The following is a 55510-nucleotide window of genomic DNA, read 5'->3' as shown; positions in this document are numbered from 1 at the left end:
TACCGACCTTGCCGGGCGACTACCCCGCGTACTACACCGCGATCGCCCGCGCCCTGCGTGGTGGCGGCGACCCCCCGGTCACCGCCACAGAGGCCGCGGCCACCCTCCGCGTCCTGGAGGCCGCGAAACGATCGGCGGCGGAGGGGTGCGTTGCCCTTTGCTAGTCGCCCACGTAGCTGTCTGTCCCGCCGCGGGGGTTACTCGCCGTTGCGCTTTGCGGCGCCTCCCACGTACCTGGCTTTCCCGCCGCGGGGCTCGCTCGCCGTTGCGCTTTGCGGCGCCCCGCACGTGGCTGTCTGCGGCGCCGCGGGTCGTCTCGCCGTTGCGCCTGCGGCGGGCTGGGTGGGTGTCGGGTGCGGTGACGGGCCTCCGGGGCCGGTTGTGTGGACTGCTGACGCTTTACGTCCACACAACCGGCCCCTCCGGCCCGTCCCCTCCCGTTGGGGGAGGGGAATGCGGTGCGTGGGGGCGGACATTGAGGCATGCAAGGGGACCTGGCTACCCCTACGGGATGGTCGAACAGAACCCGTAAGGGTCGCGAGGGCCCCCTGCAGGGCCACAACCCGATGGGCTGGGCTAGGTATTCCCGACACCTCGCGATATGAGGTACGTCCTCGACGACGCGCGCCCCCACACACCCGCACACTCCCTCAACGGGAGGGGACGGGCCGGAGGGGCCTTGTTCGTGGACGTAAAGCGCCAGCAGTCCACGAACAAGGCCCCGCAGGACCGTCACCGCACCCACAACAAACCCAGCCCGCCGCAGGCGCAACGGCGAGCGAGCCCCGCGGCGGGACAGACAGGTACGTGCGGCGCGCCGCAAAGCGCAACGGCGAGACGACCCGCGGCGGGACAGACGGGTACGTGGGAGGCGCCGCAAAGCGCAACGGCGAGCAACCCCCACGGCGGGACGGCCAAGTACGTGGGAGCTAAGCAGCCTTCAGCTGCGTCCGTTGGCGGCCCAAGCCGTCGATTTCGAGCTCGACGACGTCGCCGGGCTTGAGGTACGGCTTCGGTTCGGGCTGGCCCATGGCGACGCCGGCCGGGGTGCCGGTGTTGATGACGTCGCCCGGGTACAGGGTCATGAACTGGCTGACGTAGCGGACCACTTCGGCGACCGGGAAGATCTGCTCCGCGGTCGTGCCGTCCTGCTTCAGTTCGCCGTTGACCCACAGCCGGATGCCGAGGGCCTGCGGGTCGGGTACTTCATCGGCGGTCACCAGCCACGGGCCCAGCGGGTTGAACGTCTCGCAGTTCTTGCCCTTGTCCCACTGGCCGCCGCGCTCGATCTGGAAGGCGCGCTCCGAGACGTCGTGCGCCACCGCGTAACCGGCCACCGCCGCCAGCGCCTGCTCGTCGGTCTCCAGATAGCGGGCGGTACGGCCGATGACGACCGCCAGCTCCACCTCCCAGTCCGTCTTCACGCTGCCGCGCGGGACGAGCACCGTGTCGTCCGGCCCGACGACGGTGTCCGGGGCCTTCATGAAGATGATCGGCTCCTCGGGCGTCGGGGCGCCGGTCTCGCGGGCGTGGTCGTGGTAGTTCAGCCCGATGCACACGATCTTGCCGATCCGGGCCACCGGCGGACCGGTGCGCAGCCCCGCGGCGTCCAGCGCGGGCAGGTCGCCGGCGGCCGCGGCGGCGCGGATCCGGGCGAGTTTCTCGTCGTCCGCGAGCAGGGTTCCGTCGATGTCCGGCACCAGTCCCGACAGGTCCCGCAGGACCCCTTCCTCGTCGAGCAGCGCCGGGCGTTCCGCCCCCACCGTTCCGACACGCAGCAGCTTCATCGGTTCAACTCCCGTGGTCGAAGGGTCGGCCCTGGAAGGGGTCTTCCGGGCCGGCCGATGGGGGACGGCCATCGAGTGATTTGGTCGATCCTCCGAGAACGGGGTCCAGTCCGCAAGACCTCGTTCACGGACTGGACCGTTACTGAGCGGTAGTAATGATCTGTGCGGCGCCGCCCGAGTCGCCGCCCGAATCGCCTCCCGAGTCGCCGCGCGAATCGGCTCGGGTCCTCGCCCGGGCTTCGGCCGGCCGGGGGCGGCGCGTCGGTGCGTCGTTCCGGGTGCGCGCCTCGGCGTTGGCCCTTGCCCGGGCTGCCCGCTGCCGTGCCGCACGGCTCTTCGGTGCGCGCTGCTGCGGGCCGCGCCGGGGGGAGGTGGTGGCGAGGGGCGGCGTACCGGCGGCGGGAGTGACCGCCGGCTTCTTCGCGGCGGCCGCGTCCCCGTCCGCCGCGGACGCGTTCCCGTCCGTCGCGGCCGGTCCCGCACCTTGCCGCTTCGGCCGCTTCTGCTGCTTCTGCCGCTTCGGCCGCTTCTCCTGCTTCTCCTGCTCGTCTTCCTCGGAACTCTTCTTCCCCTCAGGCTCTCTCTTCACCTCAGACCCCTTCTTCCCCTCAGGCCCCTTCCTCCCCTTGTCCCGCTTCAGCAGCGCCCGTTCGCAGGCCGTCCAGGTCGTGGTCGTCACCATGTACAGGCCGGCGGCCAGCGGGACCACCGCCACTGTGATCAGCGTGCCGAACGACAGCAGCGGCATCAGCTTCGCCAACGAGGCCATGCCGGGCACCGACCGGTCCGGGGACGAAGACGACGACGGGGACAGGGCCGGGACCGGGGCCTGGGCCGCGGTGGCGCGGGCGCGCCGGTAGTTCCAGGTGGCGACCGCCGCGATCAGGACGAACAGTGCGAGGTAGACCAGGCCCTGCGGGCCGAAGGGGCCGCCGTCCGCCAGGGCCTCGCTCCAGTGGCCGCCGAGCGGTGCGCCCAGCAGCGTGTGGTCGAGCAGACCGCCGCCCCCGGTGGAGAAGAGGTGGTACATCACGAAGAACACGGGCAGTTGGAGCAGCGACGGCAGGCAGCCGGCCAGCGGTGAGGCGCCGGTCTTGGCGTACAGGTCGGCCATCGCCTTCTGCAGCCGCTCGGGGTCGTTCTTGTGTTTGCGCTGGAGTGCCGCGAGTTGGGGGGCGAGGGCTGCGCGGGCCTGCTCGCCGCGGGCCGCGGCGCGGGCGAGCGGATGCAGTGCGGCGCGTACCGCGAGGGTGAACAGGACGATGGTGGCGGCCACGGCCGCACCGCCGAAGAGCGGATCGAGCACTGCGGCGCCGCGCCCGAGCGCATCGCCGAGGAAGCCGAACATGGACATGGGTGAGCCCTCCACGGGTCTCGTCGTGCCGGGACAGGATGTCGGCGTGACGAGCTGCGCAGACGCGAGCAAAGGGGGCCCAGGCCCGGAATGCCGGAATACCGGAATGCCGGAATACCGGAATACCGGATGTCCGAATGCCGGATACCGGAATGCGGCATCCGCCCCGAGGAGTGCGGAGTGGAGTTGCCCTGCCCGTGCGTCTACGCGGCCGTCGGGAGGGTGCGGCCCGGTGCTCGGGGGCGGGGGCGGCCGGCCGCGTCGGGGTCGCGTTGGGGCAGGAACGCCGTACGCCGCTCGCGGTCGCGGATCGCCGTGCGGATCCGGCCCGGTGGCACCGGCTGTGCGCAGGACGCGATCAGGAAGGCGCTGCACAGCAGCAACAGCGCGGCGGTGGTCGCGGCCGCGGCCAGGGCCGTCGTCAGGCCCGTCTGGGTGAGGAGGAGGCCGACGAGGAGGAAGAGGAGCGCGGAGGTGTACAGACGCCATGCTTCGACGAGCCGGTACATGCTGCGCCTCCTCCCGCCTACCCGCTTACCAGGACTTGTCGTCTTCCGCTCAAGAGTAGCCGGAGACCTGGGCAGCCGGGACACCTGTGGGTAACTTGCCCTCCCTGCCGTCGGGACGGCGGTGGACCGGGAGGGGGGACCGGGGACCAAGGGGGAACACCTAGGAGGTGCTGTGCGCGACATCAGCGTTCCGGCCCTGGCGGCTGTGCTGCGGACCGGCGGCCTCGCCGACTCCGTCTTCGACACCGCCGCGCACCAGCCGGACTTCGCCCAGCTGGCGCGGCGCGACGACCGGGCGCCGGACGGCTGGCTGGAGGTGACCGCCGGGGAATTCCGTGACGAGGTGATGGCCCTGGCCAGGGGGCTGTTGGCGGACGGGATCCGGCCCGGGGCGCGGGTCGCGCTGATGTCCCGGACCCGTTACGAGTGGACGCTGTTCAGCTATGCGCTGTGGGCGATCGGCGGGGAGCTGGTGCCGGTCTATCCGACCGCGTCGGCCGAGCAGCTCCGCTGCATCCTCAACGGGGCGAAGGTCACCGCGATCGTCGTCGAGCACGAGGCGCACGCCATGACCGTGGCGGAGGCGTGCGACGCGCGCTCCCGGCTGCGCCGGCTGTGGCAGCTGGACCTGGACTGTGTGCAGCGGCTGATGGAGGAGGGCACCCGGCTGACCGAGGCCGATGTGCACCGTCTGCGGCATGCCGTCACGCCCGGTTCGACCGCGGCGATCGTGCACACCTCGGGCACCACCGGGCGCCCGCGCGGCTGCGTCATCACGCACGCCAATCTCGCCGCCGAGTGCGACACCCTCTACGCGGGCTGGGGCGGGCTGCTGGCCCCGCCCGGCGAACGCCCCTCCCTGCTGGCGTTCCTGCCGTTCGCGCACGTCTACGGGCTCGTGGTGCAGGTCGCGTGTCTGCGCGGCGGGGTCAAGCTCGCCCATCAGCCCGACCCGTCCTCGGAGGAGCTGCTGCCCGCCCTCGCGTCGTTCCGGCCGACGTTCCTGTTCGCGGTGCCGCACGTCTTCGAGAAGATCTGCGCCCGCGCCCGGCTCGCCGCCGAACGGGCGGGCCGGCGGCGGATGTTCGACGCGGCGATGACCGTCGCGGTGCGGTACGCGGAGGCGCAGGCCGCGGAGGCCCGGGGCACCGGGCGCGGTCCCGATCCGTTCCTGCGGGCCCGGCACGCGCTCTACGAACGGCTGGTGTACTCCCGTATCCGGGCCCTGCTGGGCGGTCGGGTGCGCACCGCGGTGTCCGGCGGTTCGCCCCTGCTGCGGGAGCTGGGGCTGCTCTTCGCCGGCATCGGCATCACGGTCTACGACGGTTACGGTCTGACGGAGACCAGCGGTGCGATCACCGCCCAGCCGCCGGGCCGGGTCCGCTTCGGGACGGTGGGCCTCCCGCTGCCCGGCAGCGCGATCCATCTGGCGCTGGACGGCGAGGTGTGGGTGCGCGGGCCGGTGGTGTTCGCGGGCTATCTGGACGACGAGGAGGGCGACGGGGGCGGAGGCGGGAGCGGCAGCGGCGTGACCGGCGCCGGTGCCGGGTCCGGGCCGAACGGCAGGCACCGGCGCGGCGCAGGGCCGGGCAACGGCCCGTCCCCCGGCAGCAGTCACGGTCCCGGCAGCGGGCTGTACGACGGCTGGCTGCCCACCGGCGACCTCGGGCACCTGGACGAGGACGGCTATCTGGTCATCACCGGCCGCAAGAAGGACATCATCATCACCAGCAACGGCAAGAGCGTTGCTCCGCAGGGGCTGGAGCACCGGCTGTGTGCCCATCCGCTGATCTCGCAGTGCGTGGTCGTCGGCGACAACCGGCCGTACGTGACGGCGCTGATCACCCTCGATCCGGAGGCGCTGGCGCAGTGGCGGAAGCTGCGCGGCGAGCCGGAGGAGGGCGGTACGGGCGGCGGTGCGGCGTCGGGGCCGTCACCGGAGGAGCAGTTGCAGGCGGAGGTCCGGCGGGCCGTGGCGCGCGCCAACGCCTCGGTGTCCCGCGCCGAGTCGATCCGCGCCTTCCGCATCCTGCCGGGCGAGTTCAGCCAGCAGGCCGGCCTGGTGACGCCCTCGATGAAGCTGCGCCGGGCGGCGATCGTACGGGCCTACGCGGCGGAGATCGACGCCCTGTACGCCCAGGGCGAGCGCCAGGAGCCGGAGACCCGCAAGGAGCGCCGCCGGTGGGCGGCGACGGGCCTGTACGCACGTTGAAGGACGCGCGCTGAAGGACGCAGGCTGAAGGAACGCAGGTGACGGACACACGCTGAAGGGACGCAGGCTGAAGGACGCGGTCCCCGGCGGTGGGCGGTGAGCACGGTGCTGCCCGCGCGCCGGGCACACGTCTGCCCGTTCGCGCACCGGCTCGTGGCCGGGCCCGCCCGCGGCACCGTAGCAGTGTCGCGGCGGGCCCGGCCGTAATTTGTCCAGGGGTGAGAACCCGCGTCCACGGACCCGGTGCGCGGCCTAGCGTCCGGTGGCATTCCAGTCCATTCCCGTAGGGACGAACCGGGAGGCGCTCCGTGCGGTCGATCCTCAGCAATTCCGCAGCATCCGGGCGGTCCATCGCCACGGGACTGGTGGTCGCCGCGCTCGTGGCCACGCTCGCGGCGCTGCTGCTGCCCGTGCAGCTCTTCGGGGAGAGCGCGTCGGCGGCGACGAACACGGTCTCGTACGACGATGACGGCGGCGGCACGGTCAACACCCGTTTCGGCCCGCTGACCCCGATGGACCGGGACTTCGTACGCAAGGTCAGGCTGGCCGGGCTGTGGGAGATGCCCGCGGGCCGGCAGGCCCAGGAACGCGGCAGGACGGCGGCGGTGCGTACCGCGGGCGACCACCTCGTGGCCGGCCACACCGAGCTGGACCGGCGGTCGGTGGAGGCCGGGCGGGCCCTGGGCATCCCGCTGCCCAACCAGCCCACCGCCGAACAGCAGGGCTGGCTGGGGCAGTTGAACTCCGCCTCGGACGCCGAGTACCCGCGCCTCTTCGCCGAGCTGCTGCGCCGGTCGCACGGCAAGGTCTTCGGGCTGATCGCGATGGTCCGTGACCAGACGAAGAACACGATGGTGCGCTCGCTGGCGAACAAGGCCAACTCCACCGTGCTGGACCACATCACGGTCCTGGAGAACACCGGCCAGGTCGACTTCAACACCCTGCACAGCAGCTGAGCCGTCCAGCGGCGGGCCGTACCCGGCCGCGGCGGACGGCAGCCGGGGCGTACGCCGGCCGGCCCACCCCCAAGGCCCACCCCCAGGCGCATCCACCCCACCCCTCACACCGGACGAAGCGAAGTGATCTCATGACGCAACGGCAAGGGCACCGCCCACGGCAGCAGCGCCAGCAGTCCCATAAACGCTCCCGCCTGACGAACAGAATGCTGGTCGCCGCGGCCGCGCTCCTGCTGGGCGGCGGCGGCCTCGCAGCGGTCGCGACCACGGCACTGGCCGGCAGCTCCGACTCACAGCCGGCAGCCGGCCACCAGCACACCGTCCTGGCCAGCACGATCTCCTGTCCGGACGTGGGGATACGGCTCCGCCAGGTCCCGCACAGCGCCCAGCTGCAGGTCTCCAAGGGCCTGGCCACGCTCGACCGGCAGGTGCACGACGCCTACCACCGGATGATGGAGGGCAGCGGCAGCACCGTCCTCACCCAGCTCAAGCAGCAGCGGCAGCGGACCATCAGCACGATGATGACCGCCATCGCCCGGGACGCCAAGCGGCCGTCGTACCTGTGGAAGATGAGCGGCTGCACCATGAAGCCCGCCGACGAGGGGGCGGGCACCGGCGGCTTCGACTCGACGAAGTCCACCCGGGACGGCTGGTACCAGGGGCAGCAGCCCCAGCCCCAGGACGGCGGCCGGCAGCAGAGCCAGCAGCCGGGTCAGGACGGCGGTCAGCAGCAGTCCCAGGACCCGGGTCAGCAGCAGGGCCAGAACGGTGGCCAGCAGCAGGGCCGGCCCGGCGGGCCCTCCCCCGACGACTTCGTCGACATCACCGCCGTCCAGCCGAACGCCGGTGGCCCGCCGTTCGCCGCGCCCCGCGGCGGCAACGCCACGACCGGCACGTTCACCACCGAGTGCGGCCGCAACGAGGAGGGCCACTTCAACCCCGACAACGTCATCGTCACGCCGGGCGTCAGCAACGGCGCCCACCACACCCACGACTACGTCGGCAACAAGACCACCGACGCCTTCTCCAACAACGATTCCCTCGCCGCCTCCGACACCACCTGCACCAACGGCGACCAGTCCACCTACTACTGGCCGGTGCTGCGCAAGCTCGACGGGAACGCCGAACAGAAGCCGGGGGCCGCCCAGGACGCCAACGTCGGCTCGGTGATCACCCCGGCCACGGTGACCCTCACCTACCGCGGCAGCCAGGCCGGCCAGGTCCAGGCCATGCCCCGCTTCCTGCGCATCATCACCGGCGACGCGAAGGCGTTCACCAACGGCACGAAGAACGCCAACGCCTCCTGGTCCTGCACCGGTTTCGAGGACCGCCAGCTCAAGGACAAGTACCCGCTGTGCCCCAACGGTTCGCAGGTCGTGCGCACCTTCGCGTTCCAGAACTGCTGGGACGGCCGCGACATCGACAGCGGCAACCACCGCGACCACGTGGCGTTCTCCGACCAGAACGGCAACTGCCCCAACAACTTCCGGGCGATCCCGCAACTGGTCGAGCGGATCACCTACGACGTCCCGCAGGGCAACAGCTTCGCCGTCGACAGCTTCCCCGAGCAGCTGCACAAACCCGTCACCGACCACGGCGACTTCATCAACGTGATGTCGGACGACTTGATGAACAAGGCGGTCTCCTGCATCAACAGCGGCCGTGAATGCCGCTGATGCGCTGATCCGCTGACGCACCAGGGCCCCGGGGCGGCTGTCCGCCCCGGGGCCCTCGCACGTGGCCGGCCGCCCTCAGGCGAAGACGAATGCCAGCACGATCAGCAGCAGCAGGATCGCCAGCGTCTCCCACCGCGCCGCGCGGACGAGCGTGTCCCACGACGGCAGGGTCCCCCCGCGCGAGGACCCACCGCCCCCGGCGCCGTCGGGACCGCTGTCGTCGGATGTGTCGTCGCTCATCCCGCCATGCTAGGAGACGCGTTCCTCTGGTCGTCCGCGAGGTCCACGGAGTCCATGAACGCCAGCATCCGCTCGTTGACCAGGTCGGCGTGGTCGATCTGCGGTCCGTGACCGGTGGCGGAGACGATCTCGGCGCGGGCTCCGGGGATCAGCCGCGGCACCCGCTCGACCTGCCGCTTCGGGTGCAGCAGCAGGCTCCGCTTGCCGAGCACCAGGTACAGCGGGGTGCGGATGGTGCGGAGTGCGTCGTCGGACAGCGGCAGCGGGGCCGGGCGGCGGATGCGGAAGGCCCGCACACCCGCCCTGATCATCGCGCGCAGTTCCGGCACGATCAGCACCGGCTGCTCCAGCCACTTCGCCAGCGCGGGACGCAGTGCCCGCGGCGCGGAGGTCGCGAAGAGGCTGATGAAGATCCAGACGAAGAAGCGCAGCCCCACCTTCTCCAGACCGCCCGGGTCCAGCGGTGTGACCGAGGCGAGCCGGCCGGGCGCGCGGTGCACCTGGTTCAGGACCAGCCATCCGCCGTACGAGGAACCGACCAGGTGCACCCGGTCCAGGCCGAGGGCGGCCAGCGTCTCGTCCAGCCACTGCGCGGCGTCCTCGGGCCGCCACATGGGTGCGCGGTGCACGCTGCGGCCCGGATCGCCCGGGGTGTCGATCGCGTAGACCGTCCGTTCGGCGCTGAGCGCGGGGGTGTTCGGGTACCACATGGCGGAGCAGCTGCCCGATCCGTGCATCAGGACGACGGGGGTGCGCTGCGCCGCCGCCGGGTCCGCGGGGCCGTAACGGTAGACGTGGGTCGTCCCGTAGGACGTCTCCACGTCCAGCTCTTCACGGATGGGGGCACCGAGGGCATGGACCGCATCACAGGCCGCGAAGTAGCGGTCGCGCAGGGCGTCGTTCACATAGCGGCCGATATCGGCCCGGCTACGGGTGGTGGACGGGGACACGGTCACCTCCAGGGGTCTGTTTTCGTGATACGACCGTACCACGATGTTGGTACAGCGGTATCATCAAAAGTGCCCTCCGGACCTCCGGGCCGGTGACCGGAACGACGAGCGGAGACCCGCCCCATGCCCAAACGCGTGGACCACGCAGAGCGGCGCACCCAGATCGCCGAGGCCCTCGTCCGGGTCGCCGGACGGCGCGGTCTGCACGCCGTCGGCATGCGGGACGTCGCGGCGGAGGCCGGCGTCTCCCTGCGGCTGGTGCAGTACTACTTCGAGACCAAGGAGAAGCTGCTGCTGTACGGACTCGAGCACCTCGCCGTCCGCTTCGGCGAACGCGTCACCGCCCGGGCACGGTCCGCCGACGCCGCCCCCGGACCGCGCGGCACCGTGGAGTCCCTCCTCCTGGCGTCCCTCCCCACCGATGAGGAGAGCCGCACCTTCCACCTCGTCTACACCTCGTACGCGGTGCTCTCGGTGACCGAACCGACCCTCGCCGCCCAGCCGTTCCTCCAGCGGCCCGCCGCCGCCGAGGACGCCCTGACCGACCTGCTCCGCCAGGCGTCCGCGGCCGGCCTCACCGCCCCCGGCCTGGATCCCCGCCTGGAGGCGAGCAGCCTCCTCGCCCTCTCCGCCGGCCTGGGCACCAGCATCCTGGTCGGCCACCGCACCCCCGACTCGGCCACCACGGTCCTCCACCACCACCTGGACCGCATCTTCACCGGGGCGGGGCGGGACTGACCCCCCGCACAGCGGCCCACCGCCCCGCCCCCTGGTGGGGGACGGGGCGGTGGGCCGAAGGGTGCGGTCACGAGGGAACAGCGAGGGTCAGAGGCCGTTCACCCGGGCCTCCCGGGCCATGCCCAGGGGCCGTATCGAGGAGGCGACGGCGCGGGCGCGGCGGCCGGCGCGGGCCCGGTAGGAGCGGACGTGGGCCATCAGGCGGCGGCTGCGGAGCGCCATTTCGAGTTCGAAGCGGGTGCGGGGGTCACGGAGGACCGGACCGAAGAGCTTCTCGATCTGGCGGAGGCGGTAACGGACCGTCTGCGGGTGGACATGCAGCAGTTTCGCCGCCTCCGGGGCGCCGCCGCCCTCCAGCCAGGCGAGCAGGGTGACTTCCAGACGTTCGCTCTGGCGGGGAGTCAATTCCTCCAGGGGGCCGAGCCAGCGGGAGGTCAGGGCATCAGCGAGGGACTCGTCCTGGAGGAGCAGCAGGGCGGAGAGGTGGTCGTCGACGAAGGCCGGGCGGGACTCCGGCCCGACCCGGCCGGGGCCCAGCGTGAGCAGGTAGCGGGCCCAGCGGAGGGAGGAGGCGGTGTCCGTCGAGGGTACGGAGTGGCCGACCGCGGCGGGACGGCCCTTGAGCGCCGCCTCCAGCCGGGCCCGGGTCTGGGTGGCCGGGTCGGGGACGAAGAGACAGGTGTAGCCGTCGACCGTGCCGATGAGTGCGTGGCCCAGTGCGGCGGCGAGTTGGGGCGCCTCGGCGGGGGTGGCGAGGACGACGGCCTGGAGGGTGTCCGGGACCGGCCAGCCGGCCGCGCGGGCCAGGTCACCCAACCCCTCCTCGGGGGTCTCGCGTTGACCGGCGAGCACCTCGAAGAGGTCCTGGCGGGCCCGGGCGACCGGCATCGGCGTGACCACCGATGGCACGGCCGGACGTTTACTTTCCGACTCTTTTTGGTAACCCAGAACTGTCAGCAGCGCCTGTTCCAGGGCCCATTGCGCGTCTTCCACGGGGGTATCGCCGAGAAGTGCCGCCAATGCGGGAAATCCGCGTTGCAACTCCGCGACGACGTCCTCGGCGAGTCCCGGGAGTGCATTTCTGACTACCCGGGTCCACTCACCTCGGGGACGCGACCAGATGCGGTTCAGGAGATCACACATCAGCTACCTCGATCCTGGCGGGGATGGGGGGTTGGACTGGGGAAGGGCGCCCCCGTGCGCCTGACTGGGCATCATCCGGAGTCCCCCGGCGCGACCGCGACGCCGCTGCAGGAATTTGTCACAGCGCGATAAACCTTACGAAAGCCTGAACGCGCTCGTAGATGCTTTTGCACATCCGGTTTACGGCCCTGTGTATCCACCCGGTTACGGAATGTTCAGTGTTACCGGGGGTCACCTGCACAAAAGCCCCGCAATAGCTTCGGGCAAATACCCCGCCGACGGAATTTCACCGGAATTCGCGTCCCGCACCCGTGCCCCGACACCGGGAGGTCCGATGTCCGCACCGCGTTTGCAGACCCGCCAGAGCCGCCGGGCAGCACACCGCGCCCGGCCCTCGCCGGACCGCACACGCGCCCGGCGGCCACCCAAGGAACCCGGGCCGCCGGGCCGCCGTACGCCCGGCGGCCCCGCCCCGACCGCCCTGCTGCGCCCCGCACTTCCGGCCGCGCTGCTGCTCTTCATCGCCGTCACCCTGCACTCCGGCGCGATGGACACCCTGATGCGCTTCCTCGATTTCGGCGCGGGCGTCCTCGCGCTGGTCTCGCTGTCGGTGACGGTGCTGTGGGGCCTCGCGGCCACCGACCGCATGGTGCTGCAGACCGGCCACCGGCTGCTCGCCCAGGCCGTCCACCGCGGCACCGGCGTCGCCGGACTCGGCTTTCTCGGCCTGCACATCTGGGTCAAGGTCGCCGAGGGCCACACCGGCACGGTGTCCGCCGCGGTGCCCTTCACCGACGGCGCCCGCCCGGTCCTCATCGGCCTGGGCACGCTCGCCGCCTACGTGTTCGTCGCCGTCGCGGTGACCGGCGCGGTGCGCGGCGCGTTCACCGGCATCGCGGCCTCCCGCTGGTGGCGTGCGCTGCACATGAGCGCCTACCTGGCGTGGGGACTGGCACTGGTGCACGGCCTGAAGTCGGGCCGCGCCGCGGCCGGTTGGGCCCTGGCCGGATACGCCGTCTGTCTCGCCGCGGTGGCCGTACGGCTGGCCCTGCGGCTGCGCGATGCACGCACGAACTCAGGAGACCTGCCATGACCGCCCCCGCCCCGACCCGTCTGCTGCCGGCGCTGCCCGCGCCGGAGCCCGTACCGACGCTGGCGTCGTTCGGCCCGCCCCGGCTGCTGGCCGGGCTCGACGAGATTCCGCGCATGGACCGGGTGGCGCATCTGGCCCGGCACGGCAGCCTGCCGCAGCTCACCGCGCAGGAACTGGTGGCGCTCGCCGAGGACATCGACCTGCGCGGCCGCGGGGGCGCCGGCTTCCCGTTCGCCCGCAAGGTGTCCGCGGTGCTGGACGGGATGCGGCGCGCCGAGGGCAAGGCCGCGGTGGTCGTCAACGGCAGCGAGGGCGAGCCCAGTTGCCTCAAGGACACCGCGCTGCTGCTGCACGCCCCGCACCTGGTGCTGGACGGCGCGCTGCTGGCCGCCGACGCGCTCGGCGCCCAGGAGGTCGCCCTGGGGGTGACCCGTACGGACGTGGAGGACTCGGTGCGGCGGGCGATCGCCGAACGGGGCCCGGTGCGGCCGGCCTTACGGGTCACCCTGCTGACCGAGCGGTTCGTCACCGGCGAGGGCAGCGCGATGACCAACGGGCTGGGCGGCGGCCCCGGACTGCCCTCGGGCCGCAAGATCCGCTCCAGCGAACGCGGGCTGAACGGGGTGCCGACGCTGCTGTCGAACACCGAGACCTACGCCCAGCTCGCCGTCGCGGCCCGGCTCGGCGCCCTCGGCTACCGGACCGCGGGCCTGCCCACGGAACCGGGCACCCTGCTCCTGACCGTCGCCGGCAACCGGGTGGTGGAGGTCCCCTACGGGGTGCCGCTGGCCCGGGTCCTGGCACTGTGCGGGATGGACCAGGGGCAGGGCGTGCTGATCGGCGGCTACCACGGCACGTTCGTCTCCCCCACGGACGCGCAGACCGTGACGCTGTCCCGCGACGCGCTGGCCGAGTGCGGCGCCGTCCTGGGCGCGGGCGCGGTGCTGCCGCTGCCGTACGACACCTGCCCGGCCGGGGAGACGGTACGGGTCGCGCAGTGGATGGCCGCCGAGTCCGCCGGGCAGTGCGGCCCGTGCGTCCTGGGCCTGCCGGCCCTCGCCGACCAGCTCGACCTGGCCGTACGGGGCGGCGGCGAGGCCGCCCTGGAAGCCGTGCAGGGCCGCATGCGGGCGGTCGAGAAGCGCGGCGCATGCAGCCACCCGGACGGCACCGCGCGGTTCGTGGCCTCGGCCCTCGCCGCCTTCCCCGAGGAGTTCGAGCGCCATGCGCGGGGGTTCGGGTGCGGCCGCCCGGTGACCGGAGCGCTGCCGGTCACCGGGCACCGGCCACCGCCCGCCGCCCTGCCCGCCCCGATACCCGCCCAGGCCAAGCCGGCCGCCCCGCCGCAGGAACGGCTGCTGGTCGACTGGACGCTGTGCCGCGGCCACGGCCTGTGCGCGGACGTCGTGCCGGGCGTCATCAAGCTCGGCCCGGACGGCTACCCGGAGCGGGCCAGCATGCCGCTGCCGGCCCGGATGCGGCGCCGGGCGCAGCTCGCGGTACGCCGCTGCCCGGCCCTCGCCCTGCGGGTCCAGGGCGGCAACTGACCGCTCCGGCACGGTTTTTGGCCGCCGGAGAAAAACTTCGCGCGGCCTGAACGCCGGGCCCCCCGGGTGCCGTATCCCCGTGCGACGGCAACCGACCGGCAAGCAAACGCACCACCTGAACCCATCGACTTCGCCCAACGGCATTGGAGACACCATGATCACTCGACGTCGTGCGGGACTCGCGGCCGCTGCGGTCGCCACCCTGGCGCTCACCGCCGCCTGCGGCAGCAGCGACAACCAGAGCGCCGGCACCACCACCGACAACGTCCAGCCCGCCGGCCAGGGAAGCAGCGCATACGGCTACGGCTCCTCCGGCTCCGGGCAGGGCAGCGACCCGTACGGCGGCCAGGCCGGCGGGGACAGCGGCAAGCCCGCGGCGACCGGCCCGAGCGCCGGCACGCTGGCGCTGCACCAGGACGCCAAGCTCGGCCCGATCGTCACCGACTCCAAGGGCATGACGCTCTACCGCTTCGACAAGGACACCGCCGAGCCGCCGAAGTCCAACTGCTCCGGCTCCTGCGCCACCACCTGGCCCCCGGTGCCGGCCGACGGCTCCTCGGCCCCCGCGGGCATCGCCAAGAGCGCCCTGGGCTCGGTCACCCGCGCCGACGGCACCAAACAGCTGACCATCGGCGGCTGGCCCGCCTACCGCTACGCCAAGGACACCAAGGCCGGCGACACCAAGGGCCAGGGCGTCGGCGGCACCTGGAACGCGCTGACCGCCGAGGGCAAGAAGGCGGTCGCCCAGGAAGCCGCGGACGTCTCGGTGCTCAACCAGCCCGAGCTCGGCCAGATCCTCGTCGACGGCAACGGCATGACCCTCTACCGCTTCAACAAGGACAGCGCCTGGCCGATGAAGTTCGGCTGCAACGACGCCTGCCTGGACACCTGGAAGCCCGCCAAGCCCGCCGACCGCTCCAAGCTGAAGGGCATCGCCCCCAAGCTCATCTCCACCGTCACCCGCCCCGACGGCATCCGCCAACTGGCCGTCGACTGCTGGCCCGTCTACACCTTCACCGGCGACAAGCAGCCCGGTGACATCAACGGCCAGGGCAAGATGGGCCTGTGGTTCGCGGTCTCCAAGGACGGCAAGAAGCTCACGACGACGCCCTGACCGGTTCGGCCTCCCCCTCCGGGAACTCGTCCTCCCCCGCCAGCACCTCGGCGTCCGGCCGGTCGTCCGCCTCCCGCGGCCCCAGCCAGGTGACCGTCAGCGCCACCGCCAGATTCACCGCGAGCCCGACCAGCCCCGCGTTCATCCCCCACACCGGGTCGTGTCCCCCGAAGACCAGGACACAGACCAGAGCGAACCCCGCCACCAGACCGCTCACCGCGGCGAGCCACGTCAGCCGCCGCCACACCAGCCCCAGCAGCAACATCGGCACGAGCTGCGCCATGCCCTCGTACGAGATCAGCGACAGCCGGACCAGGGTGTTCGGGGCGGTGTACGTGAGCACCAGGGCCAGCGCACCCGCCACCACCACGACCACCTGCGACCACAGCTTCTGCCGGGTGGCCAGGCGCGGTACCGCACCCAGCACGCTCCTCCCCCACATCGTGCCGATGACCAGCATGAACACGGCCATCGGCACGATGGAGGAGAGTGCAGCGGCCACCCCGATCAGGCCCACGGCCCAGGCCGGAAGGGAGTCCACCACCAGCTTGAACAACGCCAGATTGGAGTCCGCGCCGGTCAGCCCCGGCACCACGAACAGCGCCGCCAGCCCCAGCAGCATCGGCACGAACAACAGCACGTTGTAGAAGGGCAGGTACATCGCGTTGCGGCGCAGCGCCTCGGCGTTGCGGGCACCGAGGTAGCCGGCCACGGTCGTCGGGAAGATCACCACCGTGAGGGAGTTGACGACGGTGGTGGTGACGAACCAGACCTGCCCCAGCCCGCCCGAGGCGTGCCCCGGAAACGTCAGCCACTCCGCCTTCTCCGCGGTGACCCGGTGCAGGAACTCCCCGTACCCCCCGAAGTAGTGCAACGGCACGTACACCACCAGAAACCCCAGGGTGCCGATGACCAGGACGTCCTTGAGCACCGACACCCAGGCACTGCCCCGCAGCCCGCTGACCACGACGAACCCGCAGGTCACCGCGAACCCGAGAAAATAGGCCCAGTTGAGGCTGATCGTCCCGTACGAGATGGTCGAGACGACCACGCCCATGCCGGTGATCTGCAGCTGGATGTACGGCAGCAGGCACACCGTCGCGAGAACGGCCACCGCGGCCCCCAGCCAGGGCCGCCGGTAGCGGTGGGCGACGATATCGGTGATCCCGACCAGGCCGTGCCGGCGGGCGTAGCCCCACAGCATCGGCCCGACCACGTACCCCAGCGCATAGCCGCAGGACATATAGGCCACCACATACAGCACCGGCGCACCGAAGTTGTACCCCCAGCCGGCCGCACCGAGATAACTGAAGCTGGTGTAACTCTCGCCGGCCATCAGCACCCAGATGAACACGGTCCCGAGACTGCGGCCGCCCACCGACCACTCGGCGAGCCCACCGCCGGAGCCCCGGCCCCGGACCGCCAGCAGCCCGAGCACGACGGTGACGACCATGAATCCACCGAACAGTGCCGTGGAAACGGTCGCGTTCATGGTGTCGTTCACGCCCCCTCCCGGTCGCGTCCCCGCGCCCGCTCACCCCGCCGCGCCAGCCACACGGCCGGCGGGGTGGCGAGCGTCGCCACCAGCATCCAGAAGAACAGGAACGGCAGCCCCAGTACGGTCGGCGCCACCCGGTTGGCCACCGGCAGCACCACGAGGAAGAGGACATAGGGCAGCAGCAACCACAGCAGCCCGGGTCGGTTTCTCGAACGGTTTCCCACGGGTCGAGAGTAGGCGTTCCGCTGCGCTTGGCTTTCTTCCCACGTACTTGGCTGTCCCGCCGCGGGGCGCTGCGCTTTGCGGCGCCTCCCACGTAGCTGGCTTTCCCGCCGCGGGGCGCTGCGCTTTGCGGCGCCGCGTACGTACTTGGCCGTCCCGCCGTCGGGATTGCTCGCCGTTGCGCCTGGCGGCGGGCGTGGTGTTTTCGGGTGCGGTGACAGCCCTACAGACTTCGTCCTCCGGTCTGTCCCCTCCCGGGAGTGGGGGTGGAAGGCCGGTGGGGGTGAGCGTCGTCGTTCCGGGTGTGCCTCGCGTTGGGGGTGTGAGGAATACCGCCCCAGCCCGTTGCGTTGAGGCCCTGCAGGGGGCCTCGCGACCCTTACGGGTTCTGTTCGAGCATCCCGTAGGGGTACCCAGGCCCCCTTGCATGCCTCAACGCCCGCCCCCACGCACCGCATTCCCCCTCCCCCAACGGGAGGGGACGGGCCGGAGGGGCCGGGGTGTGGGACGTAAAGCGTCAGCAGTCCCACACCCCGGCCCCGGAGGCCCGTCACCGCACCCGACACAAACCCAGCCCGCCGCAGGCGCAACGGCGAGACGACCCGCCGCGCCGCAGACAGCCACGTACGCGGCGCCGCAAAGCGCAACGGCGAGCGAGCCCCGCGGCGGGACAGACAGCTACGTGCGCGGCGCCGCAAAGCGCAGCGGAACGGCGGGACAGACGGGTACGTGGGAAGTCAGCCAAGCGCACGCGACACCGTATAGATGGCCAGCCCCGCCAGCGCCCCCACCACCGTGCCGTTGATGCGGATGAACTGGAGGTCGCGGCCGATGTGGGCCTCGATCTTGCGGGAGGTGTGGGCGGCGTCCCAGCCGGCCACCGTGTCGGTGATCAGGGACGTGATCTCGCGCTGGTACGTCGTCACGATGTAGACCGCCGCGCCCTCCAGCCAGCCGTCCACCTTGTTCTGCAGCCGGTCCTCGTCGGACAGCCGGCGGCCCAGGGACAGCAGCGCGGCCCGTACCCGGAGGCGGAGTTCGCTGCGTTCGTCCTCCGCGGCGGCGACGATCATCGCGCGGACCGCGCCCCAGGCGGAGGCGATCAGGTCCTGGACCTCGCCGCGCCCGAGGACCTCGGACTTCAGGTGCTCGACCCGGGTCCTGGTGTCCGGGTCGGTCTGCAGGTCGTCCGCGAAGTCCGCCAGGAAGCGGTCGATGGCGCCGCGCGCGGGGTGCTCGGGCATGTCCCGCATCTCGGTGACGAAGCGCAGCAGTTCCTTGTAGACCCGGTCGCCCACCTTGCGGTCGACGAACCGGGGCGTCCATCCGGGGGCGCCGCCGGAGACGGCCGCCATGACGGAGTCGCCGTGTTCGACCAGCCAGTCGTGGGCGCGGGCGACGACCAGGTCCACCACCCGCCGGTGGCCGCCCTCGGCGACGACCTTCTCCAGCATGGTGCCGAGGCCGGGCGCGATCTCCTGAGCGTCCGCGCGGCGGGTGATCGCCTCGCCGACCACCGCCTGGACGTCGGAGTCGCGCAGTACGGTCAGCGCGCCGCGCAGCGCGGTGGAGAGTTCGGCGGTGACCCGGTCCGCGTTGCGCGGCTCGGCGAGCCAGCCGCCGAGGCGGCGGCCGATGCCCACGGACCGCAGCCGGCGGCGGACGACGTCGGCGGAGAGGAAGTTCTCACCGACGAAATCCCCCAGACTCTGTCCGAGTTGATCCTTTTTCGTGGGGATGATGGCGGTGTGCGGGATCGGTAGTCCCATGGGCCGTTTGAACAGTGCGGTGACCGCGAACCAGTCGGCCAGCGCACCGACCATGCCGGCCTCCGCGGCCGCGGCGACGAACCCGGTCCAGCCGCCCGCCCCCGCGCGGCCGGCCCACGTCGCCAGGGCGTAGACCAGCGCGACGGCCAGCAGCAGGCCGGTGGCCAGCGTCTTCATCCGGCGTACGGCGTGCCGCCGCTCCTCGTCGGCGGCACCGTAGACGAAGCCGCCGGCCGGCGCCACCGGGCCGCGCGGCGCCGCGTCCGGCACCGGGGACGCGTCCCCCGCCGACGCCCTGTCCGTTCTCGTGCGTTCCATCCGCTCCACCGCTCCCACCGTGCCCCCCACCACTCCTACGGCCTATGCTGCGCCGCGGGTCCGGCCACCGGTCCGGCCGTATGTCCCACTGTGACCTACTCCTGGAGCCAACCACGAGTTCCCGGCAACCGCCGGGGGCGGCACCGAACGGGGTGCCGGGCGGCTCCCAGGAGGTCCGTGGGATCATGGGAGACCGACCGGACGCCAACGGTGCCGCTGCCCACCCGCTGCCCTTGCCCGCCCGGAGCCTGGAGCTCCGCTTTCCCCAGGAGACCCCTCCCGCATGAAGAAAAGTGTGGGTTACGCCCTGCTCGCCGTCCTGGCGGCAGTGGTGGTGCTGATCTCGGCCGCGATATTCGCCGGCTTCGGCGGCGAGGACGGCGGGCCGGACAGCTCCCCGCACAAACCGCGCGACCCCGCCGCACCGGCGGTCTCCGGGCAGTGGGTCGGCACCTGGTCGGCGGCCGCGGCGGCGGCCGAGCCCGGCACCCTGGACGGCTACGCCGGGATGTCGATACGCAACGTGGTGCACACCAGCGTCGGCGGCGCCGGCGTCCGCATCCAGCTCTCCAACCTCTACGGCACCCGGCCGCTGGTGGTCAGCCACGCCTCGGTGGCCCTGGCCGCGGCCCCCAGCGACCCCACCGCCGCGGACGGCACGATGCGCCGGCTGTCCTTCGGCGGCAAGCCCGCGGTGACCATCCCGGCGGGCGGCGCGGTCACCAGCGACCCGACCCGGCTGAAGGTCCCCGCCGACGCGGACCTCCTGGTCACCACGTACTCCCCGTCCCCGTCCGGCCCGGCCACCTACCACCCGTACGCCCGGCAGACCTCCTACCTGGCGCGCGGCGACCGCGCCGAGGACGGCACCGGCGCCGCCTACACCGAGCAGAGCCCCTACTGGCGCTATCTGACCGGGGTGGACGTGTGGAGCACCGAGGCGCAGGGCTCGGTGGTCGCCATCGGCGACTCGATCACCGACGGCATCACCTCCACGGCCGGCGCCAACCACCGCTGGACGGACTTCCTGGCCGCCCGGCTGCGCAACGAGCCCGGCGCGCCCCGCTACGGCGTCCTCAACCAGGGCATCAGCGGCAACCGCCTGCTGGTCAACGGCAGCCGCTTCTCGCCCAACAACGGCCCCAGCGTGCTCTCCCGCCTCGACCGCGACGCGCTCTCCCGCACCGGCGTGAAGGCGGTGATCGTCGAGATCGGCCTGAACGACCTGTTCAAGTCACCGCGCCAGCTCGACCCGCAGAAGATCGTCGCGGGCATGCGGCAGATCGTCCGGGAGGCGCACGCCCGCGGCCTGCGCGTCACCGGCTCCACCCTTACGCCGTTCGGCGGACACCGCGGTTACTCCGCCCAGCTGAACTCGGTCCGCGAACGGGTCAACCGCATCATCCGCTCCGGCGCGGTCTACGACGAGGTCGTCGACTTCGACAAGGCCCTCCGCGACCCCGCCGCCCCGGTCCGCCTGCGCCCCGTCTACGACTCCGGCGACCACCTCCATCCGAGCGACGAGGGCTACCGCGCCATGGCCCACACGGTCGACCTCGACCTCCTGCGGCAGTCCGCCCCGGCGTCGCTCTGACCTCCGCCGCACCACCGCGGACCCGTTCGGCCGCCCGGGTGGTCACCTCCCCACCGGGCGCCCTTCCCGCCGGGCGCCCTTCCGCCGCGTTCCGCCGCCGGCGTCAGCCGAGTTCCTTGCGGCGGGCGCGTTCCTCGGCCTTCAGGCGGCGGCGCTCCTCCTTCAGGCGGCGCTTCTCGGAGGTGGGCAGTTTGCGCTCGACGCCGACGCCGCCCATCAGGGCCAGGCCCCGGACGATCACCCGCGGTGCGCCGGGGTCGCCGGGAACGCCGTCCTCACGGGAGTCGAAGCCGCCCATGATGCCCAGTCCCCGTACGTCGACCTCGACACCCGGCGGGACGATGACGTTCACGCCGCCCATGAAGGCCCAGCAGTCGATCACGACCTCCGAGGCGGCGAAGTCGGCCTCGCGCAGATCGATCTCCCCGCCGGCCATGAAGCAGACCGCGGTGAAGCGGCGGCCGATCGTCCAGCGGCCCTTGCGCTGGAAGCCGCCCATGACCGCCAGGCCCGCCGTCGAGCCGCGGGCGTCGTCGACGATCCGGCCGGCCCAGGAGCCCACCGCGGCGGTGTCCTTGTGCAGCGACACGGGGGCCGGCGCCGCGGGGGCGGATGCCGGCGCGGCCGGCAGGTCGGCGGTGAGCGGCGCCAACTCCCCGTACGTACGGGCCAGATAGGCCGCTTCCAGCCGTTCGTCGAACTCCGCCATCTCCAGCCGCCCCTCCGCGAGGGCGTCCCGCAGGATCTCGGCGACCCGGTCGCGGTCGGCGTCGGAGGCACGCAACTCGGCGGCGGCGGCCCGCGGCGCCGGGAGGTCGTCAGTCATACGGACAGCGTATGGGGCAACGGCGGGCGGCGGGCCGGTACGCACCCCTCCCGTCCTCCGGTCCCCCCCGTCCTCCCGTGCTCCCGTGCTCCCGTCCCGTCTTCCTGCCTAGGCCGGCGCGCCCTGGCCGTCCGGGGTGCGGCCGGGCTCCGCGCGGGTCGCGCCGCGGGCGTACAGCTCGGCGATCAGCGACTCGACGTCCGGCTCGCGCAGCGACAGATCCACCAGCGGATAGCGTTCGGCGACCGCGGTGACCAGCGGCGCGGCGCTCTGCGCCGCCGGGAACACCAGCCACTGCCGGGGGCCCTCGACCCGGACCGTACGGGCACCGGGAACGCCCTCGATGGGCGGCAGTTCGCGTTCCAGGTCGACCACGAGGGTGCGTTCGCCGTCGGCCGCCGCGCGCAGCCCGTCCAGTGCGCCGTCGTAGACCAGCCGGCCGTGGTCGATGACCATCACCCGGCGGCACAGCTGCTCGATGTCCGTCAGGTCGTGGGTGGTGAGCAGGACCGTGGTGCCCCGCTCGGCGTTCACCTCGCGGACGAACTCCCGCACCTTCGCCTTGCTGACGACGTCCAGCCCGATGGTGGGCTCGTCGAGGTAGAGCACCTCCGGGTCGTGCAGCAGGGCCGCCGCGATGTCGCCGCGCATCCGCTGCCCGAGGGAGAGCTGCCGCACGGGTACCGCCAGCAGCGGGGCCAGGTCGAGCAGTTCGACGCAGCGCGCCAGGTTGGCGCGGTAGACGGCGTCGGGGATCCGGTACATCCGGCGCACCAGCTCGTAGGAGTCCGCGAGCGGCAGGTCCCACCACAGGGTGGTGCGCTGGCCGAAGACCACGCCGATCCGGCGGGCGAGCCGGGTCCGTTCGCGCGCGGGGTCGATCCCGGCGATCCGCAGCGTACCGCCGCTGGGCACCAGGATGCCGGTCAGCATCTTGATGGTGGTGGACTTGCCCGCGCCGTTCGGGCCGATGTAGCCGACCATCTCGCCGCGCGGCACCTGGAAGGTGATGCCGTCGACGGCCCGCACCTCCTCGCGCACCCGGCGCAGCCGGCCCGCCTTGCGCCGTACCGAGAAGACCTTCTCGATGCCGCGGACGTCGATCAGCGGCTCCGGGCCGCCGGTGTCGTCGAAGGCCGTCATCAGCGCCATCCTTTCGGGGAGTCGGGGGTCGTACGGGACCGGGCCGACATGCCGTCAGCTTCCGGTGCTGCGGTAGCCGCGCAGGCCGTACCGCCAGGCCAGTGCCGCGCCCGCGCACATCAGCGCGGCCACGGCGGGGCCGAGGAAGTCCACCCAGCCGGGCAGGCCGAGCGGGTCGGGGCGGCCCAGCAGGCGCAGTGCGGGCAGCCAGTTGACGAAGGCCAGCGGGACGACGAAGGTGACGCCGCGCACCAGGTCCTTGGCGAACACCGTCGGCGGGTACTGCAGCAGGGCGTTGCCGCCGTAGGTGAAGGAGTTCTGCACCTCGGCCGCGTCCTGCGCCCAGAACTGGAAGGCGGCGCCGGTGGTGAAGACCGCCCCGAAGATGGCCGTACCGCAGACGGCCATCAGCACCACCAGCAGCGTCCGCCCCACCGTCCAGTCCACGTCGAGCCGGGTCACCGACCAGCCGAGCACCAGCAGCGCCTGGGAGATCCGGCCCAGCCGGCGCAGCGCGAACCGGTCGGCGGCGACCTGGGCGAACACCGGGGCGGGGCGCAGCAGCAGGACGTCGAGGGTGCCGTCGCGGACCCGCCGGCCCAGCCGGTCCATGCTGCCCAGCAGCAGGTCGGCGAGGCCCAGCGACAGCCCGGACGTGCCGTACAGGAAAGCGACTTCGGGCAGCGTGAAGCCGCCGAGCGCGTCGATCTGCGTGAACATCAGCAGGATCGCGACGAAGTCCAGTGCGCAGGCGGCGAAGTTGCCGACCGCCATCATCACGAACGAGGCCCGGTAGGCGAGGGTCGAGCGCACCCACATCCGCACGATCAGCCCGTACGCGTACATGCCCTGGGCCGCGGCCGTCCGCCGCCCCTCCCGGGCCGCCGCGGGCCGGGAGTCGTGGTCAGCCACCGTGCACCACCACCCTGCGGCTCGCCGCGGACTGCACCAGCCGGCCCAGCGCCAGCAGCGCCGCGCCCCACGCCGCCTGGAACACCAGCCCGCGCAGCAGCGCGCCGCCGGTGCGCACGCCGATCAGCACATCGGCCGGAACCTGCAGGACCGCCGCCCACGGCAGCAGCTGGGCCACCTCCCCGAAACCGCCGGGGAAGACCCGCAGCGGCAGCAGCATCCCGGAGAAGAACAGGCAGGCCAGCCCGCTGATCAGGGACAGTCCCGAGCCGTCCAGCAGCCAGAACGACGCCAGCGCCACCAGATAGCGCAGCCCGAAGGAGACCACGATCCCCAGCAGCACCGACAGCAGGAACCAGCCCCAGGTCAGCACGTCCCCGGGCAGCGCCAGCGGGAAGACCAGCGCGCCCACCGCCATCGGCACCACCCCGCGGCCGATCAGCTGCATCCCGGCCCGGCCCAGGTCCGCGGCCAGCCACCACAGCTGCAGGTCCGCCGGCCGGTACAGGTCCACCGCGACGTCGCCGGTGCGGATCCGCTCCTGCAGCTCCTCCAGGCCGCCGCCGCCCATCAGTGCCGCCGCCGCCAGCAGCGCCTGCGCGATCCACACGAAGGTCAGCGCCTGCGCCTGGCCGTAGCCGCCCAGATGCGGCCGCTCGGCCCACAGGGCGATGAAGGTGTACGCCACGATGAAGCCGAAGACGGTGTTGGTGAACACCCCGGCCGCCGTCGCGACCCGATAGGTGGCGTACCGCCGGAAGCTGCCGGCCGCCACCGCCACGCACCACACGCACGCTCACCCGGCCCGTTCTCGTCACCCGTTCGGATTCCGCCCCGTCCGGCTGCTGTTCCGTCCGGACGGCGAAGCACCGGAGCCTAAGTCGTGGGCCCGGCGGGCACCATCGAATTACCACCCGTCCGGGTGAGCCATGGGCGCCATTCGGCCGGTCCGGTGGCGGTACCGGGTGCGTGCCACCCCCGCTGAACGGGACGCATGATGCGAAAGTTTCTCCACGGGCAACAGGTGCTTTTCCGGCGTACGGTGCACATCCCCCGACACGAGACCGTTCCGCCGCGGTACAACCCTCGGCGGAGGCCGAGGAGTCCATACCGACATGAGCGGACATCGCACAGTCTGGCGGCGGGCACTGCCCAGCTGGCGCACGGTGCTCGGCACCGTGCTGGGGTTCTCGCTGCTCGTCATCGGCGCGCTGATCGCCGGCTACCTGCTCGTCGACATCCCGCCCGCCAACAGCGCCGCCAAGGCCCAGAGCAACGTCTACCTGTACTCCGACGGCTCCGAACTGGCCCGCGACGGTGACGTCAACCGGCAGAACGTGACGCTCGCCCAGGTGCCCCGGTCCGTCCAGCAGGCCGTGCTCGCCGCCGAGGACCGCGACTTCTACTCCGAGTCCGCCGTCGACCCGGCCGCCATGCTGCGGGCCGCCTGGAACACCCTCACCGGCAAGGGCAAGCAGTCCGGCTCCACCATCACCCAGCAGTACGTCAAGAACTACTACCTCGGCCAGGAACAGACCCTCACCCGCAAGGCCAAGGAGTTCTTCATCGCCGTCAAGCTGGACCGCCGGGTCAGCAAGGACAACATCCTCGAGGGCTACCTCAACTCCAGCTACTACGGCCGCAACGCCTACGGCATCCAGGCCGCGGCCCGCGCCTACTACGGCATCGACTCGGCCGACCTGACCACCGCCCAGGGCGCCTACCTCGCCGCGCTCCTCAACGCCCCCAGCGTCTACGACGTCACCGCCCACCCCGCCAACACCCCGCGCGCCCTGGCCCGCTGGAACTACGTCCTGGACGGCATGGTCAAGCAGAAGTGGCTCAGCCCCGGCGCACGCGCCGCGATGCGCTTCCCGGTGCCCCGGCCCGCCCGCACCTCGCCCGGACTGACCGGCCAGCGCGGCTACCTCGTCGAAGCGGTCAAGGACTACCTCACCGACCACCACATCCTCGACGAGGACACCCTGCGCGCCGGCGGCTACCGCATCACCACCACCCTCAACAGACGGCGCCAGAACGCCTTCGTGCACGCGGTCGACACCCGCCTGATGGACCGGCTCGACGACTCCCGCACCCCCGACGGCTACGTCCGCGCCGGCGGCGCCTCCATCGACGTCCGCACCGGCCGGGTCGTCGCCCTCTACGGCGGCATCGACTACGCCAGGCAGTACGTCAACAGCGCCACCCGCCGCGACTACCAGGTCGGTTCCACCTTCAAGCCGCTCGTCTTCGCCTCCGCCGTGCAGCACCGGGCCACCACCCAGGACGGCGACCCCATCACCCCGAACACCGTCTACGACGGCGACAACAAGCGGATGACCGTCGACCACGGCCACGCCACCGGATTCGCGCCCGCCAACGAGGACGACCGCTCCTACGGGCCGATCACCGTCTCCGAGGCCACCGACAAATCCGTCAACGCCGTCTACGCCCAGATGGGCATCGACGTCGGCCCGGACAAGGTCAAGGACACCGCCGTCGACCTGGGCATCCCCGCCGACGCCCCCGGCCTCGCCGCCTCCCGCGGCGCCATCGCCCTGGGCACCGCCACCCCCAGCGTCCTGGACATGACCCAGGCGTACACCACCCTCGCCCGGCACGGCGAACGCCGCCCCTACACCCTCATCAACAAGATCACCAAGAGCGACGAGGAGATCGACCTGCCCGACCGCGAGACGACCACGGCCATCCCGCGCGAGGCAGCCGACACCACCACCTCCATCCTGCGCAGCGTCGTCGACGGCGGCACCGGCACCGCCGCCCGGGCCGCCGGTCGGCCCGCCGCCGGCAAGACCGGCACCGCCGAGCAGGACAAGGCGGCCTGGTTCGCCGGCTACACCCCCGACCTCGCCACCGTCGTCGCCGTCCTCGGCCAGCACCCGGAGACCGCCGCCCAGGAGCCGCTGTACGGCGCGGCGGGCCTGGACCGGGTCAACGGCGGCGACTTCCCCGCCCAGATCTGGGCCGACTACACCGCGGCCGCCCTGCGCGGCCGCCCCGTCCACGACTTCGACCTCCAGCTCGCGGACGGCGCCGAGCCCTCACCGACGGAGGAACCGTCCGACAGCGAATCGCCGTCCCCCAGCGACTCCGCCCCGCCCTCCCCCGAGCCGTCCGCCTCCCCGACGCGGCCCGCCCCGACCACCGGCCCGCCGACCACCCCGACCACCGGGCCGCCCACCCCCACCTTCCCGACCCCGACCCCGCCGACGACCGAGCCCACACCGGACTTCCCCACCGGCGGCCCGGACGGCGACGCGCTGAGCCGGCGGCTGCGCGCCCGTTGGGGCATGTGAGTCAGTGGCCGGACGTCGCCTTCAGACCGACCACGGCCACCAGCAGCAGACAGATGAAGAAGATCCGGGCCGCCGTCGCGGGCTCACCGAGCACCACCATCCCGACCACCGCGGCACGGGCCGCCCCGATACCGACCCACACGCCGTAGGCGGTACCGATCGGCAGGGTCCGGGCCGCGTACGACAGCAGCAGCATGCTGACGACGATGCCCCCGCCGGTGAACACGCTCGGCCACAGCCGGGTGAACCCCTCGGTGAACTTCATCCCGATCGACCAGCCGACCTCCAGCAGACCGGCGACCACCAGCAGGACCCACGCCATGACGGCACCTCCGTGAACCTCGGTCAACAGGGGTGCGTCGTCTTGTCCTGACCCGGTACGGCGCGTCTCGTCGGGGCTTCCGAGGCTAGCAAAACGGGCAGGTCAGGACAGCGGAACGGGCGGTGACCCCGGTCACCGCCCGCATCCCGTCCGTCCGCCGCATCCGCCACCGGCGGTCGGCTACAGATACAGCCCCGTCGCGTCCTCCGCGCCCTCCAGCCGCTCCGCGGCCACCGCGTGCAGATCCCGCTCGCGCATCAGCACGTACGCCACACCGCGCACCTCGACCTCGGCCCGGTCCTCCGGGTCGTACAGCACCCGGTCACCCACCTCGACGGTCCGCACGTTCTGCCCCACGGCGACGACCTCGGCCCAGGCCAGGCGCCGGCCGACCGCCGCGGTCGCGGGAATGACGATGCCCCCGGACGAGCGGCGCTCGCCCTCGGGAATGTCCGTCCGGACCAGCACACGGTCGTGCAGCATCCGGATCGGCAGCTTGTCGTGGGTGTCCTTGGTGTTATTCGGGCTCACGCCATGACCGTACCTGGCCCGGCGCCCCGATCACGCACCGCAGCCCGGATCGGCCCGGCCACCGACGCCCCGCGCCACCACTCGGCCCGGCCCGGCCGCCCGGCCCCGCCGCTCAGTCGCGCCGCCTGGCCCGCAGCGTCAGCAGCCCCACCACGGCCACACCGACCAACGCCACCGGAACGATCCGCTCCAGCCGCGGCACCCCGTCCTCCGACACCAGCTGCCCCCGCACGTCCGCGAGCGCACGGTGGGTGACCACATACGCCCGGCCCGCCGTACGGTCCACCGCCGACATCGCCTTCGCCTTCGCCTCACCCATGATCGTCTTCGGGTGCAGCCGCACACCGATCTCGTCGAGCGTGACGGCGAGCTCCTGCCGCCTGCGGACGATGTCCGCCTCGATCTGCGCCGGGGTCCTGGCCTCCGCCACCGCGCTGCCTCCGTCGTCTCGCGCCATCCGATGATGGACAGTCTGTCAGCTCACACCCGCGCGCGCCCCACAGCACCCCCGTTTCGCGCGCCCGGCACGCCCCACACGCCCCGGCTGTCAGTCCCGGTGGCTAATGTCGAAGGCGTACCGATCCCGCTGACCCCGCCGTACGAGGAGAGCCATGAGCGAGCGACTGCAGCCCGGCGACACCGCCCCCGCCTTCACCCTGCCCGACGCGGACGGCAAGCAGGTCTCGCTCGCCGACCACAAGGGCCGCAAGGTCATCGTCTACTTCTACCCCGCCGCCCTCACCCCCGGCTGCACCAAGCAGGCCTGCGACTTCACCGACAACCTCGACCTCCTCGCCGGCCACGGCTACGACGTCATCGGCATCTCCCCCGACAAGCCGGAAAAGCTCGCCAAGTTCCGCGAGAAGGAAGCCCTCAAGGTCACCCTCCTCGGCGACCCCGACAAGACCGTCCTGGAGAACTACAGCGCCTACGGCGAGAAGAAGCTCTACGGCAAGACCGTCACCGGCGTCATCCGCTCCACCGTCATCGTCGACGAGGACGGCAAGGTCGAACGCGCCCTCTACAACGTCAAGGCCACCGGCCACGTCGCCAAGATCATCAAGGACCTCGGGCTGTAACCCCCGCAACCCCTCACCACCCCGGAGCCGGCACCGCCGGCCCCACCGCCGCCCGGTCCGGCAACTCCAGCACGGCCTCGGCGCCGCCCTCCGCGGCGGCGCCGAAGTCCAACCGCGCCCCCAGCACCTCCGCCTGCCCCGCCGCGATCGTCAACCCCAGACCGTGCCCGGTCCCCCGCTCCGGCGCCGCCGTACGGAACCGCCGCGGCCCCTCCGCACACAACTCCGCCGGATAACCCGGCCCGTGATCCCGCACCACGATCCGCGACCCGGCCACCACCACCTCGATCGGCGGCTTCCCGTGCTTGGCCGCATTCGCCAGCAGGTTCACCAACACCCGCTCCACCCGCCGCCGATCCGTCTCCACGATCCGCGGCTCCCCCTCCACGGACACCGACACCTCATCCACCCCACGCTGCCGCGCCGCCCGCTTCACGATCCCCCGCACCAACGACGGCAACTCACACGCATCAAGATCCGCCCGCTCCACCCCCGCGTCCAACCGCGACACCTCCAGCAGATCCTCCACCAGCCGCCGCATCGCCTGCGCCCGGTCCCGGACCATCTCCACCGCCCGCGGCTGCGGCAACAACTCCGCCGCCGCCACCAGACCCGCCACCGGCGTCCGCAACTCATGCGCCACATCCGCGGTGAACTCCCGCTCGGCCTCCACCCGCGCCGCCAACGACGTCGCCATGTGATGCACACTCCGGCCCAGCTCCGCCACCTCGTCCCGGCCATGGCTCGCCAACGCATCCGCATCCGGCGGCTCCCCCGCCGCGATCCGCCGCGCCGCCGCCGCACTCAGCCGCAACCGCCGCGACAACCGCTGCGCCACGAACCACGACACCACCGCCATCAACCCGACCGTGCCGCACCCAGCGATCAACAACGCCCGGTCCAACGCCACCTGCGCCGGATCGTCATCCGGATACGCCGCCGACACCGACAACGACCGCGCCGGCCGCCCCCCACCGCCGTCACCGACCCCGGTCGCCGCCCACACCCGCGGATCCTCACCACCACTGACATACGTCCCCGAACGGCTCTTGAACACCGCCTCCCGCAACGGCCCCGGCAACGTCGCATCATCCAGCTGCGCACCCAGCGCCAGCGTCCCGTCCCGCTCGTAGATCTGCAGCGCAGAACTCAGCCGGTCGTCCTGATACGACCGCGCCGAACGCTCCCGCTCCGCATCCGCTATGTGATGCACGGCAAACCCGAGCACCACCACAGCCAGCGCCGTCATACACGAAATGGCCAGCGCGATCCGGCCTCGAATGCCCATCACGCGAGGTTGTACATCTCCGTCGTGTCCCCGAGCGGCGTCGACCCCTCGTACGTCACCTCAAGACCCGTGAACGCCAGCCCGCCGTCCACCGACTTCGGGTTGTACAACCGGAACGTCGCCGGAAAACCCGAATCCGTCCCCACACCGGCGGCGGTCTTCTCCACCTGCACCACACCCACCCCCAGCGCATCCCGCGCCCCGTACTTCTTCCACGTGATCGCGGTCGCCACCATCCCCGCATCCGCACACGTCAACGTGATCACCTGCGGCTTCACCTCCGGCTCCCCGATACCGCAGTCCCGCACCCCCGGCAGCCCCCCCGACTGCTTGGCGTCCTCCTTGACCTCCTGCACCGCCGCCGTCTTCGGCGCCGCATCCACCGCCGACGCCCGGTCCGGCACCTGACTCCACCACACCCCACCGGCCGCCAGCGCCGTCACCACGACAAAGGCCACCAGCGCGGTACGCCCCCGCACCCAGCGGGACCCTTCGCGGTCGGTCATCACGATCTCCTCCCGGGGACCACGCCCCGTACCCACACCAGCACACACCACTGCCACGCCCGACCCCGCCACTCTCCCGCCCCCGCGACACAGGCAGATTGCCCGAATACTGCAGTGACCGCGCGGCTGTGTACCAGTCCTGTAACAAGCACCGTCACACCCCTGGCGCACCCCCGATCATCCGCCCCCACCCTGCCCCGGACGGCCCACCCACACGTGACGTACATCGCTTCGTACGGCCAGAGTGGTTTGATCCGCGCTCCACTGCGCAGGCGCACCTGTCGTATCCGTCGCACCCGCCGCGCCCCGCGCGCCGAACGACCGAGAGGACCGCCTCGTGCCGACCGGCAGCACCGAAGCCGACCGCGCTCCCGACCAGGACCGGGAAGCGCTCAAGCGCCACCGGTGGCTCTTCCGTGCCGTCGCCCGGCGAAGAAACCCCAAACTCCGCCGCACCGACATCACCGTCACCGACGAGCGCGTCGTCAAGCGCGCGGTGAAGGCCGCCGCCCTCGGCAACGCCATGGAATGGTTCGACTTCGGCATCTACAGCTACCTCGCGGTCACCATCGGCAAGGTCTTCTTCCCCGGCGGCAGCGACACCACCAGCCTGCTGTCGTCCTTCGCGACCTTCGCCGTCGCCTTCCTCGTACGGCCCCTCGGCGGCGCCTACTTCGGCCCGCTCGGCGACCGCATCGGCCGCAAGAAGGTCCTCGCCCTCACCATGATCATGATGGCCCTGGGCACCTTCTGCATCGGCCTGATCCCGTCCTACGCCACCATCGGCTTCTGGTCCCCGACGCTGCTCATCCTCTTCCGCCTCGTCCAGGGATTCTCCACCGGCGGCGAATACGGCGGCGCCTCGACCTTCATCGCCGAATACGCCCCCGACAAGAAGCGCGGCTTCTTCGGCAGCTTCCTCGAACTCGGCACCCTCATCGGCTACACCGGCGCCGCCGGCATCGTCCTGCTCCTGACCACCCTGCTCGGCGACGACACGATGAACTCCTGGGCCTGGCGCCTGCCCTTCCTCATCGCCGGCCCGCTCGGCCTGGTCGGCCTCTACCTGCGGGTCAAGCTCGACGAAACCCCCGCCTTCCAGAAATTCGAGGCGGCCCACACCCACCACGCCACCGGCTCCGTCGTCGAGGCCGAAGCGGAATTCTCCCACCTCTCCGAAAACGCCCCGAAGAAGAAACTGGGCGAAATCTTCGCCCAGCAGTGGCCCACCCTCATCCTCTGCATCGCACTGGTCGGCGCGTACAACATCACCGACTACATGCTGCTCTCCTACATGCCGACCTACCTGACGGACACCCTCCACTACGAGGAGTCCCACGGCCTGCTGATCCTCCTCGGCACGATGATCGCCCTGATGTGCATCATCAGCACGGTCGGCAAACTCAACGACCGCTACGGCCGCAAGCCGCTCCTGATGGCCGGCATGCTCGGCTTCTTCCTCCTGGCCATCCCGGCCTTCCTCCTGGTCAAACAGGGCACGATCCTCACCGTCTGCCTCGGCATGGCCCTCCTCGGCCTCTCCCTGGTCTGCCTCCTGGGCACCATGTCCGCGGCCCTCCCCGCCCTGTTCCCCACCCAGGTCCGCTACGGCTCCCTCTCCATCGGCTACAACCTCGCGGTCTCCCTCTTCGGCGGCACCACCCCGCTCGTCATCACCGCCCTGATGGACGCCTTCGGCCAGAACGTGATGGTCCCCGCCTACTACACGATGGGCGCCGCCCTCGTCGGCGTCATCGCCGTCGCCTGCATGAAGGAAACCGCCCAGCAGCCCCTCGACGGCTCCCCACCCTCGGTAGCCACCAAGGAAGAGGCCGTCGAACTCATCACGGCCCAGGTCCAGGAGCCCCGCTTCTGACCGGAACCTGCTTTCCCTCTTCCTGACCCTGCGTAACCGCCCCGGCGTTCGATCGTTGTTCTGTTCGAGCGAGCACCGGGGCGGTTCCGGTGCCGGAGGGGAGGCATCCATGCCGGTCAGCCCGTACACCCGTGAGCGACTGGAGGCCGCGGCGTCGTCGTCGCGGACGTTGTCGGAGGCGTTGGGGAAGTTGGGGGTGGAGGCGAAGGGGGAGAAGCGGAAATACCTCCGGGAGCGGATGAAGAGGATGGGGGTGGACACATCGCACTTCGAGCGGGAGGGGGCCAAGTGGACGAAGGAAGTCCTGCACGAAGCGGTCGCCGCCTCCTCGAACATGTGCGAAGTCCTGCGCCGTCTCGGACTTGAGGTCGTCGGCGGTCACCACACGCACATCAGCCGCCGGATCAAGGCGTACGGGATCGACACCTCGCACTTCCAGCTGCCCACCCAACGCGGCAAGCAATGGCGTCGCCGGACGCCGGAAGCCCTGCTCGTCGAGCAGCCTGTCGCGCAGGCCCGGCGCATCCCGAGCGACCGCCTCAAGTGGGCGATGGCGGCCCTGGGCGTCCCTGAGCGATGTGCGGGCTGCGGTACGAAAGCGGTCTGGCGAGGTCACCCGCTGCCGCTTGAGGTCGACCACATCGATGGCAACTGGCGCGACAACCGGATCGGGAACCTGCGGCTCCTCTGTCCCAACTGCCACTCCACAACGGACAGTTACCGGGGACGCGGAAAGGGGCGCACCGGGGGTGCCACCGCATGAGCAGCGATGTGGAGTACACCCGCGAACGGCTGGCAGAAGCGGCCGCTTGCTGTTCCGACATCGATGAGGTCATCGCCTATTTAGGTACCCGGCCTTACGGATCCCTCCGCCGCTACCTGCTGAAGCGATTCGCTCACTTCGACATCGATATCAGCCACTTCCGCCCCTATGGGCGGTCCACCCGACCCACACCTGAGGAGTTGCGCGTCGCGGTCGCCGAGTCAGTGTCCATCGCCGCGGTGCTGCGCCGCCTGGGGCGGCCGGACAGCGGGGCCCAACGGGCCCACCTTCGCAGATGGATCGCGGACGACCACCTGACGACCGCACACTTCCTGGGGCAGGCGCATCAGCGTGGGAAGCCGGGCGCGACTCCCATCAAACGCCCCGAAGAGATCTTGGTCGCGCACGACGGGACGCACCGAACGCGAACCCGTCTGCTGCGTCGAGCGCTACGCGAGGTCGGTGTCCCTGAGGAGTGCGCCGGCTGCGGTGTCGGCCCCGAATGGCTCGGTAAGCCGATGACACTGGAGGTCGATCACATCAGCGGGGACTGGAGCGACGACCGTCGCGAGAACCTGCGATTGCTGTGCCCGAACTGTCACGCCGTCACTGCCACGTGGTGTCGAGGAGGTCAACGACCGGCCTAATGGTGGAGGTCTCCTCACGGACAGGCGGCTCCGCGCAGTAAAGTAGCCCGCAGCACACGCGCCCGTACGCCAACGGCTGAGCGGCGATCTTTAGGTGGTCGTGTCTGTCGGTTCGAATCCGACCGGGCGCACAGGTTGGACAGGCCCCGCACCTTCGATTCATAGGTGCGGGGCCTGCTCCGTCAAGTCAGCCCAACAACTCCCCCACCACCGGCACCAACGCCCGGAACGCCTTCCCCCGGTGGCTGATGGCGTTCTTCTCGTCGGGGGTGAGTTCGGCGCAGGTCCGGTCCTCGCCGAGGGGCTGGAGGATGGGGTCGTAGCCGAAGCCGCCGGTGCCGGCGGGGGTGTGGCGGAGGGTGCCTTCGAGGGTGCCCTCGACGACGCGTTCGGTGCCGTCGGGGAGGGCGAGGGCCGCGGCGCAGGCGAAGTGGGCGGCGCGGTGTTCGTCGGCGATGTCGGAGAGTTGGGCGAGGAGCAGGTCGAGGTTGGCCCGGTCGTCGCCGTGCTTGCCGGACCAGCGGGCGGAGAAGATGCCCGGGGCGCCGCCGAGGACGTCGACGCAGAGGCCGGAGTCGTCGGCGACGGCGGGGTGGCCGGTGGCCCGGGCCAGGGCGTGTGCCTTGAGGAGGGCGTTCTCGGCGAACGTGACGCCGGTTTCCTTGACGTCGGGGACGTCGGGATAGGCGTCGGCGCCGACGAGTTCGACGTCGAGGCCGGCCGCGTCCAGGATGGCGTGGAGTTCGCGGATCTTGCCGGCGTTGCGGGTGGCGAGGATCAGGCGGCGGTGGGGTGCGGCGCGTCCGCCGGTTTCTGGCTGCATGGGCCGATTATCCCGGGCGTGGTGCCGGGAGGTGCCCCGGGCGGGGCACCGCCGCCGTACGCCGGTCAGCCCGGGGTGCAGATCTTGGTCATCTGGCTGGTGCCGTCGACGATCGGCTGGATGTCGGGGGCCTTGTTGTTCTCGATGTCCTTGCGGGCGTTCTTGATGCCGGTGTTGGTCTTGTCGATGGCCTTGGACAGTTCGGGGTCGTTGGCCTCGTTGCTGAGCTTGCGCAGGTTGCTGTCGATGTTGTCGAGGGCCTGCTGGGTCTTCTTCGGGTCCGTGAGGGCGTTGTCCGCGGCCTGCTGGAGTTTGTCGACGGCGTTGACGACGGAGGTGGCGGTCTTGGCGCAGTCCACGGCCTTCTGGACGGCTCCGCAGGCGGTGAGGAAGGGGACGGTGAGGGTGGCGGCGGCTAATGCGGCGAGGGCGAGGGGGGTGGGTCGGCGGCGGAGGGTGCTGGGGGCCATGGGGTGGTGTTTCCTTCCTCGGCGGGGCATGAGCCGGGGCGGGCGTCCCGGGTCATGTGCAGGCAAAGGAGGAAACGCGGGGCCGGGGGTCTTTGGTTGCCCGGGGGTCCGGCGGCGGCATGATCCGGCCGCCGGACCGGGGGACATTGGCGTGATCCACGTGATCCGGGCATGGGGCGACTGCAGGACCCCCATCGCTCCGAGCCCCGCTGCCCCTTGACGTCAGAGCGTGCCGGCCAGTGCCGTCCGCTGGATGGTGTCGAGGTCGGTGCAGCCGCTGACCGCGAGGTCGAGGAGGGCGTTGAGTTCGTCGCGGGCGAAGGGGGCGGCCTCGGCGGTGCCCTGGACCTCGACGAAGCGGCCGTCGCCGGTGCAGACGACGTTCATGTCGGTCTCGGCACGGACGTCTTCCTCGTAGCAGAGGTCGAGGAGCGGGGTGCCGTCGACGATGCCGACGCTGACCGCGGAGACGGTGCCGGTGAGCGGTTTGCGGCCGTGCTTGATGAGCTTCTTGTGCTGGGCCCAGGTGATGGCGTCGGCGAGGGCGACGTATGCGCCGGTGATGGCTGCGGTGCGGGTGCCGCCGTCGGCCTGGAGGACGTCGCAGTCGAGGACGATGGTGTTCTCGCCGAGGGCCTTGTAGTCGATGACGGCGCGCAGGGAGCGGCCGATGAGGCGGCTGATCTCGTGGGTGCGGCCGCCGATCTTGCCGCGGACGGATTCGCGGTCGCCGCGGGTGTTGGTGGAGCGGGGCAGCATCGAGTATTCGGCGGTGACCCAGCCCTCGCCGGTGCCCTTGCGCCAGCGGGGTACGCCTTCGGTGACGGAGGCGGTGCAGAAGACTTTGGTGTCGCCGAAGGCGATGAGGACGGAGCCTTCGGCGTGCTTGCTCCAGCCGCGTTCGATGGTGACGGGGCGGAGCTGTTCGGGGGTGCGGCCGTCGATGCGAGACATGGCGTAGACCCTATCGGGGAATGGTGAAGGCCCCGTTCCGGGCGGTGGGCGTCCGGGGGCGGGGCCTTGGGAGGGTGAGCGGGGCGCGGCCCGGGGGGCCGGCGCTGTGGGTTCAGGTCCTCACATCATGTCTTCGATTTCGGCGGCGATGGGGTCGGCGTCGGTGCCGATGACGACCTGGATCGCGTTGCCCATCTTGACGACGCCGTGGGCGCCGGCGGCCTTGAGGGCGGACTCGTCGACGAGGGAGGCGTCGGAGACCTCGGTGCGGAGGCGGGTGATGCAGCCTTCGACCTCTTCGATGTTGTCGAGTCCGCCGAGGCCGGCGACGATCTTCTCAGCCTTGCTGGCCATGTCCACTCCTGCTTGTCTCGGCCGCCGGCGGTGCCGCCGTGCGGTTTTCACACCGTAACGCACGTTTAGCCCAACTATGTGGGCGTTTGTCCGCTGTCTGACGAAGGATGGCGATCACCAGGTGGGCGATCACCGGGACGGTGATCACGCGACGGCGGGCGCGCGTTCGGCGACCGCCGCCAAGTGGTCTACACCACCAGTATGCGGTACGCAGCGGGCCGGCCGTCGGCGGGGCGGCTGCCGGGAGGACGGCGCGGATGAGTGCGGACGCAGCGGCGGCGGAGCCGAGGAGGAAGTGGGCGTCGGACCTCTTCCAGGGGCTGCAGAAGATGGGGCGGAGTCTGCAGCTGCCGATTGCGGTCCTGCCCGCGGCGGGGATCCTCAACCGTCTGGGGCAGCCGGACGTGTTCGGGGCGGAGGGGCTGGGCTGGGACGCGGTCTCCAAGGTCATGATGGGTGCGGGCAGCGCCCTGCTCGACGGCGCCCTCGGGCTGCCCCTTCTCTTCTGCGTGGGCGTGGCCATCGGCATGGCCAAGAAGTCCGACGGCTCGACCGCGCTTGCCGCCCTCGCCGGTTTCCTCGTCTATTACGGCGTGCTGCGGCAGTTCCCCAAGGTCTGTGCCGGCGGGGCGAAATCCGTGCCGGGGGTCGGCTGTGTGGCTCCGGACGCGACGGCCACGGCGTTCACGTACCAGAATCCCGGTGTGTTCGGCGGCATCGTCATCGGGCTGCTCGCCGCCTTCTTCTGGGTCCGGTACCACCGCACCAGGCTGGTCGACTGGCTCGGCTTCTTCAACGGCCGCCGGCTGGTCCCGATCATCATGGCCTTCGTGGCGATCGCCTTCGCCGCGCTGTGCCTGTGGGTCTGGCCGCCCATCGGCGACGCCCTGGAGGGCTTCAGCCGATGGCTCAGCAACCTCGGCGCCTGGGGAGCGGGCGTCTTCGGTGTGGCGAACAGGGCGTTGCTGGTGATCGGGCTGCACCAGTTCCTCAACGTGCCGATCTGGTTCCAGTTCGGCAGTTACACCAGGCCGGACGGCACGGTGGTGCACGGTGACATCAACATGTTCCTGGCGGGCGATCCGAACGCCGGCCAGTTCACCTCGGGCTTCTTCCCGATCATGATGTTCGCGCTCCCGGCGGCCGCCCTGGCGATCACGCACTGTGCCAAGCCGCACCGCCGCAAGGAGGTCGGCGGGCTGATGCTGTCCGTGGCGCTGACCTCGTTCGTGACCGGCATCACCGAGCCGATCGAGTACTCGTTCCTTTTCATCGCGCCTCTGCTGTACGCGGCCCATGCGCTGCTGACCGGTGTCTCGATGGCGGTGACCTGGGAGCTGGGGGTGCACGACGGCTTCAGCTTCTCGGCCGGCCTGATCGATTACGTCATCAACTGGGGGCTGGCGACGGAGCCCTGGTTGATCATTCCGATCGGCCTGTGTTTCGCCGCCGTCTACTACCTCGTCTTCCGTTTCGTGATCACGAGGTTCGACCTCCGGACGCCGGGGCGCGAGCCGGACGAGGTGGGGGACGCGATGGAGCGGGAGAACGTGAAGTAGGGGCGGGTGCGTCCGGGGGCGGAGGGCGTCGGGAAGGCTGCGGAGGGCCTGCGGGAGGTGTCCGGAAGGGCCTCGGAAGGCCCGGCGGGCCGGTGAGCAGGGCGTCTTCGGGGGCCGGTCCCCCTGTGGTCCACACCACTTGGAAGAATGGATTCCTTTATGCCCGGACTACATGCTAAGAATGGTCTAAACCACCGGTGGTGTAGACCAAGGTGTAGACCAACCAGCGGGCCTCCCCCCTGCACATGCCCGCTTCACCAGGAGGAATCCGATGAGTTCGGCCACCGCCGCGAAGGCGGCCCCCGCGAAGAAGCGGGGCTCCGGCCTGTTCCAGGGCCTGCAGAAGATCGGCCGCAGCCTCCAGCTGCCGATCGCCGTACTGCCCGCCGCGGGCATCCTCAACCGCCTCGGCCAGCCGGACGTCTTCGGCGAGAAGGGCCTGGGCTGGGTCGACGTCAGCAAGGTCTTCGCCGCGGCCGGTGGTGCGGTCTTCGACAACCTGCCGCTGCTGTTCTGCATAGGCGTGGCCATCGGCTTCGCGAAGAAGTCCGACGGCTCCACGGCGCTCGCCGCCCTGGTCGGCTTCCTGGTCTACAGCAATGTCCTCAAGGCGTTCCCGGTCACCGCGGGCCACATCGAGAAGGGCAAGTGGGTCGAGCCGGTCGTCAACAACCCCGGCGTCCTCGGCGGCATCGTCATGGGGCTGCTCGCCGCGGTCCTGTGGCAGCGCTACCACCGCAAGCAGCTGAAGGAATGGCTGGGCTTCTTCAACGGCCGCCGGCTCGTCCCGATCATCATGGCGTTCGTCGGCACCGCCGTCGGCGTGCTGTTCCTCCTCGTCTGGGAGCCGGTCGGCAGCGCCATCTCCGGCTTCGGCGAGTGGATGACCGGGCTCGGTGCGGCCGGCTCCGGCCTGTTCGGCCTGATCAACCGGGCGCTGCTGCCGATCGGCATGCACCAGTTCGTCAACACCGTCTCGTGGTTCCAGCTCGGTGACTTCACCGACGCCGCTGGCAAGGTCGCGCACGGCGACATCGGCCGCTTCTTCGCCGGCGACCCGTCCGCCGGCCAGTTCATGTCCGGCTTCTTCCCGATCATGATGTTCGGTCTGCCGGCCGCCGCCCTTGCCATCGCGCACGCCGCCCGCCCCGAGCGCCGCAAGGCCGTGCTGGGCATGATGATCTCGTTGGCGCTGACCTCGTTCGTCTGCGGCATCACCGAGCCGATCGAGTTCTCGTTCATGTTCATCGCCCCGGTGCTGTACGCGATCCACGCGGTGCTGACCGCCGTCTCGATGGCGCTGACCTGGGCACTGGGCGTGCACGACGGCTTCACCTTCTCGGCCGGCTTCATCGACTACGCGCTGAACTGGAACCTCGCCACCAAGCCCTGGATGATCATCCCGATCGGCCTGGCCTTCGCGGTGGTCTACTACGTGCTGTTCCGGTTCGCGATCAGCAAGTTCAACCTGACCACCCCGGGCCGGGAGCCCGAGGAGGAGATCGAGGACCTGACGAAGGCGTAGACCGCCGCGCCCACGGCGTCAGGCCACCACACGGGCGTCACGCCGCGACACGGCACAGGGCCCCGGAACCGCAGCTGGTTCCGGGGCCCTGTCGCGTCGGGGCGGGAGGCCGGTCCGCCCGCTCAGAGCTCGTAGACCGCGCCCGCCCGGGCGACCTCGACCGGCCCGTCGTAGACCTTCTGTGCGTCGCGGACGCTGATCTCCGGGTCGGTCCACGGCGGGATGTGGGTGAGCACCAGCCGGCCGACGCCCGCCCGCCGGGCGTGCTCGCCGGCCTCCCGCCCGTTCAGGTGCAGGTCCGGGATGTCTTCCTTGCCGTAGGTGAACGACGCCTCGCACAGGAAGAGGTCACTGCCCGCCGCCAGGGAGTCCAGCGCCTCGCAGGGCCCGGTGTCGCCGGAGTACGTCAGCGACCGGCCGTTGTGCTCGATGCGGAAGCCGAACGCCTCCACCGGGTGGCTGACCCGCTCGGTGCGGATGGTGAACGGCCCGACGGTGAACGTGCCGGGCGTCAGCGTGCGGAAGTCGAAGACCTCGCTCATCGCGCCGTCGTGCGGCACGTCGGCGTGCGCGACGGTGAGCCGCTGCTCGGTGCCGGCCGGCCCGTAGACCGGCATCGGGTCGCAGCGGCCGCCGTCCGGGCGGTAGTAGCGCACCACGAAATAGCCGCACAGGTCGATGCAGTGATCGGCGTGCAGATGCGACAGGAGCACGGCGTCCAGGTCGTACAGGCCGGAGTGGCGCTGCAGCGCGCCCAGGGCGCCGTTGCCCATGTCGAGGAGCAGCCTGAAGCCGTCGGCCTCCACGAGGTAGCTCGAACAGGCCGATTCCGTGGAAGGGAACGACCCCGAGCAACCGACGACAGTGAGCTTCATACGGGGGTGAACCTCCGTGGGCGGGGGCGGCGGCCGGCGGTCCGTGCGGGTACTCCCGGCGGGGCCTTTGCCGGGTGCTGCCGGGTCTTGGGCGTTCTGTGCGGTGCCCACGAGCGTAAGGCGCAAAAGGTCCGGTGGCTCCTCCGGCGGGGCGAGCTGTGGGCGGAATCACCAGTCCGGGCTGACGGCCCGCACGGCCGTGCGACGCCCGCCGCGAGGGCCCGTTGCCGGGCCTGCGAGGCCCGCCGGCAGCGCCCCGTCGCCGGTCCGTACGACGCCCGTCGCCCGGGCCGCCCCGGCCCCCGCCGGACCGGCCCGGTGCCGGTGTCCCGCTAGGCCCAGAGCTGCCCGTGCAGCGTGGCGATCGCCGCCTCGGTGGACTCGGCGGTGTAGACGCCGGTCGAGAGGTACTTCCAGCCGCCGTCGGCGACGACGAAGACGATGTCCGCGCCCTGCCCGGCCTTGACCGCCTTCCGGCCGACGCCGATCGCGGCGTGCAGCGCCGCGCCGGTCGAGATGCCGGCGAAGATCCCTTCCTCGGCGAGGAGTTCGCGGGTGCGGCGGACCGCGTCCTCGGAGCCGACCGAGAAGCGGGTGGTGAGCACCGACTCGTCGTACAGCTCGGGGATGAAGCCCTCGTCGAGGTTGCGCAGGCCGTAGACCACGTCGTCGTAGCGCGGTTCGGCGGCCACGATCTGGACGCCGGGGACCTGCTCGCGCAGATAGCGGCCGACGCCCATCAGGGTGCCGGTGGTGCCCAGGCCGGCCACGAAGTGGGTGACCGAGGGCAGGTCGGCGAGGATCTCGGGGCCGGTGGTGGCGTAGTGCGCACCGGCGTTGTCGGGGTTGCCGTACTGGTAGAGCATCACCCAGTCCGGGTGCTCGGCGGCCAGTTCCTTGGCGACCCGGACGGCCGTGTTGGAGCCGCCGGCCGCGGGCGAGGAGATGATCTCGGCTCCCCACATGGCGAGCAGCTCGCGCCGCTCGGAAGAGGTGTTCTCCGGCATGACGCACACCATGCGGTAGCCCTTGAGCTTGGCCGCCATGGCGAGCGAGATGCCGGTGTTGCCGCTGGTGGGCTCCAGGATCGTGCAGCCGGGGGTGAGCCGGCCGTCCTTCTCGGCCTGCTCGATCATGTGCAGCGCCGGGCGGTCCTTGACCGAGCCCGTGGGGTTGCGGTCCTCCAGCTTCGCCCAGATACGGACGTCCTCGGAGGGCGAGAGGCGCGGGAGGCGGACGAGAGGGGTGTTCCCGACCGCCGCCAGCGGGGAGTCGTAGCGCACCTTTAGACCATTCCGCCGGCCACGGCCGGCAGGATCGTGACGCTGTCGCCGTCGGCCAGCTTGGTGGAGATGCCTTCCAGGAAGCGCACGTCCTCGTCGTTGAGGTAGACGTTCACGAAGCGGCGCAGCTGCTCGCCCTCGACGAGGCGCTCGCGGATGCCCGCGTGCCGGCTGTCGAGGTCGGCGAACAGGTCGGCGAGGGTCTCGCCGGTGCCCTCGACGGCCTTCTGGCCGTCGGTGTAGGTGCGCAGGATGGTCGGAATTCGGACCTCGATGGCCATGGGAGAGCTCCTGTGGGAGTGGGTGCGGTGGCGGGTGCGGTGCGTCCCGTTGCACGGCGGCGGGTTGCCGGGTGGGCGGCGGGTGACGCGGGGGGTGCGGAAGGGCGGGGTGCCGGCGGCGTGCGCCGCGCGCCCGGGCGGACCGGGTCAGCCGGCGGCGCAGCGCGGACAGATGGCGCTGGACAGGCGGCACAGATCGACGTGCAGCCGTGCGGCTCCGCAGCCGAACGCGCCCAGCAGGGCCGATGCGGAGCGACGCGTGGCGAGCGGAGCGAGCAGCAGCATGCCCGGCCTCTTCTCGCTCACGTCGTGGTCAACCATGCGGGCATCGTATCGATTCCCGGTCCGGGTATTGGAACCATGTCCCATCATGCGGACGGTTGGTGTACGCCAGTTGGGACGCGCTCTTCCCGGGCCGGCCGCCCGGCCGCCGGACGCGCCGTTCGGGCCGGTCAGGAGTACTCCGCCACGATCTCGACCTCTTCCTCGGTGACCGTGCCGTCGACGATCCGGAAGGAGCGGAACTGGAAGGGCCCGGCGTCGTCGGTGTCGGCGGTGGAGACCAGCACGTAGTGGGCGCCGGGCTCGTTGGCGTACGAGATGTCGGTGCGCGAGGGGTAGGCCTCGGTGGCGGTGTGCGAGTGGTAGATGATCACCGGCTCCTCGTCCCGGTCGTCCATCTCCCGGTAGAGCTTGAGCAGGTCCGAGGAGTCGAATTCGTAGAACGTGGGCGACCGGGCGGCGTTCAGCATCGGGATGAACCGCTCGGGGCGGCCGCTGCCGGCCGGGCCCGCGACCACTCCGCAGGCCTCGTCGGGGTGGTCCTGGCGGGCGTGCTCGACGATCCGGTCGTGGAGGGCCTTGGTGAGGGTCAGCATGGCGCCAAGAATAGACACGCGGGCCGGCGCGTACCGAAGAGTGGTACGCGCCGGCCCGCATGCTGGACAGCGGTCCTTCCGGACGGCCGGCGGCGCCGGACGGCCGGTCGATCAGCCCTGGTCCGCCGGGGCGTTGGCGGCCTCGGCGGCGTTCTTGCGCTGGATGCACAGGTAGCCGACGCCCATGATGAGCGCCCACACGGGAGCCGCGTAGAGCGAGATCCGGGCGTCCGGGTCGATGCCCATCATCACGATCACCATGGCGATGAAGGCCAGCGCGAACACCGAGGTGTAGGGGCTGCCGGGGGCCTTGAACTCGGACTGCGGGAGCTCGCCGCGGTTCGCCTTGGCGCGGTAGCGCAGCTGCGAGAGCAGGATGACGATCCAGGCCCACATACCGGAGATGGTGGCGAAGGAGACGACGTAGTTGAACGCCTCGCCGGGCCACTGGTAGTTGATCCAGACGCCGGCCAGCATCATCGCGACGGAGACGCCGGTGCCCCAGGTGGGCAGGCCGTTCTTGCTGAGCTTGGTGAAGAACTTCGGGCCCTGGCCGTTGAGCGCCAGGTCGCGCAGCATCCGGCCGGTGGAGTACATGCCGGAGTTGGCCGAGGAGAGCGCGGCGGTCAGCACGACGAAGTTGACGATGCCGGCGCCGGCGGGCAGGCCGATCTGCTGGAATGCGGCGACGAAGGGGCTCACGCCCGGCTTGAAGACCGTCCAGCTGACCACGGACAGGATGATGATCAGCGCACCGATGTAGAAGAGGCCGATCCGCCACGGCACGGTGTTGATCGCCTTGGGCAGGACCTTCTTCGGGTTCGTCGCCTCACCGGCGGTGACGCCGACGAGTTCGACGGCCAGGAAGGCGAACATCACGATCTGGAGCGTCATCAGCGTGCCGCCGATGCCCTTGGGGAAGAACCCGCCGTGCGACCAGAGCAGGGTGAACGAGGCGGTGTCACCGGCGTCGGAGAAACCGAGAGTGATCACGCCGATGCCGATGAGGATCATGCCGATGATCGCGGTGACCTTGACCATCGAGAACCAGAATTCGAGCTCACCGAAGAGCTTCACCGAAATCAGGTTGATGCCGAAGAGCGCGACGGTGAAGACCAGCGCCGACACCCATTGCGGTATGCCCTTGTTCCAGTATTGGACGTAGGTGGCCGCGGCGGTGACCTCGGTAATTCCGGTGACGACCCAGAAGAGCCAGTACGTCCAGCCGGTCACAAAGCCGATGAACGGGCCGAGGAATTCCCGGCCGTATTCCGAGAAAGACCCGGAAACGGGCCGGTACATGAGCAGCTCGCCCAGGGCCCGCATGATGAAGAAGATGACCAGACCGACGATGGCGTAGGCGAGGATGATGCTCGGCCCGGCCATCGAAATGGCCTTGCCCGCTCCGAGGAACAGGCCCGTACCGATGGCGCCACCGATGGCGATCATCTGGATCTGCCGGTTGCCCAGACCTCGCTGGTAGCCCTCTTCGGGGGCCTTTCCAGCTGCCTCGTTGCCGTCGTGCTGCTTGTCGACCTGCACAGAGGTCATGAATGGTGCGCCTTTCTCCATACCGACCCGGTCTGTCCGGATCGGGTCCCGATCCCCCCGGATGGAGTCCTGCACGCCGACGGTCGGCCGGCTCAGCGCTCCCGCGGCGACAAGGGTGGCGTCACGCGCGGCAGGTCGTGAACATTTATCACGGCGTTAACTTGATCGCCTAGGGATGAGATACGTCACGCGCCCGGCAAATACGGACAAGGGGGGCGAATGGCGGCGCACTACACGGCTGGGTGTGACGCGATCGTTATCCGGATTTGAGCCTCCGCTGAGCGAACACCCAGCCCCCGGCGCATCGGGACACGTCGGGCGATATGCCCGGCTCCCTCCCCTTCGGGCGGCCATTTACCTGCCGCCGGCCCCCCGACCCACGGCCGAAACCGCCCCTGCCCACTCCCGTGGGCGGATCCGCCTGCCACCGGCAACCGAACCCCGTGCCCCCTGCAAGTAGATTTCAGGCCGTCAGCGACTCGACGAGCGTCTCCTGCAGCCCGCCCAGCCACAGGTACGCCATCACCATCGGCTTGCGCGGATCGCTGTCCGGCAGCCGCAGCAGCTCGCCGCCGTCCTCCTCGTCGGTGACCTCCAGGCGCGTACCGATCGCCAGCCTGAGGTCGTTGAGGGCACCCAGCCACTGCCGGCACTCGTCCGCGGTCAGCCGCAGCACCGCCGGATCACCACCGGACGGCGAGAGGGTGTCCAGCGCCCGGATCAGCGCGAGGGCGTCCGACCGCTTACGGGCGCGCAGATCGTTCTCCGTATAGCGGCGGAACTCCGCGGCCGCGGCCCGCACGTCATCGTCCGGCACCAGGTCCGGACCGCCGTAGGCATCGGGGAAGAACCGGGCCAGGACCGGGTCGGCGGGCGGCTCGCTGGGGCCGTCGTTGAACACCGACGCCAGCAGGTCCTCGCTCTCGTCGTCGGCGGCCTGCTCGCCCGGCCCGATCAGCTCCATCAGCTGCACGGCGAGGCTGCGCAGGATGGAGATCTCGACCTCGTCGAGCGGTACCGCCGCGCCGCCGTCGGGCAGCGGCTCGAAGTGTCCGGTCATCGGCGGTCCTGCTGCAGGGTCGCCCACAGGCCGTAGCCGTGCATGGCCTGTACGTCCCGTTCCATTTCCTCGCGGCTGCCGCTGGAGACCACCGCGCGGCCCTTGTGATGGACGTCGAGCATCAACTGGTGCGCCTTGTCCTTGGAGTAACCGAAGTACGTCTGGAAGACATAGGAGACGTAGCTCATGAGGTTGACGGGGTCGTTGTGGACGATCGTGACCCACGGGACGTCCGGCTCGGGCACCTCGAACGGGGCCTCGCTCGACTCGGGACGCTCGATCTCGACCGGCACACTGAGCGTGCAGTGGTGCGGCCGGAGCGTGATCGTGGGTGACGGGTGGGCGCTCACACGCCCCATGCTGCCACCCAGGGGCCTGCCATGCACAAATGCCCCTCACCTGGGCCGCGTCGGGGGGATGGGGCTGGGGTGAAGTGAGGGGTGGAGGGGGCGGGCGGGGTGAGGGGTGGAAGGGGCGGCCGGTGAGGGGTGGATGGGGGGTGGGGTGAGGGACGAGCGGGGTTGGAGGGGGCGGGCGGGGTGAGAGGTGAACCGGGGGGTGGGGTGAGGACGTTGTGAGGGCCCGGGCGCGCCGGGGATGTTGAGCCTGGGCGGTCCGGGGTGGGGGCCTAGGCGGGTCCGTGGCGAGAGCCCGGGCGGGTTGGGGCGGGAGCCCGGTCGGGTCCGAGGTGGGGGTCCGGGCGGGTCCGTGGCGAGAGCCCGAGTGGTTCCGGTGCGGGAGCCCGGTCGGGTCAGTGCGGGGGCCCAGGCGGGGTCGGGGCGGGAGCCCGAGTGGTTCCGGTGCGGGGGCCCGGGCGGGTCCTGTGGGGGGCGGGTCCGGCGCCTCCACCACTATCGTCAAAGTGACGAGTATTGGGGGTAGCATCTCCCTCATGAACACAGCAGACCTGGGGCTGCCGGTGGCCGTGCCGTCGACTGCGCTCTTCACCGACCAGTACGAACTCACCATGCTGCAGGCCGCGTTGCGGTCCGGCACCGCGGACCGGCGCGCCGTCTTCGAGGTCTTCACCCGCCGGCTGCCCGAGGGTCGCCGTTACGGCGTGGTGGCCGGCACCGGCCGGGTGCTCGACGCGGTGGAGAACTTCCGCTTCGACGACACGATCCTCGACTTCCTGCGCGAGCGCGGCATCCTCGACGAGCCGACCCTGGCCTGGCTCGCCGACTACCGCTTCCGCGGCGACATCTGGGGCTACCCCGAGGGCGAGGTCTACTTCCCCGGCTCGCCGATCATGCGCGTCGAGGGCACTTTCGCCGAGGCCGTCCTCCTGGAGACGGTCATCCTCTCGATCCTCAACCACGACTCCGCGGTGGCCGCGGCCGCCTCCCGGATGGCCGTCGCCGCCGGCGACCGCCCCCTGATGGAGATGGGCGCCCGCCGCACCCATGAACTCTCCGCCGTCGCCGCGGCCCGCGCCGCCTACGTCGGCGGCTTCCACGTCACCTCCGACCTGGCCGCCGGCTTCCGCTACAACATCCCCACCGTGGGCACCAGCGCGCACGCCTTCACCCTCCTCCACGACACCGAGCGCGACGCCTTCACCGCCCAGGTGGAGACCCTCGGCAGCGGCACCACCCTGCTCGTGGACACCTTCGATGTCGCCGAGGCCGTGCGCACCGCCGTCGAGGTGGCCGGCCCGGGCCTGGGCGCCGTCCGGATCGACTCCGGCGACCTGCTGCTGATCGCCCACCGGGTGCGCCAGCAGCTGGACGAGCTGGGCGCCGAGAAGACCAAGATCGTCGTCACCAGCGACCTGGACGAGTACGCCATCGCCTCGCTGGCCGCCGCCCCGGTCGACGCGTACGGCGTCGGCACCCAGCTGGTGACCGGCAGCGGACACCCGACCTGCTCGATGGTCTACAAGCTGGTCGCCCGCGCCGAGAGCAACGCCCCGGGCGCGCCGCTGCAGCCGGTCGCCAAGAAGTCGATGGGCGCCAAGACCTCGGTCGGCGGCCGCAAATGGGCCGCCCGCCGGCTCGATGAGCACGGCGTCGCGGAAGCCGAGGTCATCGGCACCGGGCCGGTCCCGGCGGAACTGGCGGACCACCAGCTGCAGGTGCCGCTGGTGACCGGGGGCGAGGTCGTGGCCCGCGAGCCGCTGGACGCCACCCGCGACCGCCACATCACCGCCCGCGCCCGCCTGCCGCTGTCGGCCACCCAGCTGTCACGCGGCGAGCCGGTACTGCCGACGGAGTTCGTGTGACGGGGTGAGGCGGCCGGAGTTCGTGCGACAGGGACAGGGTGCAGGGTGAGCCCGCCTGCGGTTCCGTCCGGCTGCGGTTCCGTCCGGCTGCGGTTCCGTCCGGCTGCGGTTCTGTCTGACTGCGGTTCTGTCCGGCTGCGGTCCGCCGACTTGGCCTGCGGTCCGTGGGCTCCGCCTGGTGTCTGCTGGCCTGTTGATGGGGCCTTGTGAGGGGCCTCTTGAGGGGGCCTTTTTGAGGGGGCGCCTGCTCTTGCTCGGGCCGGGCGGGCCTCCTTCTTTTCCGGCAACGATCACAGAGAGTTATTAGTTCCCCGTAAGATATCACAGTGTGTAGCTGCCGGTGGGTGGGGTGGTGGGGCACTCCCGGAAATGCCCGGCAGTGGCTACCCTCGGTCACACCACCGCTCCGCGCTCCGCGCCCTCTTACCGATTCCCAGCCGGAAGGCACGCACCATGCACCGGGCATTGATCGTCGTTGACGTGCAGAACGACTTCTGCGAGGGCGGCAGCCTCGCGGTGGCGGGAGGTGCGGATGTCGCGGCGGCCATCACCGATCTGATCGCCGAGACCGCCGGCAGCTGCTACCGCCACGTCGTGGCCACCCGGGACCACCACATCGATCCGGGCGACCACTTCTCCGACCACCCGGACTATGAGCACTCCTGGCCGGTGCACTGCGTGGCCGGCACGGAGGGCAGCGGCTTCCACCCGAACTTCGCCCCGGCCATCGCCTCCGGCGCGATCGACGCGGTCTTCGACAAGGGCGCGCACTCCGCCGCGTACAGCGGCTTCGAGGGCGCCGACGAGAACGGCACCGGGCTCGGCGACTGGCTGCGGGCGCACGGCGTCACCGAGGTGGACGTGGTCGGCATCGCGACCGATCACTGCGTCCGGCGTACCGCTCTGGATGCGGTCGGCGCCGGGCTGCGTACGCACGTGCTGCTGGACCTGACCGCCGGGGTGGCCGCCCGTACGACCGAGCGGGCCCTGGAGGAGCTGCGGACGGCCGGCGCGGAGCTGACGGGCAAGCCGGTCGTTCTGGGCGGGTGAGTCCGACATCAGTCGGTTGTTCCGGGCGGGTGAGTCCGACAGCAGTCGGTTGGTCCGGGCGGGTGAGTCCGACCTCGGTCGGTCGTTCCGGGCGGGTGAGCGCCGCGTCGGCGGGACCTCGGCCGGAGGGCGGCCGGCCTCGGCCCGGCCCGGCCTCCTCGCCGCCCGTCGGGCCCCTGGGCCGGGCGGTGCGCGCCCGGCCCACGGGCCGCCGTATCCCGGGCCGCCGTACCTCAGGCCGCCGAGGCCGGGCGGTCGTCCTCGTTCGTCATCAGGGGGGCCGGCTCGGGGGTCGGGCGGGCCGGGTGGACGGGGCGGGGGCGCCAGAGGGCGCGTATGGGGTGCCAGGACTCGGTGTCGTCGTCCGGGGTCTCGCGCCAGACGAGGCCGTCGGGGTGGTGCAGGACGGCCGTGACCTCGTCCGGGGTGGGCGGCTCGGTGTTGCCGCGGAGGTAGACCGCGCGCAGGCCGAGGTTGCGCAGCCTGGTCAGGGCGCGCTGGCGGTTCACGGCGTGCACCAGGACCCGGACCCGGCAGCCGCACTCGTACGGGCCGGAGCGCGGGCCGTGGGCCGGTCTGGGCAGGGACAGGGCGACCACCACGCTTCCGCCGGGAAGCCTGGTGAAACCGCCGCCGGACATGTGCATATCTCCCCCGTGAGACTTGGCGTCAATAAGGAACTGTAGTGCGCATCTAAACGCGAATCGGCCGCCGCCCGCTAGGGGGCGACGGCGATCGCGTGTTGACCTGCTGGTTTTATCTTTTACTTACCAGCAGGGGCGACCTTGATCGTCACCGTGGAGCCGTCCCGGGCCTCCTTGGTGATCTTGATCCGGGTGTTGGTGTCAGGAACGATCACACCGCCGGTCGGGTTCGTCTTGTCGTAGTAGACGCCGTGCCGGTCGTCGAAGAGCGTGACGCCCTTCTTCGAGCTGATCTTGACCTCCGCGCCGTCCTTGTGGAGGGTCAGCGCGTCGGTCCGGAAGCGGGTGAAGGTCGAGTCGTAGGTCTGGAAGCGGTTGCGCATCAGCGTGCCGTCGGTCCAGTGCTCGGCCGTCGGGTGCGCGTCGACCGGGAGGATCAGCCCGTGGCCCGGGTGCTGGCCGACGTTGTTGTCCGCCTGCGAGGTGTCCCACAGCCAGATCAGCACACCGTTCTGGAACGGGAAGTGCTCCACCCAGGTCGGCTTGGCCGTCCGCCAGCCGAAGTTGTACGGGCCGACCTTGAGGGTCTTGTCGTACGACACGTACTGGCGGTTCTCGGCGATGTAGTACTGCGGGTAGTCCTTGGTGAAGGACCCGCCGATGCGCGAGAAGCCCTTGGTGGTCCAGCCGTTGTCGTCGCCCTCGGCGTTGTCGCTGAACAGCGGCGCGCCGTCGGCGACCACGCTGATGCTGTCGGCCGCGAAGCCCTTCTGGGCGGCGCCGCCGTCGGTCTGGTAGCGGAAGCGCAGGTCGATCTTCTTGCCCGCGTAGGCGTCCAGCGGGTAGACGAGGTCCTGGTAGGCGGCGACGGTGCCGGTCAGGGCGGGCTTGTCGCTGCCGTCACGCGGGATGGCCTTGCCGCCCGCGGTGCCGTCCAGGGCGGTCCAGTCGGCGCCGCCGTCCGTGGAGACCTCGGCGTAGAGGAAGTCGTAGTCCTTCTCGATGTCCCACCAGCCCTTGAGGTTCAGCGACGCCTTCGCCTTGCCGGTGAGGTCCACGGAGCGGGTGAGGGTGTTCTGCAGGTCGTCGCCCATGCCGCTCCACCACTGCTTGGAGCCTTCCGCGGGCGGGACGACGTCGGTCTTGACGGCCTTGGCGGGCAGTTCGACGACCACCGCCTGCTTGTTCCTGGTGTTGTACTCGGCGACGCCCAGCTTGCTGGTGGACTTCGTCGCGGCCTTCGCCTTGGCGTAGTTGAGCCAGCCCAGCTGGAGCTTGTCCCAGGCGCTCATGTCGCCGGGCAGGTCGCCGATGCTGTCCTTGCCGGTGCCGAGCCAGGAGCCGCCCGACATCAGCGACCAGAAGTCGACGGAGGACTCGCCGGTGCCGGTGGTGTCGTACTCGTCCGGGAGGCTCAGGTCGTGACCGTATTCGTGGGCGAAGACGCCGAGGCCGCCGTTCTCCGGCTGCATGGTGTAGTCGCCGACCCAGACGCCGGTGTCGCCGATCTGCGTGCCGCCCCGCTTGTTGTCGGCGGGGCCGGTCTTGCCGGCGTCGCTGCCGTAGGCGTACCAGCGGTGCGCCCAGATCGCGTTGGTCTTCTGGACGCCGCCACCCGCGGACTCGTCCTCACCGGCGTGCACGATCTGGAAGTGGTCGATGTAGCCGTCGGGCTCGTTGAAGTTGCCGTCGCCGTCGTGGTCGTAGCGGTCCCACTGGTCGTACTTGGCGAGGTCGGCCTTGATCTGGGCGTCGGTGCGGCCCTTGGCCTTCTGGTCCTTGGCCCACTGGTTGACGCCGTCGCGGATCAGGTCCCAGGCGTTGGCGCAGTTGGTCTGGCCGCAGTAGTTGGAGCCGTAACGGGCCTCGTTCCAGTCGACCTTGACCCAGTCGGAGACCTCGCCATCGACGGAGTAGCGGCCCGAGGACTGCTTCTCGTAGTACTTGGCGAGCGACTGCTTCTTCTTGTCGTGCGAGAAGTACAGGTCCTGGAAGTGCTGCTGGTTGTAGTCCTTCTGCCAGGCCGTGCTGTTGTCCTTGGCACGGTCCGGCTGGGCTATCTGGTTGTGCGCGGGGCCGGGGTCGCCGCCGTACTTCTTGACCGGGGGCTTGGGGCCGTCGCCGTCCGGGTCGAACATCGTGGTGTTGTCGACCTTGTCGCCGAAGTCCACGAGGATGGTGAAGATCTTGTCGGTCTTCTGCCGGGCCAGCTCGACGTACTTGCTGCGGCCGAGCTTGACGACCTTCGAGCCGCCCCGGTCGGTGGCCTTGGCCTCGCCGGAGATGACCTGCTGGAGCGCCTCCTTGCGCGCGGCCTGCTGCCGTTCGCTGTAGGGGCCCTTGAGGTCGTGGTCCACGTTGCGCTCGGGCGCCGGGTCCTGGTGCCGGGCGACGGGCGACGGGCCCTGCGCGTCGGCCATCGCTACCCCGGAAGACAAAGCGGCCGCCCCGATCACGGCGATCGCCGTGGCCAAGGCGGCCGGTCTGAACGGTCTTCTCTGCTCTCTCACTTGGAGCGGTCCTCCCCTTCGAACACGGTCACTGTTCGAGGGCATTCGACCGGAAGTACGGGGGAAAAGACAGGTCTTGACTTGGTCACGTCACCGAAGTACGTTAACCGGTCCGCCGAATTCGGATAGCGGACAGCTGTCCGGATGGTGAACACCTCGGGTGACCAAGGGAGTTGGGGGCGGGCCGGAAGGAGCGGGTCCGGTTAACCGGTGCAGAGACCGGGCGTATATGCCCGCCGGACATGCGCCCCCTTTGTCAACAGCCAGGACGCCCCCGCACGTACGTTCACGCGCTTGCCGTGTGCGCCCCCTGTGCCCCCGCCTGGTGGGTTAGGTCACGCTTACTTGCCGTTCCGCTCGGGCAGTAAGGACCGTAGGCTCGTGTGATGGCGCGCCCTTGACCGACCCTCCCTGCCGACCCTCCGAGGACGGATTCCGCCATGCCTCGTCCTACCGCCACCCAGCTCGCCTACGGTTCGGCCACCGTATTTCTCTCCACCCTCGCGATGCTGCTGCTCTCGCAGACGCAGACCGGGATCGGGGTCGCGGTCATCGCCATCGCCGGACTCGGGCTGGGGCTGCTGGTCGCGATGACGACGCCGATGCCCAAGGTGTCCCGGGTCGTCCGCCGGCACGTCGTACGGGCCAAGTCGCCCGCCGCGCCCGGCCCCTTGAGGGCCGTGCCGTCGCCGTACGACCGGGTGTCGCGGCTGACCGGGACGGCCGGCGCGCCGGAGGCCCGGGTCGGCGAGCACTCGCGCTGAGCGCCGCGCTCCGGGCTCCGGGTTCAGGGGCCGTAGCCGGGCCCCGGTTTCCGGCTACCGCGGCTCGGTGGAGACCACCACCGTTTTCGCCGCCTTGTCGTGCAGGCACTGCTGGTACGGCTTGTCCCAGGTGCACCACAGGACGTTGACCAGCCAGAAGATGAAGCCGCAGCACGGCACGATCTCCGGCAGGGTGTAGACGGCGGCGCGGATCCAGGCCGCCTGGCCGGTCGGGATCGAGCCGTTCGCGAGCATCGCCACCCGGATCTTCATCGCCATCTTGCCGACGGTCTGGCCGCGGTTGGCGAGCATCAGCCCTTCGTAGATCAGGTACGCGAGCATCGTGACGCCCGACACCGTGGACTGTCTGCCGGCCTGGGCGCTGCTGGTGGAGAAGTAGTCCACCCCGCCGACGATCACGTACATGATGATGGAGACCGGGACGCCGATGAGGAGGGCGTCGATGATGCGCGCGAGCAGCCGGCGGCCGCGGTTCGCCAGCGGCGGCATACCGGCCAGCGGGTCGGCGCCGTAGCCGCTGCCGTAGGGGTCACCGTAGGGGCCGCCGCCGTACGGGGAACCGCCGTAGGGCGGCGTCCCGCCGGGGGGAGGCGTCCCGCCGGGCGGAGGGGTCCCGCCCGGGGGCGTGCCGCCGGGCGGCGGGGGCCCGCCCGGAGGCGTTCCCCCAGGAGGCGGGGTTCCGCCCGGGGGAGGTGCGCCGCCTTCGCCGCCGCCCGTGCCGCCGCCCTGCGGTGCGTTGTTACGGGGGGAGCCGTTGCCGGGCTGGTCGGTGCTCATGGCCCGAGTCGACCCCTTGTCGCGGCCGGCCGCATCCGGCCAGGCCCGTTCGGGGGACGGATTCCGGCCGGGCGGATCAGCCGGGGCCGAGCGGCGGGCGGATCAGTCGGCGGCGACGAACGTCCGGGCCAGCTTGTCGTGCCAGCACTGCCGCCACGGCCGGTCGAACAGGCACCAGACGACGTTCACCACGCCGATGGCGAGGACGCCGAGCACGCTGTAGCAGAACCAGCGCTTGAGCGCGGCGGCGAGCATCGGGGTGTCGTGGCTCTCGATGTCCAGCACCCGTACGCCGCACAGCTTCTTGCCCAGCGTGCGGCCCCACTTGAGGACCGGCAGCGCCTCGTAGAGCGCACCGCCGATGAGCAGGACGGCGAGGATCGTGACGAAGACCGGGGCGGTGGTGCCGTCGATCAGATAGACCGTCACCTCGCGGCCGGACTGCCGGGCCGCCTCGACCTTGGCGTCGATGTGGTCGGTGACGGTGCTCCACATCGGGACGGCGACGGCGGCGGTGGCCGCGCCCAGCACGAGGGTGTCGATCAGCCGGGCGGCGAGCCGGCGGCCGAGTCCGGCCGGGTGGCCCTGCGCGGCCTGGGCGGCCGCGAAGAAGGGGTCGGCGGCGCTCGGCGGCTTCCAGGGGATGACGCCCTCCGCGCCGGCACCCTGGGCCCCGGCACCCTGGGCGGGCCCGGAGGCCGGGGGCGCGGACGGGGCGGGGGCGGTGGGAGCGGGGGCGGTGGGAGCCGGGGCGTGCTGCTGCGCCGGGAAACCGGTCGCGGGGGCGGGCGGCTGCCCGCCGGGGGCCGGCTGGCCCTGGTGCGGGGCCGGCTGTCCCGTTTGCGGGACCGGGTTCTGCGGTGCGGGGTTCTGCTGGGCCGGGGCCTGCTGGGCCGGGGCCTGCTGGGCCGGGGCGCCGACGGAGGGCAGCGACTGCGGGGCGCCGCCGGGCGTCGGGGAGGCGTTGCGGCCGCCGCCCGCCACGCGGATCGCCATGGTCTCGTTGCCCTTGGCGGGCTTGGCGGCGCCCGGGCGTACCGCGCGGATCGCCGTGGTGCCGTGGTCGCCGGAGTTCGGGCGGCGGGCGGCGGGGTTGACGGCGCGGATGGTGACGGTCCCGTCGGACGGGGCGTCGGGGGTGCGGGGGGCGCCGGGCGCGGGCGTCGCGGTGGACGACGTGCCGGGCACGTTGCCGGCCGCGGGGTCGGCGCCGGGCAGGTCGTCGCGCTGCTGCGGCACCGAGCCCCAGGAGGCGGCGCCCGACGGGGTGCCGGCGGGGGCCTGGTCGTGGGCGCCCCAGGAGATGCGGCGGTCGGTCTCGTTGCCGAAGCCGCCCTGCCGAGAGGCGTCGGCCTGCCAGGCGGAGGCCGGTTCCGGACTGGTGCCGTGCAGCCGGGCCGGGTCGTCCCAGCCCGCGGCGGCGGGACGGGTCTCGACCTCGCCGCTGCGGCGCACCGCGGGGAGCCCGGCGCCGCCGGCCGGCTCGTCCTCGTCGAGGAAGACCGGGCCGGTCTCCTCGACGGCGGGTGTGGGAGCGGCGGACGGCGGGGTCACGCCGGGCGGTGGGGCGGGCATCGCCTCGCCGTCAGCGGGGGCGGGGCGGCTGGTGCCCGGCACCCATGCGGCACCGTTCCAGTACCGGATGTAGCCGGGGATGGACGGGTCCGGGTAGAAGCCTGGCGTGGGGCTGCCGCCGGCGGATCCTGAGGTAGGGGCGCTCATGTCCGAAGTCCCGTATCTGTTCTCGGCCTGGTGGGTGTGGGGTGCAGTCTGCCGCAACGCGGCGTCCACATCTATCAGACCCCGGGTCACTACCGTGCCTGTGCCCGCTCACGACCACCTGGAAGAGGCCCGGAAAAAAAGTTGTACGAAGTCGTGTAAGAGTCCGGCACCTGGTGCCTCTCTCCTGGTGCGGGCCCGGTCCCAGGGCGACCGCGTCGGACGGGATGGGAGAGGCGGAGCTCATGCACACCGTGGTGG

The 55510-nt window shown here is 71.4% G+C and carries 54 protein-coding genes, 1 tRNA gene and 1 riboswitch (2 of these 56 only partly in view); of the genes, 21 read left to right on the top strand and 34 right to left on the bottom strand.

Going from position 1 to position 55510, the window contains the following annotated elements; all coding sequences use genetic code 11:
• Positions 1 to 164 carry the end of a Gfo/Idh/MocA family oxidoreductase gene (locus ACZ7MX_RS24380; RefSeq protein ID WP_472135308.1) on the top strand. The gene continues 967 nt to the left of window position 1, outside the view, so the window shows 164 of its 1131 coding nt (coding positions 968-1131); its start codon lies beyond the left edge, outside the window; it ends in the stop codon at positions 162 to 164.
• Positions 165 to 929: 765 nt separating this feature from the next.
• On the opposite strand, the gene ACZ7MX_RS24375 is transcribed toward ACZ7MX_RS24380, so the two are convergent.
• From ACZ7MX_RS24375 to ACZ7MX_RS24365, 3 genes are all read right to left on the bottom strand, one after another.
• Positions 930 to 1787 (bottom strand): fumarylacetoacetate hydrolase family protein, encoded by an 858-nt coding sequence (locus ACZ7MX_RS24375; RefSeq protein ID WP_201807767.1) that lies wholly within the window; start codon positions 1785 to 1787, stop codon positions 930 to 932.
• A gap of 139 nt (positions 1788 to 1926) precedes the next feature.
• Positions 1927 to 3141: a YidC/Oxa1 family membrane protein insertase gene (locus tag ACZ7MX_RS24370; RefSeq protein ID WP_472135306.1), complete on the bottom strand. Its 1215-nt coding sequence runs from the start codon at positions 3139 to 3141 to the stop codon at positions 1927 to 1929.
• A 203-nt stretch (positions 3142 to 3344) separates the two neighbouring features.
• Positions 3345 to 3650, bottom strand: coding sequence for a DUF6412 domain-containing protein (locus tag ACZ7MX_RS24365; protein ID WP_472135304.1), 306 nt, complete (start codon positions 3648 to 3650; stop codon positions 3345 to 3347).
• 172 nt (positions 3651 to 3822) lie between these two features.
• On the opposite strand from ACZ7MX_RS24365, the gene ACZ7MX_RS24360 reads away from it, so the two are divergent.
• The 3 genes from ACZ7MX_RS24360 (at position 3823) to ACZ7MX_RS24350 (ending at position 8494) form a co-directional block, all read left to right on the top strand.
• Complete coding sequence (locus ACZ7MX_RS24360) at positions 3823 to 5862, top strand: AMP-dependent synthetase/ligase (protein ID WP_472135302.1); 2040 nt, start codon at positions 3823 to 3825, stop codon at positions 5860 to 5862.
• A 308-nt stretch (positions 5863 to 6170) separates the two neighbouring features.
• Entirely contained in the window at positions 6171 to 6818 is a 648-nt protein-coding gene (locus ACZ7MX_RS24355; RefSeq protein WP_472135300.1) for a DUF4142 domain-containing protein, read from the top strand.
• Positions 6819 to 7024: 206 nt separating this feature from the next.
• Positions 7025 to 8494, top strand: a complete 1470-nt coding sequence (locus tag ACZ7MX_RS24350; protein WP_472135477.1) for a DUF1996 domain-containing protein — start codon at positions 7025 to 7027, stop codon at positions 8492 to 8494.
• A gap of 75 nt (positions 8495 to 8569) precedes the next feature.
• On the opposite strand, the gene ACZ7MX_RS24345 is transcribed toward ACZ7MX_RS24350, so the two are convergent.
• Together ACZ7MX_RS24345 and ACZ7MX_RS24340 are read right to left on the bottom strand one after the other, a co-directional pair.
• Positions 8570 to 8734 (bottom strand): hypothetical protein, encoded by a 165-nt coding sequence (locus tag ACZ7MX_RS24345; protein ID WP_472135299.1) that lies wholly within the window; start codon positions 8732 to 8734, stop codon positions 8570 to 8572.
• Positions 8731 to 9690 carry an alpha/beta fold hydrolase gene (locus ACZ7MX_RS24340; protein ID WP_472135298.1) on the bottom strand — a complete coding sequence of 320 codons (960 nt, stop codon included), beginning with the start codon at positions 9688 to 9690 and terminating at the stop codon, positions 8731 to 8733. The genes ACZ7MX_RS24345 and ACZ7MX_RS24340 overlap by 4 nt, the downstream gene beginning before the upstream one ends.
• 117 nt (positions 9691 to 9807) lie before the next feature.
• Here ACZ7MX_RS24340 and ACZ7MX_RS24335 point away from each other — a divergent pair, with 117 nt between their 5' ends.
• On the top strand, positions 9808 to 10422 hold the full coding sequence (locus ACZ7MX_RS24335; RefSeq protein ID WP_472135296.1) for a TetR/AcrR family transcriptional regulator: 615 nt from the start codon (positions 9808 to 9810) through the stop codon (positions 10420 to 10422).
• An 87-nt stretch (positions 10423 to 10509) separates the two neighbouring features.
• Here ACZ7MX_RS24335 and ACZ7MX_RS24330 read toward each other — a convergent pair whose 3' ends face one another.
• Positions 10510 to 11331, bottom strand: a complete 822-nt coding sequence (locus ACZ7MX_RS24330; RefSeq protein ID WP_472135295.1) for a PucR family transcriptional regulator — start codon at positions 11329 to 11331, stop codon at positions 10510 to 10512.
• A gap of 568 nt (positions 11332 to 11899) precedes the next feature.
• Between ACZ7MX_RS24330 and ACZ7MX_RS24325 the strand changes: the two genes are divergently transcribed.
• From ACZ7MX_RS24325 to ACZ7MX_RS24315, 3 genes are all read left to right on the top strand, one after another.
• Positions 11900 to 12658 (top strand): hypothetical protein, encoded by a 759-nt coding sequence (locus ACZ7MX_RS24325; protein ID WP_472135294.1) that lies wholly within the window; start codon positions 11900 to 11902, stop codon positions 12656 to 12658.
• Positions 12655 to 14205 carry an NADH-ubiquinone oxidoreductase-F iron-sulfur binding region domain-containing protein gene (locus ACZ7MX_RS24320; protein ID WP_472135292.1) on the top strand — a complete coding sequence of 517 codons (1551 nt, stop codon included), beginning with the start codon at positions 12655 to 12657 and terminating at the stop codon, positions 14203 to 14205. The genes ACZ7MX_RS24325 and ACZ7MX_RS24320 overlap by 4 nt, the downstream gene beginning before the upstream one ends.
• Positions 14206 to 14359: 154 nt before the next feature.
• On the top strand, positions 14360 to 15319 hold the full coding sequence (locus ACZ7MX_RS24315) for an SCO0930 family lipoprotein (protein ID WP_472135290.1): 960 nt from the start codon (positions 14360 to 14362) through the stop codon (positions 15317 to 15319).
• On the opposite strand, the gene ACZ7MX_RS24310 is transcribed toward ACZ7MX_RS24315, so the two are convergent.
• From ACZ7MX_RS24310 to ACZ7MX_RS24300, 3 genes are all read right to left on the bottom strand, one after another.
• A complete protein-coding gene (locus tag ACZ7MX_RS24310; RefSeq protein ID WP_472135476.1) occupies positions 15303 to 16811 on the bottom strand; it encodes a sodium:solute symporter family protein in 1509 nt (502 codons plus the stop codon). The two genes, ACZ7MX_RS24315 and ACZ7MX_RS24310, sit on opposite strands and share 17 nt — an antisense overlap.
• Positions 16812 to 16819: 8 nt before the next feature.
• Positions 16820 to 17041, bottom strand: a complete 222-nt coding sequence (locus ACZ7MX_RS24305) for a DUF3311 domain-containing protein (RefSeq protein ID WP_472135288.1) — start codon at positions 17039 to 17041, stop codon at positions 16820 to 16822.
• A gap of 735 nt (positions 17042 to 17776) precedes the next feature.
• Positions 17777 to 19126, bottom strand: a complete 1350-nt coding sequence (locus tag ACZ7MX_RS24300) for a DUF445 domain-containing protein (protein ID WP_472135286.1) — start codon at positions 19124 to 19126, stop codon at positions 17777 to 17779.
• A 283-nt stretch (positions 19127 to 19409) separates the two neighbouring features.
• On the opposite strand from ACZ7MX_RS24300, the gene ACZ7MX_RS24295 reads away from it, so the two are divergent.
• Positions 19410 to 20720: an SGNH/GDSL hydrolase family protein gene (locus ACZ7MX_RS24295; protein ID WP_472135284.1), complete on the top strand. Its 1311-nt coding sequence runs from the start codon at positions 19410 to 19412 to the stop codon at positions 20718 to 20720.
• Between the two features lie 103 nt (positions 20721 to 20823).
• Here the strand turns inward: ACZ7MX_RS24295 and ACZ7MX_RS24290 are convergent, their stop codons facing one another.
• From ACZ7MX_RS24290 to ACZ7MX_RS24275, 4 genes are all read right to left on the bottom strand, one after another.
• A complete protein-coding gene (locus ACZ7MX_RS24290) occupies positions 20824 to 21546 on the bottom strand; it encodes a DUF1707 SHOCT-like domain-containing protein (protein ID WP_472135282.1) in 723 nt (240 codons plus the stop codon).
• A 108-nt stretch (positions 21547 to 21654) separates the two neighbouring features.
• Positions 21655 to 22689, bottom strand: a complete 1035-nt coding sequence (locus ACZ7MX_RS24285; RefSeq protein WP_472135280.1) for an ABC transporter ATP-binding protein — start codon at positions 22687 to 22689, stop codon at positions 21655 to 21657.
• 54 nt (positions 22690 to 22743) lie between these two features.
• A complete protein-coding gene (locus ACZ7MX_RS24280) occupies positions 22744 to 23535 on the bottom strand; it encodes an ABC transporter permease (RefSeq protein WP_472135475.1) in 792 nt (263 codons plus the stop codon).
• Between the two features lie 58 nt (positions 23536 to 23593).
• Positions 23594 to 24391 carry an ABC transporter permease gene (locus ACZ7MX_RS24275; protein ID WP_472135278.1) on the bottom strand — a complete coding sequence of 266 codons (798 nt, stop codon included), beginning with the start codon at positions 24389 to 24391 and terminating at the stop codon, positions 23594 to 23596.
• Between the two features lie 325 nt (positions 24392 to 24716).
• Between ACZ7MX_RS24275 and ACZ7MX_RS24270 the strand changes: the two genes are divergently transcribed.
• Positions 24717 to 26918, top strand: a complete 2202-nt coding sequence (locus tag ACZ7MX_RS24270; RefSeq protein WP_472135276.1) for a transglycosylase domain-containing protein — start codon at positions 24717 to 24719, stop codon at positions 26916 to 26918.
• A 1-nt stretch (position 26919) separates the two neighbouring features.
• Here ACZ7MX_RS24270 and ACZ7MX_RS24265 read toward each other — a convergent pair whose 3' ends face one another.
• The 3 genes from ACZ7MX_RS24265 to ACZ7MX_RS24255 all read right to left on the bottom strand — a co-directional run bounded on the left by ACZ7MX_RS24265 (position 26920) and on the right by ACZ7MX_RS24255 (position 28201).
• Positions 26920 to 27240, bottom strand: coding sequence for a DMT family transporter (locus ACZ7MX_RS24265; protein WP_472135274.1), 321 nt, complete (start codon positions 27238 to 27240; stop codon positions 26920 to 26922).
• Between the two features lie 31 nt (positions 27241 to 27271).
• Positions 27272 to 27335, bottom strand: a riboswitch (guanidine-III (ykkC-III) riboswitch).
• 85 nt (positions 27336 to 27420) lie between these two features.
• The gene (locus ACZ7MX_RS24260) at positions 27421 to 27723 is read right to left on the bottom strand and encodes a GroES family chaperonin (RefSeq protein ID WP_048828920.1); all 303 of its coding nucleotides are present in this window, start codon (positions 27721 to 27723) and stop codon (positions 27421 to 27423) included.
• Positions 27724 to 27883: 160 nt separating this feature from the next.
• Complete coding sequence (locus ACZ7MX_RS24255) at positions 27884 to 28201, bottom strand: DUF3618 domain-containing protein (protein ID WP_030414494.1); 318 nt, start codon at positions 28199 to 28201, stop codon at positions 27884 to 27886.
• Between the two features lie 181 nt (positions 28202 to 28382).
• Between ACZ7MX_RS24255 and bcp the strand changes: the two genes are divergently transcribed.
• Positions 28383 to 28850 (top strand): thioredoxin-dependent thiol peroxidase, encoded by a 468-nt coding sequence (bcp, locus tag ACZ7MX_RS24250; protein ID WP_472135272.1) that lies wholly within the window; start codon positions 28383 to 28385, stop codon positions 28848 to 28850.
• Positions 28851 to 28863: 13 nt separating this feature from the next.
• Here bcp and ACZ7MX_RS24245 read toward each other — a convergent pair whose 3' ends face one another.
• On the bottom strand, positions 28864 to 30138 hold the full coding sequence (locus ACZ7MX_RS24245) for a sensor histidine kinase (RefSeq protein ID WP_472135270.1): 1275 nt from the start codon (positions 30136 to 30138) through the stop codon (positions 28864 to 28866).
• Positions 30138 to 30644, bottom strand: a complete 507-nt coding sequence (locus tag ACZ7MX_RS24240; RefSeq protein ID WP_472135268.1) for a hypothetical protein — start codon at positions 30642 to 30644, stop codon at positions 30138 to 30140. Before ACZ7MX_RS24240 ends, ACZ7MX_RS24245 begins: the two co-directional genes overlap by 1 nt.
• A 337-nt stretch (positions 30645 to 30981) precedes the next feature.
• On the opposite strand from ACZ7MX_RS24240, the gene ACZ7MX_RS24235 reads away from it, so the two are divergent.
• The 4 genes from ACZ7MX_RS24235 to ACZ7MX_RS24220 all read left to right on the top strand — a co-directional run bounded on the left by ACZ7MX_RS24235 (position 30982) and on the right by ACZ7MX_RS24220 (position 34061).
• Positions 30982 to 32520 carry an MFS transporter gene (locus ACZ7MX_RS24235; RefSeq protein ID WP_472135266.1) on the top strand — a complete coding sequence of 513 codons (1539 nt, stop codon included), beginning with the start codon at positions 30982 to 30984 and terminating at the stop codon, positions 32518 to 32520.
• Between the two features lie 109 nt (positions 32521 to 32629).
• Entirely contained in the window at positions 32630 to 33283 is a 654-nt protein-coding gene (locus tag ACZ7MX_RS24230; protein ID WP_472135264.1) for an HNH endonuclease signature motif containing protein, read from the top strand.
• Positions 33280 to 33930 (top strand): HNH endonuclease, encoded by a 651-nt coding sequence (locus ACZ7MX_RS24225; RefSeq protein ID WP_472135262.1) that lies wholly within the window; start codon positions 33280 to 33282, stop codon positions 33928 to 33930. The genes ACZ7MX_RS24230 and ACZ7MX_RS24225 overlap by 4 nt, the downstream gene beginning before the upstream one ends.
• A 58-nt stretch (positions 33931 to 33988) precedes the next feature.
• Positions 33989 to 34061: transfer RNA gene (locus tag ACZ7MX_RS24220), tRNA-Leu, on the top strand.
• A gap of 56 nt (positions 34062 to 34117) precedes the next feature.
• Here ACZ7MX_RS24220 and rdgB read toward each other — a convergent pair.
• The 4 genes from rdgB to ACZ7MX_RS24200 all read right to left on the bottom strand — a co-directional run bounded on the left by rdgB (position 34118) and on the right by ACZ7MX_RS24200 (position 36531).
• On the bottom strand, positions 34118 to 34753 hold the full coding sequence (rdgB, locus tag ACZ7MX_RS24215) for an RdgB/HAM1 family non-canonical purine NTP pyrophosphatase (protein ID WP_472135260.1): 636 nt from the start codon (positions 34751 to 34753) through the stop codon (positions 34118 to 34120).
• Positions 34754 to 34818: 65 nt separating this feature from the next.
• On the bottom strand, positions 34819 to 35223 hold the full coding sequence (locus ACZ7MX_RS24210; protein ID WP_472135259.1) for a hypothetical protein: 405 nt from the start codon (positions 35221 to 35223) through the stop codon (positions 34819 to 34821).
• 222 nt (positions 35224 to 35445) lie between these two features.
• The gene (gene rph, locus ACZ7MX_RS24205; protein ID WP_472135257.1) at positions 35446 to 36177 is read right to left on the bottom strand and encodes a ribonuclease PH; all 732 of its coding nucleotides are present in this window, start codon (positions 36175 to 36177) and stop codon (positions 35446 to 35448) included.
• Between the two features lie 120 nt (positions 36178 to 36297).
• Positions 36298 to 36531, bottom strand: coding sequence for a PTS sugar transporter subunit IIB (locus ACZ7MX_RS24200; RefSeq protein ID WP_472135255.1), 234 nt, complete (start codon positions 36529 to 36531; stop codon positions 36298 to 36300).
• Between the two features lie 257 nt (positions 36532 to 36788).
• On the opposite strand from ACZ7MX_RS24200, the gene ACZ7MX_RS24195 reads away from it, so the two are divergent.
• Positions 36789 to 38090: a PTS transporter subunit EIIC gene (locus tag ACZ7MX_RS24195; RefSeq protein WP_472135253.1), complete on the top strand. Its 1302-nt coding sequence runs from the start codon at positions 36789 to 36791 to the stop codon at positions 38088 to 38090.
• Between the two features lie 271 nt (positions 38091 to 38361).
• Entirely contained in the window at positions 38362 to 39615 is a 1254-nt protein-coding gene (locus ACZ7MX_RS24190; protein ID WP_472135251.1) for a PTS transporter subunit EIIC, read from the top strand.
• Positions 39616 to 39737: 122 nt separating this feature from the next.
• On the opposite strand, the gene ACZ7MX_RS24185 is transcribed toward ACZ7MX_RS24190, so the two are convergent.
• The 8 genes from ACZ7MX_RS24185 to clpS form a co-directional block, all read right to left on the bottom strand.
• On the bottom strand, positions 39738 to 40490 hold the full coding sequence (locus ACZ7MX_RS24185; protein WP_472135249.1) for an MBL fold metallo-hydrolase: 753 nt from the start codon (positions 40488 to 40490) through the stop codon (positions 39738 to 39740).
• A gap of 332 nt (positions 40491 to 40822) precedes the next feature.
• Positions 40823 to 41773 (bottom strand): PLP-dependent cysteine synthase family protein, encoded by a 951-nt coding sequence (locus ACZ7MX_RS24180; protein WP_030414508.1) that lies wholly within the window; start codon positions 41771 to 41773, stop codon positions 40823 to 40825.
• A 2-nt stretch (positions 41774 to 41775) separates the two neighbouring features.
• Positions 41776 to 42054, bottom strand: a complete 279-nt coding sequence (locus ACZ7MX_RS24175; RefSeq protein WP_030414509.1) for a MoaD/ThiS family protein — start codon at positions 42052 to 42054, stop codon at positions 41776 to 41778.
• Between the two features lie 147 nt (positions 42055 to 42201).
• The gene (locus ACZ7MX_RS24170) at positions 42202 to 42375 is read right to left on the bottom strand and encodes a putative leader peptide (protein ID WP_199816418.1); all 174 of its coding nucleotides are present in this window, start codon (positions 42373 to 42375) and stop codon (positions 42202 to 42204) included.
• Between the two features lie 131 nt (positions 42376 to 42506).
• A complete protein-coding gene (locus ACZ7MX_RS24165) occupies positions 42507 to 42932 on the bottom strand; it encodes a M67 family metallopeptidase (protein ID WP_472135246.1) in 426 nt (141 codons plus the stop codon).
• A gap of 111 nt (positions 42933 to 43043) precedes the next feature.
• Positions 43044 to 44483: an amino acid permease gene (locus ACZ7MX_RS24160; RefSeq protein WP_472135244.1), complete on the bottom strand. Its 1440-nt coding sequence runs from the start codon at positions 44481 to 44483 to the stop codon at positions 43044 to 43046.
• A gap of 463 nt (positions 44484 to 44946) precedes the next feature.
• On the bottom strand, positions 44947 to 45543 hold the full coding sequence (locus tag ACZ7MX_RS24155) for a DUF2017 domain-containing protein (RefSeq protein ID WP_472135242.1): 597 nt from the start codon (positions 45541 to 45543) through the stop codon (positions 44947 to 44949).
• Positions 45540 to 45893 carry an ATP-dependent Clp protease adapter ClpS gene (gene clpS, locus ACZ7MX_RS24150; RefSeq protein ID WP_051733358.1) on the bottom strand — a complete coding sequence of 118 codons (354 nt, stop codon included), beginning with the start codon at positions 45891 to 45893 and terminating at the stop codon, positions 45540 to 45542. The genes ACZ7MX_RS24155 and clpS overlap by 4 nt, the downstream gene beginning before the upstream one ends.
• A gap of 542 nt (positions 45894 to 46435) precedes the next feature.
• Here clpS and ACZ7MX_RS24145 point away from each other — a divergent pair.
• On the top strand, positions 46436 to 47764 hold the full coding sequence (locus ACZ7MX_RS24145; protein WP_472135240.1) for a nicotinate phosphoribosyltransferase: 1329 nt from the start codon (positions 46436 to 46438) through the stop codon (positions 47762 to 47764).
• A 453-nt stretch (positions 47765 to 48217) separates the two neighbouring features.
• Positions 48218 to 48814, top strand: a complete 597-nt coding sequence (locus tag ACZ7MX_RS24140; protein ID WP_472135238.1) for an isochorismatase family protein — start codon at positions 48218 to 48220, stop codon at positions 48812 to 48814.
• Between the two features lie 233 nt (positions 48815 to 49047).
• Here ACZ7MX_RS24140 and ACZ7MX_RS24135 read toward each other — a convergent pair whose 3' ends face one another.
• Positions 49048 to 49455 (bottom strand): hypothetical protein, encoded by a 408-nt coding sequence (locus ACZ7MX_RS24135; protein WP_472135236.1) that lies wholly within the window; start codon positions 49453 to 49455, stop codon positions 49048 to 49050.
• A 122-nt stretch (positions 49456 to 49577) separates the two neighbouring features.
• A complete protein-coding gene (locus ACZ7MX_RS24130) occupies positions 49578 to 51968 on the bottom strand; it encodes an immune inhibitor A domain-containing protein (protein WP_472135234.1) in 2391 nt (796 codons plus the stop codon).
• 440 nt (positions 51969 to 52408) lie between these two features.
• Here ACZ7MX_RS24130 and ACZ7MX_RS24125 point away from each other — a divergent pair, with 440 nt between their 5' ends.
• Entirely contained in the window at positions 52409 to 52732 is a 324-nt protein-coding gene (locus ACZ7MX_RS24125; protein WP_472135232.1) for a hypothetical protein, read from the top strand.
• A gap of 54 nt (positions 52733 to 52786) precedes the next feature.
• Here the strand turns inward: ACZ7MX_RS24125 and ACZ7MX_RS24120 are convergent, their stop codons facing one another.
• The gene (locus ACZ7MX_RS24120) at positions 52787 to 53530 is read right to left on the bottom strand and encodes an RDD family protein (protein WP_472135230.1); all 744 of its coding nucleotides are present in this window, start codon (positions 53528 to 53530) and stop codon (positions 52787 to 52789) included.
• A gap of 102 nt (positions 53531 to 53632) precedes the next feature.
• Complete coding sequence (locus tag ACZ7MX_RS24115) at positions 53633 to 55252, bottom strand: RDD family protein (protein WP_472135229.1); 1620 nt, start codon at positions 55250 to 55252, stop codon at positions 53633 to 53635.
• A gap of 242 nt (positions 55253 to 55494) precedes the next feature.
• Here ACZ7MX_RS24115 and ACZ7MX_RS24110 point away from each other — a divergent pair, with 242 nt between their 5' ends.
• On the top strand, positions 55495 to 55510 hold the beginning of the coding sequence (locus ACZ7MX_RS24110) for an SsgA family sporulation/cell division regulator (RefSeq protein ID WP_472135228.1). It continues 470 nt past the right edge of the window; 16 of the gene's 486 nt are visible here — the first part of the coding sequence; the start codon lies at positions 55495 to 55497; the stop codon falls past the right edge of the window.

Source organism: Streptomyces sp. NPDC107765 (genome assembly GCF_055657085.1).
Note: the sequence above shows the minus strand (reverse complement) of the source record. Positions and strands in the feature narration are given on the sequence as shown.

Coding starts and splice junctions, on each gene's coding strand:
- ACZ7MX_RS24175 (WP_030414509.1), bottom strand. CDS start 42,054: ATGGCCATCGAGGTCCGAATTCCGACCATCCTGCGCACCTACACCGAC.
- ACZ7MX_RS24370 (WP_472135306.1), bottom strand. CDS start 3,141: ATGTCCATGTTCGGCTTCCTCGGCGATGCGCTCGGGCGCGGCGCCGCA.
- ACZ7MX_RS24195 (WP_472135253.1), top strand. CDS start 36,789: ATGAGTGCGGACGCAGCGGCGGCGGAGCCGAGGAGGAAGTGGGCGTCG.
- ACZ7MX_RS24165 (WP_472135246.1), bottom strand. CDS start 42,932: ATGCTGACCCTCACCAAGGCCCTCCACGACCGGATCGTCGAGCACGCC.
- ACZ7MX_RS24125 (WP_472135232.1), top strand. CDS start 52,409: ATGCCTCGTCCTACCGCCACCCAGCTCGCCTACGGTTCGGCCACCGTA.
- ACZ7MX_RS24160 (WP_472135244.1), bottom strand. CDS start 44,483: ATGACCTCTGTGCAGGTCGACAAGCAGCACGACGGCAACGAGGCAGCT.
- rdgB (WP_472135260.1), bottom strand. CDS start 34,753: ATGCAGCCAGAAACCGGCGGACGCGCCGCACCCCACCGCCGCCTGATC.
- ACZ7MX_RS24320 (WP_472135292.1), top strand. CDS start 12,655: ATGACCGCCCCCGCCCCGACCCGTCTGCTGCCGGCGCTGCCCGCGCCG.
- ACZ7MX_RS24185 (WP_472135249.1), bottom strand. CDS start 40,490: ATGAAGCTCACTGTCGTCGGTTGCTCGGGGTCGTTCCCTTCCACGGAA.
- ACZ7MX_RS24270 (WP_472135276.1), top strand. CDS start 24,717: ATGAGCGGACATCGCACAGTCTGGCGGCGGGCACTGCCCAGCTGGCGC.
- ACZ7MX_RS24170 (WP_199816418.1), bottom strand. CDS start 42,375: ATGGTTGACCACGACGTGAGCGAGAAGAGGCCGGGCATGCTGCTGCTC.
- ACZ7MX_RS24280 (WP_472135475.1), bottom strand. CDS start 23,535: ATGTACGCGTACGGGCTGATCGTGCGGATGTGGGTGCGCTCGACCCTC.
- ACZ7MX_RS24265 (WP_472135274.1), bottom strand. CDS start 27,240: ATGGCGTGGGTCCTGCTGGTGGTCGCCGGTCTGCTGGAGGTCGGCTGG.
- ACZ7MX_RS24230 (WP_472135264.1), top strand. CDS start 32,630: ATGCCGGTCAGCCCGTACACCCGTGAGCGACTGGAGGCCGCGGCGTCG.
- ACZ7MX_RS24290 (WP_472135282.1), bottom strand. CDS start 21,546: ATGACTGACGACCTCCCGGCGCCGCGGGCCGCCGCCGCCGAGTTGCGT.
- ACZ7MX_RS24365 (WP_472135304.1), bottom strand. CDS start 3,650: ATGTACCGGCTCGTCGAAGCATGGCGTCTGTACACCTCCGCGCTCCTC.
- ACZ7MX_RS24145 (WP_472135240.1), top strand. CDS start 46,436: ATGAACACAGCAGACCTGGGGCTGCCGGTGGCCGTGCCGTCGACTGCG.
- ACZ7MX_RS24190 (WP_472135251.1), top strand. CDS start 38,362: ATGAGTTCGGCCACCGCCGCGAAGGCGGCCCCCGCGAAGAAGCGGGGC.
- ACZ7MX_RS24245 (WP_472135270.1), bottom strand. CDS start 30,138: ATGGGCATTCGAGGCCGGATCGCGCTGGCCATTTCGTGTATGACGGCG.
- ACZ7MX_RS24260 (WP_048828920.1), bottom strand. CDS start 27,723: ATGCTGCACGACCGTGTGCTGGTCCGGACGGACATTCCCGAGGGCGAG.
- rph (WP_472135257.1), bottom strand. CDS start 36,177: ATGTCTCGCATCGACGGCCGCACCCCCGAACAGCTCCGCCCCGTCACC.
- ACZ7MX_RS24140 (WP_472135238.1), top strand. CDS start 48,218: ATGCACCGGGCATTGATCGTCGTTGACGTGCAGAACGACTTCTGCGAG.
- ACZ7MX_RS24200 (WP_472135255.1), bottom strand. CDS start 36,531: ATGGCCAGCAAGGCTGAGAAGATCGTCGCCGGCCTCGGCGGACTCGAC.
- ACZ7MX_RS24155 (WP_472135242.1), bottom strand. CDS start 45,543: ATGACCGGACACTTCGAGCCGCTGCCCGACGGCGGCGCGGCGGTACCG.
- ACZ7MX_RS24285 (WP_472135280.1), bottom strand. CDS start 22,689: ATGACGGCCTTCGACGACACCGGCGGCCCGGAGCCGCTGATCGACGTC.
- ACZ7MX_RS24135 (WP_472135236.1), bottom strand. CDS start 49,455: ATGTCCGGCGGCGGTTTCACCAGGCTTCCCGGCGGAAGCGTGGTGGTC.
- ACZ7MX_RS24120 (WP_472135230.1), bottom strand. CDS start 53,530: ATGAGCACCGACCAGCCCGGCAACGGCTCCCCCCGTAACAACGCACCG.
- bcp (WP_472135272.1), top strand. CDS start 28,383: ATGAGCGAGCGACTGCAGCCCGGCGACACCGCCCCCGCCTTCACCCTG.
- ACZ7MX_RS24315 (WP_472135290.1), top strand. CDS start 14,360: ATGATCACTCGACGTCGTGCGGGACTCGCGGCCGCTGCGGTCGCCACC.
- ACZ7MX_RS24350 (WP_472135477.1), top strand. CDS start 7,025: ATGCTGGTCGCCGCGGCCGCGCTCCTGCTGGGCGGCGGCGGCCTCGCA.
- ACZ7MX_RS24210 (WP_472135259.1), bottom strand. CDS start 35,223: ATGGCCCCCAGCACCCTCCGCCGCCGACCCACCCCCCTCGCCCTCGCC.
- ACZ7MX_RS24300 (WP_472135286.1), bottom strand. CDS start 19,126: ATGGAACGCACGAGAACGGACAGGGCGTCGGCGGGGGACGCGTCCCCG.
- ACZ7MX_RS24115 (WP_472135229.1), bottom strand. CDS start 55,252: ATGAGCGCCCCTACCTCAGGATCCGCCGGCGGCAGCCCCACGCCAGGC.
- ACZ7MX_RS24335 (WP_472135296.1), top strand. CDS start 9,808: ATGCCCAAACGCGTGGACCACGCAGAGCGGCGCACCCAGATCGCCGAG.
- ACZ7MX_RS24375 (WP_201807767.1), bottom strand. CDS start 1,787: ATGAAGCTGCTGCGTGTCGGAACGGTGGGGGCGGAACGCCCGGCGCTG.
- ACZ7MX_RS24295 (WP_472135284.1), top strand. CDS start 19,410: ATGAAGAAAAGTGTGGGTTACGCCCTGCTCGCCGTCCTGGCGGCAGTG.
- ACZ7MX_RS24225 (WP_472135262.1), top strand. CDS start 33,280: ATGAGCAGCGATGTGGAGTACACCCGCGAACGGCTGGCAGAAGCGGCC.
- ACZ7MX_RS24310 (WP_472135476.1), bottom strand. CDS start 16,811: ATGAACGCGACCGTTTCCACGGCACTGTTCGGTGGATTCATGGTCGTC.
- ACZ7MX_RS24345 (WP_472135299.1), bottom strand. CDS start 8,734: ATGAGCGACGACACATCCGACGACAGCGGTCCCGACGGCGCCGGGGGC.
- ACZ7MX_RS24240 (WP_472135268.1), bottom strand. CDS start 30,644: ATGACCGACCGCGAAGGGTCCCGCTGGGTGCGGGGGCGTACCGCGCTG.
- ACZ7MX_RS24325 (WP_472135294.1), top strand. CDS start 11,900: ATGTCCGCACCGCGTTTGCAGACCCGCCAGAGCCGCCGGGCAGCACAC.